The sequence below is a fragment of the Cohaesibacter marisflavi genome, assembly GCF_900115225.1.
GTDB classification, from domain to species: Bacteria; Pseudomonadota; Alphaproteobacteria; order Rhizobiales; family Cohaesibacteraceae; genus Cohaesibacter; species Cohaesibacter marisflavi.
Genome location: NZ_FOVR01000014.1, coordinates 1 through 57671, shown reverse-complemented (window position 1 = coordinate 57671; position 57671 = coordinate 1). Strand labels below are relative to the sequence as shown.

The window sequence follows — 57671 nt, the reverse complement described above, 5'->3', positions numbered from 1 at the left end:
ATGATGGAGCCCTCAAGGACCTCAAGGTCCGTCAGGCTCTCAACTATGCTGTCGACAGGGCCGCCATTGTCCAGCAGATGGGCGGACCGGCTGTGGCTGCTCCTCAGCATGGTATCTTCGGCCCGGGTGTGTTGGGCTATCATGACTTTGATCTCTATCCTTCTGAAGAGTCCAAGGGCGATCCGGAAAAGGCCAAAGCCCTGCTCGCTGAAGCCGGATATCCCGATGGCATCACCCTCAAGATGCCCTACCGCAACTCGGGCATTCTACCTGCTGTCGCCCAGACCGTTCAGGCTGCCATGGCGAAAGCCGGTATCACATTGGAACTGACGCCTGTCGCTCCGGCTGACTATTATTCCAAATTCATGACCAACCAGCGCAACACCGAGGAAGGCACCTGGGATATTGCTCCGGTTGGCTGGTCTCCGGACTGGGTTGGCGGGGCTGCCCGTTCTGTCTTCCAGCCACAATTCACCTATGACGGCAACCACCAGACCTACAATTACACCGACTATAACAATGCGGATGCAACGGCTCTGGCGAAAAAGGCCATCAATGCGACCACGCCGGAAGAGACGGCCAAATTGTGGGGTGAAGTGGACGAAATGGTCATGAAGGACGCTCCGGTCGTTCCCATGGTTAGCGAAAATATCGTCCTGTATCACGGCGAAGCGGTTCAGAATTTCCAGCCATATGCGCTGAGTGCGCAGGGTGACTACACCAACGTGTGGCTGGATCGCTAAGGCGTTTCCTTTCTTCATCAAGGATGATCCGGCTGCTGTCCTTGCTGCCGGATCATCCGCGCTGTTCAAGTCTGCCGTCTGTTGCTGGCGGTAGGCCTTGATGCCTTGCTTCAGGATCAATCCAACAGACGAACGGAAAGCTGCCGGTCATGCCGTTAATCGAAGCGCACAATGTTACGATCCGAATTCCCACCGAGGACGGGGTCATCTATGCTGCCAATTCCATTTCCTTCTCGGTGGAAGCCGGAGAGGTTTTTGGCATTGCGGGGGAATCCGGCTCTGGCAAGAGCGTGCTGATGCAGGCAATTACGGGTCTGTTGCCCGGAGCCGAAATTACGGGGGAGGTGCTGTTTCAGGGGCAGGATCTTTTGAAAATGTCGCAAAAGGAGCTGCAGGACCTGAGAGGCTCCCATATCGGCATGGTCTTTCAGGATCCCCTCTCCAGCTTGCACCCCTATTTCACCATCGGGTCGCAGATCACCGAGATGATCCATACCCACCGCAAGATCAGCGCCGAAGAAGCGCGCGCACTTACGGTGGACATGCTCGAAAAGGTTGGCATTGAGGATGCAGAGAGCCGGTTTGATGATTATCCGCACCAGTTTTCCGGTGGTATGCGCCAGCGCGTGATGATTGCCATGGCGCTTGTGTTGCATCCGCCGTTGATCATCGCAGATGAACCCACGACCGCCCTCGATGTGACGGTTCAGGTGCAGATCATGGATCTGCTTGATGAGATGCGCCGCACCTTTGGCACAACGGTCATCATGATTACCCATGATTTGGGGCTGCTCGCCAATATCGCCGATCATGCCATGGTGATGTATGCGGGTACGCGCCTTGAAATTGGCGCAACTGAAAGTCTGTTTTCCAATCCGGCCCACCCCTATACGCTGGGTCTGCTCAAATCATCGCCCTCATCGCAGGAGACCGGCGGCAAAAGTCTGGAGCCGATCCAGGGCAACCCGCCAAGCCTGCTTGATCGGCCCAGAGCCTGCATTTTCGCCGAGCGCTGCCCTCAGGTTCAGAACCAATGCCGCAGCGCGCGCCCGCCTCTGCAAAAATATGATGACGGGGCCGAAGCGCTTTGCCATTTCAGCGCTCACGATACGCAGGCCATGACCGTAGACACAGGCCTGCAAAAGTCAGCCAGCAAGCGGCCGATTGTTGTGGATGTGCAGGATGTGAGGCTCACCTTCCATGCCAAGAGCATGTTTGGCAAAAAGCGTAGCACCGAGGTGCTCAAGGGCATCAATCTGCAGATTCACAAGGGGGAAACCTTTGGCCTTGTTGGAGAATCCGGCTGTGGTAAATCCACCCTTGCCCGCGTGATTGCGGGCCTCATTCCGGCCAGTGCTGGCGAAGTGACACTGGACGGGGTGCCCATTCTATCTGTCACCGGACAACGTTGGCGGCAAATGCGGCGCCATGTGCAGCTGGTGTTTCAGGATCCGGTCGGCTCGCTCAATCCGCGGCGGCGCATTGGCGCGATCATTGGCGATCCGTTTCGCATTCACGATGTTGCCCATGGGGCCGAGCAGAAAAAGAAGGTTCAGGAGCTGATGGAAATGGTCGGGCTGAACCCCGAGCATTATAACCGCTTCCCTTCGGAATTTTCCGGCGGTCAGCGCCAGCGCATCGGCATTGCACGGGCTTTGGCCCTCAAGCCGTCTCTCATCATCTTTGATGAGCCTGTCTCGGCGCTTGATGTTTCCATTCAGGCCCAGATTCTCAATCTCATGCAAGAGCTGCAAAGAGACCTCAACCTGACCTATCTCTTTATCAGCCACGACTTGTCTGTCGTGCGCCATGTCTGTGACAAGATCGCAGTGATGGATGCGGGCCAGATTGTGGAGTTGAACCAGTCCGACAAGCTTTTTGCCGAGCCGACCCATCCCTTCACCCGAAAATTGCTGGACGCCATTCAGGATCCGCCACCCTTGCAGGAGAGTAGCGCCAGAAAACTGGTTGAGACCGAGCCGGCGGCGGCAGTGTTCGATGGTGCCGTGATGGAGGCCTCCCTATGACGCAGATCAATGAGACCAAGCCAGTTGAAACCAACGCTTCCAAAGCCTCTGAAAAGGTGGTGCAGCGGAGCTCCTTTGCTCTGACAATGCGCAGGATCCTCAAAGATCCAGCCCTGCTGACAGCCGTTGTCTTCATTGTCATTCTGTCCCTTATTGCCATTTTCTCCCCTCTGGTTGCTTATTGGACCGGCCATGACCCAAATGCCCAGTTCCGCGAAACGGGCATGTCGCCCTTCGGCTTGCCGGTTGGTCCCAACGGGGAATTCTTGCTGGGGGCGGATCAATTGGGGCGCGATGTTCTGGTTCGCCTGGCCTATGGTGCGCGTATTTCTCTCGCGGTCGGGGTTCTAGCCGCCTTTGCGTCGGCGGTGATCGGGATCACAATCGGGATGATTTCAGGCTTTTTCGGCGGCTGGGTCGATGTTGTGCTTGGCCGTGTGATGGATCTGGTGATGAGCGTACCGTTCCTGCTCTGCGCTCTTGCGCTGGTGTCGGTCTTCGGGCCCTCGCTGACCCTGTCTATCGGCGTGATCGTCTTTTTCAGTTGGACAACAATGGGGCGTGTGATCCGGGCCGAAACTGCTTCGCTCACCAAACGGGAGTTCATCGAGGCTAGTCGTAGTCTGGGCGCCAGCCCGCTGTCGATCCTCTTGCGCGATATCCTGCCCAATCTGTCGGTGCCGATTATTGTCTATACCACCATGATGATCCCCAGCTCGATCGTTTTTGAAGCAACGTTGAGCTTTTTGGGGCTTGGTATCACGCCGCCCACAGCGAGCTGGGGCGGCATGCTTGCCGACGCCGGGGCCAACTCGGTTTATCTGGTTGCCTGGTGGCTTGTTGTGTTCCCCGGTCTGGCGCTGCTCATGTCGACGCTGGCCTTCAATATTCTGGGTGATGGGCTGCGCGATGCGCTTGATCCAAAGGGGCGTCGCATCAAACCACGCAAGAAAAAGGGAAATACCCTGTTTGGCTGGTTGGCCAAGGGGAAGGCGTCTGAGGGAGGCACGCACCAATGATCCGATATTTTATGCAACGCTTGCTGTTTGCCTGTCTGGTGCTGGTTTCCTTGTCCGTGTTTGTCTTCTTCCTGTTTTTTGTCGCGCCGGGCGATCCGGCCCGAGTGGTGGCAGGCGACAAGGCAACAGAAGCCCAGCTTGAGCAGATCCGAGAAAATCTGGGTCTGGACCGACCGATCATCGTGCAATATGGCAGCTTCGTCAGCAAAGCCATTCAAGGGGATCTTGGCTATTCCTATCGCAATCAGCAGCCGGTTCTGGATCTCATCACCCGCCGTATTCCGGCGACCGTGTCCCTTGTGATCGGCGGGGTGATTGTCTGGCTGGCTATCGGCATTCCCATAGGGGTCATGTCGGCGCGCAATGCAGGCAGCAAAAAGGACAGGCTCGGGCAGACTTTCATTCTGATCGGGCTCAGTTTTCCCACCTTCGTGCTCGGCATGTTGTCGCTTTACTGTCTCTATTTTCTGCCGCGAAAAGCGGGCTTCATGCTCTTCCCTGCGGGCGGCTACAAGCCTTTTCTTGATAACCCTGCCGACTGGGCCTGGCACTTGGTGTTGCCCTGGACCACGCTGGCGCTGGTAACGGCTGCCATCTATGCGCGTCTGACGCGCGGCCAGCTTTTGCAGGTTTTGGGCGAGGACTATATTCGCACCGCCCGCGCCAAGGGGATCTCTGAAGGCAAGGTCATCTACAAACATGCCATGCGGGCCACTCTCACACCGCTGATTACCCAGTTGGGAGCAGATATCGCCTTTCTGCTTGGTGGTTCCATCGTCATTGAACAGGTTTACGGCTTGCAAGGCGTGGGGGCGTTGGCTGTGCAGGCGGTGGCTAATCAGGACCGGCCCATCATCATCGGTGTGGTGATGCTGGGTGGTTTGTTCATCGTGATGGCCAATATCATCGTTGACCTTCTCTACACCCTGCTGGACCCGCGCATGCGGTAGCCCTTCGGGGGGGGCTATGCGCCCAATACCAGACTTGTAACAGGAGGCTATCCATGAGCTCTGATAAAACCGTTTATCTGCCTGCCGATCGTCTTGGCGCGTTGCGTCTATGGATGGTTGACCAGAAGGTGGATGCCTATCTCGTGACCAGCGCAGATGCGCACCAGAGCGAGGATTGCCCGGAGCATGATCGTTGCCTTTTTTGGCTCAGCGGCTTTTCCGGATCACTCGGGCGGGCTTTGGTGTTGCAGCAAGAGGCCGTTCTGTTTGTTGACGGGCGTTATCAGGTGCAGGCGAGCAAGCAGATTGATCCGGCCTTATGGCATATTGCCCATCTGCATCAGACCCCGCCGGAAAAATGGATTGCGACACAGGGTGAGCATTCCGCCTTGCGGATCGGATATGATCCGATGCTCTGGTCTGTTGATCAGGCTGATGCACTGCGGGCCTCCTTGAAGACTTGTGGCCCGGAGCTGATCCCGCTCGATGATCCCTTCAGTGCCATTTGGGTTGATCGGCCTGCCTCTCCCGTGGGGAAGGTGCGGGCAATGCCGGAGAGGCTGAGTGGGCTTTCATTTGGCGAAAAGCTTGCCCAGATTCGCGAAGAGCTCCATGCCGATCAGATCGAGCTTTGGGTCGAAAGTCGCCCGGATGAAATCGCCTGGCTGCTTAACCGTCGCGGCAGCGATGTTCCCATGCATCCGGTTCCCTTGTCTTTTGCAATCATTCCGTCAAAAGGTGCGGTGAGCTGGTTCATTGAGCCGCAAAAAATAGCCGGTGATGGCATGGAGGGTCTTGACGTCAAACCGTTCGCCCCGGCGGAGTTTCTTTCTCGCCTCAGTAAGGAGGCTGAAGGCAAACGGGTCGGCTTTGATCCCATGTTTGCGCCCGATGCCGTGAAGGCCTCTGCGGAAAGTGCTGGCGCCACGCTCGTTCCGCGTAGCAACCCCATCATGATCCGCAAGGCCCGCAAAACCGAAGCCGAACTGAAAGGGTATCGCGATGCACATCATGCCGATGGCATCGCTTGGGTGGAATATTGCCATTGGCTCAGTGTTGAAGTGCCAAAGCGTGCTGCCGCAGGCAATCCTGTCACCGAATGTGAGGCGGGCGATAAAATCAACCAGTTCCGACAGGCTGTTTCAGGCTACCTAGAACCCAGCTTCAAGCCGATTTCTGCGGTCGGCCCGAATGCCGCCATGTGCCATTACAATCCCACGCCGGGCCGGGATGCGCCGCTTTTGCCGGGGTCCCTCTATTTGCTTGATTGCGGCGGACAATATGAAAGCGGCACCACGGATGCGACCCGCACCTTTGCCTTCGGGGGCTGTCCTGAAGCATTGAAACCGGCTGCAACGGCGGTGTTGCGTGGCTTCCTCTCTCTGTCCATGGCGACGTTTCCCGAGGGCACCTTTCCGCACCAGCTTGATGCGCTGGCCCGTATGCATCTCTGGCAGCTCGGGCTTGATTATGATCACGGCACGGGACACGGGGTTGGCCATAATTTGCTGGTGCATGAATATCCTCATCGCCTTGGTAAATTGCCGAACTGTTTCGGGCTTGAGCCAGGCAACATCATGACGATTGAGCCGGGTTATTATCTTGAGGATGGTTTTGGCTTGAGGGTCGAAAATCAGGTCGAAGTCATCGCCGAAGAGAGCGGCTTTTGCTCGTTCCGCCCTCTGACACTTGTGCCCATTGATCTGGCGCTTTTCTCTCTGGATAGGCTGACACAAGAAGAGGTGATCTGGCTGGATGCCTATCATGTCCGCGTGAGGGAGGCTCTGATGGACGGCCTTAGCCCTCAATGTCGCCGCTGGCTTGACCATGCGACAAAGGCAATTGCGGCCCGAGGCCGGGAGTAACCCGCAAGGGGGTGGCCAATTCAATGGGAGACCAACCGCATTCTCTAGCCAATTTGAGGCGAGAGGCCCCAAAAGCCATGCTGTAGACCGATTGCTGCGTGTCGAGCGAACCTTTTGCTCCGCTAAAGGAACCAACATGTAAATAAACCTTGTTGGCTTGATCTTTTGCCGCATGAATGCGGGAGGCGGAATTGCAGGATACGGACACAGAAACGCATTTGCTTTTGCAAAGCATGCAACCAGTTCACAAGCAGGTAAAGACTGAATGCTACCCGGCGACTTCGCGCCTTTTGCATTGGGGTGTCGCACTATTGGTGTTGGCTACGTGGCCACTCGGATTTGTCATTCACCTTATCAAGAATGAAGCTGCCATGACCTTCTACATGCTGCATGAAGGCTTCGGTTTTCTGGTGTTGTGGCTGATGCTTTTGCGCGTTGGCAACAAGTTGCTCACGCGCAGTCCTCAAACGGAAGGACATCGTCTCGAACAGATCGCCGCCCAGACGGTGCATGGCCTGCTTTATCTGCTTTTGATCGTGATGCCCGTCAGCGGCTTTTTGGCAACCAATGCGCATGGCTTTCCATTGCAATGGTTCGGTGTGATCGAGATCTGGAGCCCGATTGGCAAATCTCCCGATATCGCCGGATTTCTATCCGGAATCCACTTCTGGAGTGCATGGTTACTGCTTGGGTTGTTTGCTCTGCATATGGGGGCAGTGCTGATGCATCATGTCATCAAAAGGGACTTTACGCTGTACAAGATACTCTGACAAAGGGGGCTTTTGTTTTGGCTATTCAATCGATCGAGATGACAAGCAAAGCATGGGACGGCGTTTTGGCCTTGCGACAAGGTCGGATCGACGAAACCAAGCCCTGCGGCGCCGTTTTCGAGCTTTACGGAACCCTTGCTCAAAAGACAGGGCCATTTGTTCTTGCGCAAGTGGGACAATCTCTGGATGGACGGGTTGCAACGCCAACAGGGGATGCGCGGGACATATCCGGACCAGATGGCCTTGCTCATTTGCACCGGTGCCGGGCTCTGGTCGATGCCGTCATCGTGGGTGAGAACACCGTCACGACCGACAATCCGCGCCTCTCTGTGCGCATCGTCAAGGGGGGCGATCCGGTCCGCGTCGTCATTGACTGCCATGCAAGGCTTTCCGGAGAGGAAGGCATTTTTCATGATGGGGGAACACCTGTGATCTTGTTCCAGTCCGTGGCGGCCAGACCCAGACATTTGCCTAACACGGAAGTGATCAGCCTTGTGCCTGAAGCTGGCACAGGGCTTCGGCCAGAGGAGATATTAAAGGAGCTGGCTGCACGTGGCTATGCGCGTATTCTGGTGGAAGGCGGAGCCAAAACCATTGCCCGCTTTGTTGATGCCGGTCTGGTCGATCACCTTCACGTGGCTGTTTCTCCGATCATCATCGGGTCTGGCCCAACGGGCATAAGTCTTCCGCCGATCGAAAAGCTCTCAGCTGCTCATCGACCCGATACGAAGGTCTTCAATCTGGGAAGCGATATCCTGTTTGATTGCCGGTTTTCGCCTCAAAGCCTTTCAGATAGGCAGAGCGATGAGATCAGTGTGCCCCACGGTGCAAAGGCTTCCCGCCTTTTCAATGGCATCAAGACGGTATGACAGCCAGTCTTTGACTGAACCCGCCTCTAGTGTGCCCATCTGCCTGATGGGCTCCGGAAACCCCTGCAGAAATGCTCTCTGCAAGTCTTTATGCTGCGCAGAAATGTGCCATGGGCTCGGCTTTGTCTTTACAAGATAATTATTCTCGCGCAACAGTTCTGCGAGATAGACGCTTGCCTCAGGCCCCAAAGCGTCACCAAATCCCTTATCTGTGCGCTGATGGCGATTGAACAGCGCGATAATCTCGCTATCAAGCGGATGGGAATGCGACCAGTGCGTGGTCCCAACATAATTAAGCGCCGCATATAGACCACAGCGTTTGCGCTTCAACATGTCGGTCAATTTCTCGCAGAAGGCTGGTGACGCCAGGTCAAAGAAAGCGGATGCAGTGATAATCGTACTTTCTTTCATTGGTAGTTGGTCCAGATCACCGAGGTCGAACTGATGGAAAGAAACGGATTTTGATGAGCCAATCTGCTCTTTTGCAGTAGCCAACAATTCTGCATCATAATCCAGCAGCAACCAATCCATCTCGCTGGGCAAATGCGGCGCAAGCGCGCGCCAGGTGGATCCCGTTCCGCAGCCGATATCTATGATAGTGGAGAGATGCTTCTGGCTGATATGGTTCGATAAATCCGTTATCAAGGATCGATCGCGGGCGGCCCTGTCGGCCGGTTCGCGCAGGGCAAGCCATTCCTTGTCAAATCCGCTCATCGAAGGGTCTCCAGTCTTTTCGAGATGATTTGGGCGCTGTCTGCCCAACCGGGAAGCCCTCTACTTGCTTCTCTAGCGGCGGCTGCCATTTTCTTTCGTAAGGTAGGGCTTTCAAGCAAGGCGCGCAGAGCGGATGCAAAGGCTTCCGTGTCATCAATGGGCACGAGATGACCTGCTCCTGCTGGCACGACTTCGGGAATGGCGCCTGCCTTGCACGCAACAATGGGTAGGCCATATGAAAGGGCTTCCGCAAAGACCATTCCATAGCCCTCATACCGGCTGGCAAGGGCAAAGATATGCGCTTTTGAAAGGATTTTGCTGGTATCCTCTATTTCTCCTACAAGCCTGATCCTGTCACCGAGGTTGGAGGTGTGGATCAGGTCTTCGAGCGCCATTGCTGTTTGCGGCGCCAATCTTTTGCTGCCAACAATGGTTGCCTGCCATGGGAGATCTCCCACCTCTTTTAGAGAGGCAATGAGGATGTCGTGTCCCTTGCGTGGTATCAGCGATCCGATCGAGACGATGTGGGCAAGAGTGCCGTTGCCAGTAGCACATGGGGCCGGATCTGTGCCGGGCAGGGCGATGGTGATTTTATCTTCGGCTACAGTATAGTGCGCGATCAGTTCGCGCCTCGTGTTGGGGGATGTCACGATGACATGGCGGCAGAAAGCGAGGGCTCTTTTCTCCAGCCGTAATAACCTGTCATGCTCGTCTGCATTCAGCCCTGTCTCCAGCGCCAACGGGTGGTGGACCAGTGCAACGATTGTGAGGCGGTCGGCCTCTTTTGACGCCCAGTCGCCCATTATGCCGAAGGCCAGTCCATCGATGATAACGAGCGCATCATCGGGCAAGGCCGAAAGCTTGTCTTCCGCTTCTCTTCTGGTTTGAAGTAAGGGCGCGGGAAAGCCTTCCCCCAGCGCCAAACGGTTGATCGTCCAGCCGGATGCGTCAAGCTCTGCAAGGATCCGGCGATCATAGCCATAGCCGCCGGTCTTGAGGTCAAGATTGCCGGGGTAGGCAAAGGTTAGCGTGCCGATGATGGACTGGTTCAAAGATCCGCCTCATACCAGCCTTTGGCCACATGGGATTCGTGCAAGGTGACCCTGATCTTGCAAATTCTGCGGCTGCCGGGGCCAAATCTTTCTTCATGCACGGCAGTGGCGAGCTGGTCGAAGATATATTTGGCGATCACTTCAGTCGTCGAGATTTTATGTCTGAAAACTTCAATCTCATCCAGATTTTGGTAATTGAGAGGATTGAGCACATCGTTGAGAGCTGTGGTTGCTTCGCCGATGTCGACGGCAAGGCCGTCACTATCAACATCGCGCGTAAAGAAGGTCGCATCAACAACAAAGGTGGCTCCATGTATGCCTTGTGCGGGCCCGAATACTGGGCGGGGCAAACTGTGGGCGATCATGATGTGATCGCGAACTTCAACGGCAAACATAGGCGAGCTCCTTTAATAACGAATGCGGTGGCAAAGGGTTGAGTGATTGGCAAGAATAGCTGGATAATCTTCAGCGATGGAAGCAAAGGGTGTTTCGCCTGAAATAAGGGCGTCCAGTCGGGCGTCGACCAGCAGGTCCATTGCTTTGGAGAGGCGGCGCGAAAATGACCAGCGAGAACGCCTGTCAGTTGGCACTGCACCGACCTGTGAGCTGATAAGTGACAGCCTTTTTGAATGGAAGGCCCCGCCAAGGGGTACCGTCACGGGCGCCGTTCCATACCAGCTTGCTTCCACGATGACCGCTTCAAACGAGGCATGGTCCAGTGCGTTAGCGAGGGCTTCCTGTGAGGCGGAGGCATTGATCAGGATGTCATAGTCGTTGGTAATCGCATCGCTATGCAGAAAGGAAAGCCCGAGCGCTTCTGCAATGGATCTGCGCTCCCTGTTACTGTCTATGAGCTCCACTTCGGTGCCGATGATGCGCGATGCAAGATAGGCGACCAACGACCCTACCACCCCGGCACCAAACACGGCGACCCTGTCTCCGGGCTGAATATGCGCGTCCCAGACGATATTAAGGGCGGTCTCCATGTTGGCTGCGAGAATGGCTCGGTCTGGTGAAACTCTATCGGGCAGTATGGTCACCATGTCTTTGTTGATGATGCATGCCGTTTGGTGGGGGTGCAGGCAAAAGACAGCTTTGCCGAGCAAGTCCTGCGTGCCCTCTTCAACCACCCCAACAAGGCAGTAGCCATATTTGACCGGAAAGCAGAAGTCTCCAGCCATGTGCGGACCACGCATTCGTTCTGTTTCTGTGTGCGGAACCTTGCCTTGAAAAACGAGCGCTTCTGTGCCGCGGCTGATACCGCTGAAAAGCGTTCTGATAAGAACCTGATCCTGTTCAGGCCTGCTCAGAGGGTCCTTGCGTATTTCGCAGGTTTGTTTTGCAGAGAGCCAAAGCGCAAGAGCATGAGTAGCGTCTTTGTTGTCTGCATAAATCGGCTTGCTCAACAGGCATCCTCCCCAAGAGCGCGAGAGTCAGGTCATTAGTAAGTGCCTTCATGCAGCGAAAGGGTTTGGCATCGAGAAGATTTTTATTTGCACGACAGCTTTGCCTCTTTGAGAGGTTAAAGCATCAACTGTCGCGGGCCATGAACCTTCCGGGCTCTGACGGGAACTAACCAAATATCATTCAAGATGGTGCATCCAGACAGTCGGGAACCAATCCATGCTCAAGTCGGCTCATTTTACCTTTCAACATACAACAGCTCAGATGGACGTTGAACGCGCTGTCGCGGAATTGAGGTTCGGTCGTCCGGTTATTTTGAAAGATAACAAACGACAGCTTGCCGTGCTTGCCCTCGACTGCGTGACACCTGCAATCTACGATTTGTTTTCTCAGGCAGTCGATGACCAGCATCGGCTCTTTCTCTCCGCTCCCCGTGCTGCGCGTCTGGGTGTCTCGTCTGGAGCAGGCATTGCCGTGCCGCTCTCTGGGGTGGGATTTGAAGACGCATCGCGGCTCTCTTACGCTCTTGATGTCGAGCCTCCGCAAGAGTGGTGCCAACCGGATCAGATTATGGCGTCGGCAGCAGAGCTGGCCCGCAACGCGCTTCTGCTGCCAGCCATGATCTATGCCGAAATCGAGCCAGACGAGCCGCGTTTTGGTGCCTGCCTGAGGCTTGATGCCGATGCGCTCGGTCAAGCCAGTGAGGCGCGCCAGATCTTTGAGATCATAGCGCGTACGCAGGTTCCTTTGAAGGAAATCGGAGATGCGGAATTTGTCGTTTTCCGCGGAGGGCTCGCGCAGAGAGACCAGATTGCCATCGTGGTGGGTAAGCCCGACACAAATAGTCCGGTTCCTGTGCGCATTCATTCATCCTGTATCACCGGTGACCTGTTCGGGTCTCTCAAATGTGATTGTGGTGACCAGCTTTGCAATGGCCTGGCTCATCTGAAAGAGGCTGGCGGAGGCGTTCTTCTCTATCTCGATCAGGAAGGGCGCGGTACTGGAATTGGCTCGAAAATGCGCGCCTATGGCTATCAGCATCTGGGCATCGATACGATTGATGCGGATGCAGAACTCGGCTTTGAGGCCGATCATCGTCGCTATGAAGCGGCCGTTGCCATGCTCGGGTTGCTATCGATTTCCCGTACGGTGCTCTTTACCAACAATCCAACCAAGATCTCGGCGTTGCGAGCTGGTGGAATTCATGTCGAAGAGAGAAAGCCGGTATTTGGCGATATCACAGCTGAAAATATGAACTATCTGCGCACAAAAATGCTGCGTGCCGATCATATGCTGGATATCGAGACGCTGACGAGGCCGTGCTAGATGGGGAACGTCATGAAGCATTTTGTTATTGAGGCATCCGGGGCAGGTCGGCATGCGCTTGATCCGGTGCTCTTCAGACGTTTGAAAATCAATGCACTGGCGATATTGGCTGTGCTCTTCGGCTTGGCGCTTGGCGCCTATTATATTGCAGCCCCACATCTTGCTCTTACTGAGGAAGCAATCATTCCCGCGGCTTTCTTGTTGCTTGTCATCTTTTCTCTCGTACTCAGAGGGCTTCCCAATCATCCTCATCAACGGTTTGGTGTTGCCAATGTCGTCACGTCCTTTCGGGCGGTCATTGTATGTCTTGTTGCGGCAACGGTCTTTTGCGCAAGGGATTTGTCCGATGCTTCTTCGCCGCTATGGTTGCTTGTCGGCCTTGTCGGCTTTGCTCTGCTGCTGGATGGTGTAGATGGCTACTTGGCTCGCACGCTGAACCTGGTCTCTGAATTGGGGGCCCGTTTCGATATGGAGGTGGATGCGCTCCTTCTTCTCGTCCTTTCAATCGCGGTTTATATGCTCGATAAGGCGGGTGTTTGGGTCATTGCCATTGGCATGATGCGCTATTGCTTTGTGTTTGCTCAGATTTTCTTCCCGTCCCTCAAGCAAGATCTATCGGCATCGTTTCGCAGGAAGCTGGTCTGTGTCATTCAGGGGGGCGTCTTGTGTTTCTGTCTTATGCCTGTTGTTTCCCCTCATCTTTCCGGCTCTCTGGCTTTCATGGCTTTGGCCCTGCTGAGCTATTCCTTCGGGGTGGACACGCTCCATCTGCTGCGCAAGGACGAGATGGAGCGGGTCCGATGAACACCCACCTCAAAACCGCGTTCGGTATAGGGCGCTCTCTGCTTGTCTATTATGGGCAACCGTGGCGCCGAAGAGCCTTGAAGCGCTTTTACAGCGCACTCATCCAGCCGGGTGATCTTGTTTTCGATATCGGAGCTCATGTTGGCAACCGAAGCAAAAGCATGCTGTCTTTAGGGGCTCAGGTTGTTGCCGTTGAGCCGCAACCGGCCTTCGCCGATTTGCTGAACAGGATACTCGCATCAAGGCTGAGGGGGCTTGAACAGTGTGCTCTGGGGGCTGCCGAAGGGCAGGTGACGCTCAGGATTTCCAGCCAGCATCCAACCGTCAGCAGCATATCGAGCGCCTTCGTTGATGGAGTAAGTGGCAGTGACGGATTTCACCAGGTTGTCTGGGATCGCGAAATGTCCGTGCCGATGACCACGCTTGATGCGCTGATCGATCGATATGGCATACCCTCTTTTTGCAAAATTGATTGCGAGGGCGCTGAAGCCGAGATTCTGAGAGGGCTTTCACAACCGATCAGGCTCGTTGCCTTTGAATATACCCCAGCCATGCCATCGCTGGCTCAAGAGGCCATCGCGCGGCTTGGGGAACTTGGGCGTTATAGGTTCAATCGTGTGATTGGTGAGAGCCATCGCTTTGTTCAAACGGACTGGAAAGACGAGGCCGCAATGCTTGAGGATCTGGCCTTGCTATCTCCGTCAAGTCCGTTTGGCGATATATATGCCCGCCTTGAAAGCTGATGCCAGTGTTTGTAACGCCAACGGACCTTTTATGCTCTGACGAGACGTCCTTTGACAAGAGCGATAACAATGGCCAGCGCGCTCGGAATAGCCGCTCCTGCGAGGGAAAGCACCCCATAAAGCAGGCTTGCAGCCAGCCCCTGGGTGCTGGCGAAGCCCAAAAGCGGCCAGAGGGCAGCCGCTGCGGCTTCCCGTGTTCCCCATCCGCCAATACCCGCTGGGATCAACATCGTCAGAAGGCAAAGTGGAAGGATGGTGAAGGCCGCGATTGGAGGCAGGGGAGCGCCCACAGCATCCGAGGCGATGAGAAATGTTGCGATATAGCCGCTCACGATGATGAGGTTCAGCCCCGCCTGCACGATCCATGCTCCATCGTGCCAAAAGACTTTGGCAAGGGCTGGCTTGAGATTGCGAAACCGTGCAGGAAGGTGACTTTGCTTCACGCCCAGTGCCAAGCCGAGGAAAGCAAGCAGCAATGCAGCCGCCGCCCAAAGAGCAAGGCTGATGCCTTGGGGCAGTTGATCCTTCAACAGAAATGGCCAAGCCCAAAGCCCCATTGCGCAAAGGACGAAAAAGGCAATCTGCCCGGACAGCCTTTCAAGAAAAACTGCGGTCGCGGGCCTTTTCCAGCCGCCTTTCCCTTCGGTTCTGTTGCGATAGGCCCTGATCGCGTCGCCTGCCATGCCTCCTGGCAGAACAAGGTTGAGCGCGCTGCTCACATAATATTCGCGAATGGCGAGCCCTGCCTCTATCTCGTGTCCCAGCCGCCCAGCCGTAAACTGCCATCGATAGGCAGAGGCAAGGATCTGGATCTGAACCACCACAAAGGCCGCAACCATATGGCTCGCCGGTACGCGCTTGAGCATGTCTCCAAGCAGAATGGGCTCCGTCGCCGTGACAAGGAGCGCCAGCAAAGCAAGGCTGGCGAGGGCAGAGAATGTGGCAAATTTTCGCAAATCCATTTCTTTCTTTGGTGACGGGAGAAGGTGACCTTGTTTCGTGATTTTCAAAATACCCCGCAAGCCTCAGGAGCAAGCCTTGGTGCAAAAAGGGCCAAATCAGGAAGGCGTAGCCTCCTTATGCGGCTTTTGCCTTTCCTGTTAGTGCTCATAATCAGCTTTGTGGTTCTCTCGCTGCCAGATCATCGCGGTGCTTTTTATTGGAATAGTTTCTTGCGTCTGCCGCTTGAGATGCCGCTCATCATCCTTGTTCTTTGCCTTTTGCCGAGAAAACTGGCGGCTGCCAGCGCCTTCGCTATCGCTTTGACATTGTTTCTGCTGCTCTTTCTCAAAGCCGCTGACATCGGTGTTCAGTCTGCCTTTCAAAGGCAATTCAATCCGTATCTGGATCTGAAAATGCTGAAAGATGGGTGGAATCTTCTTTCCGGTACCATCGGCAAGGGCCAAGGCGGACTAATATTGGTGAGCTTGGGTATCATCTATCTGGCTCTTTTTGTGGTGTTCCTTAAGGCAGAAAACCGCCTGATCAACGCTGAATTGGTAGCGAAGAGAGCCTATGTGCGGCTAAGTTTGGGTCTTCTTGCGGTAGGAGCAGGGCTTCTTTTTGTTGGGCCCTTTCCCTTCGCGCGGTCTGACCTTCAGGCTCTGCCTTATCTGGGTAAAAGGCTGGTATTGGTCAGGCAGTCCATTCTCGACATGCAGACTTTTGAGCGCGAGATCACAAGTTTCGATGGGGTCGCCTCAAAAAACAACCTCTTTGCGGGGATCAAGGGGCGAGATGTCATTCTGGTGTTCGTTGAATCCTATGGACGTAGCGTCATTGAAGACCCTCTTTATAGCCCTCTGATCGGTCCAAGGCTCGAAAAAGTGGAACGTCGGTTGGATGAGGCCGGGTTTGCGTCTGCCAGCGGATGGCTCAAATCTCCAACTGTGGGTGGGGTGAGCTGGCTGGCACATGGCACTTTTCTCTCGGGTCTTTGGGTGGATAATCAGGCGAGGTATGACCGGCTTATGATCAGTCAGCGCAAGAGCCTCAACCGGCTTTTTCAAAAGGCAGGGTGGCAAACGGCGGCCATCATGCCCGCCATAACAATGGATTGGCCTGAAGCTGATTATTTTGGCTATGATCAGGTGTTCGCCGCCAAGGATCTTGGCTATAAGGGCAAACCGTTCAACTGGATCACGATGCCAGACCAGTATAGCTTGGCAGCCTTTGAGCGTCTGGTTCGGCAGCCCGCTCGAAAAGAGGGGAATCCTGTGATGGCAGAGATAGCGCTTGTATCCAGCCATGCCCCCTGGACGCCGGTTGCAAGGCTGATTGACTGGAAGTCTGTCGGCAATGGTACCGTCTTCAACGAGCAGGCCACAAGCGATCAGTCCCCAAAGGTTGTCTGGGCGGACCGGGATAACATCCGCGATCACTATATCCGCACGATAGACTATTCAATCCAGACGCTTGGAGACTATGTTTCCCGCTTTGGTGACGATGCCATATTCATCATTCTGGGTGACCATCAACCGGCTCCACTGATAACCGGCGAAAAGGCCTCTCGTGCCGTGCCGGTCCATATCATCAGTCGGGATCAGACGCTGGTGGGCAGGTTTGAGGGCGAAGGCTTCTCGCGAGGCATGACGCCGGCAAAGGCTGCGCCCGTGTTGCCTATGGACAGCATGCGAGAGCGTCTTGTTCGTCTCTTCAGTCAATCAGAATAGACTGCCAATTCTCATGCATTTGATCTTGTTAGGGTGAACCATAAGTCACCCAATGAGAACTCACTCGTAAATGCCTGCAGTCGCAGGACTGTCGGAAATAGAGAGAGGCTCTCATGAATAAGGCAATTGATACCAATCATTTAGACCATGCTGCAATGCTGCTCTGCAGGGCGGCCTTTGCTGGCGAGGGGCTGGCCTCATGATCCGTATCCTTTCCGCTTTGCTGATTGCTGTCGCCATCGCCATTACGCCTCTCACTTGGCATTATGGGCAAAAATATTTTCAATCGCCGCAGCCCGCACCGGTCACGCCTCGCGATGATACCGCACTAAGGGCAGAGATCGAGGCTCTGCGCAATCATGTCAGCGAATTGCAAACCCGGATTGATGGGCTTGATGCGCGTCTTTCGCTTGGTCTTCTGGGCAGCGCAAGAGACGCTGCTCCAGAAAGCGAGGGCATTGCGCCAGCATCGGATAGCCTCAAGGATTCTTTCGCTCAAGTCGTGCTGATTGCAGATCGGCGCAACGCCAACAATGGGCTGACTGTCGCTTCGCCATCCTTTCTGTCAAACCTGCTTGGGCTTCCGCGCGAAAACTTGACCGATGATTGCCAACAGATGACCAATCCCAAATTGGCGAAGCTGCTCAAAACAGAGGATGTCGGCCCGATCACGGTGCGCATGCTGGAACCAGCTCTCATTTCACTTCGTCAGGTTTTCGCCAATGTCCAGGTTTTTGAGCCAGAGCTCTATGCGCGCGTCAAGAGCGCCGGATCCCTATGTGTGCGGCGTATTAGAGGATCCACCACTTCGGCCTCCGCGCATGCTTATGGGTTGGCTCTGGATATAAATATTGATGGAGTGCTCGACAGTTTGGCGGATGGCAAAACCCAGCTCGGTCTCATTCTGCTGGCTGATTTCTTCAAGAAAGAAGGTTGGATTTGGGGGGCTGGCTTCGGCCGCGAGGATTCCATGCATTTTGAAGTCAGCCGTGAAAAGCTGCAACAGTGGCGGCGGTTGGGCGAAATCTAGCGAGCCCTTGGCGCAGGAGCGTTCTGTCCAATAAGCAAGATCATTGACGAGCTTATGCGAAGGGGCAGTGACTGCACATGTCGAAAGGGGCTATCTCCAGCACTTTCTGAAAAGATCCGCTGAGTGCCTGTGTCAGATTGAGAAACGGGGTTATTGCCAACTCCGGCGGAGAGAAACTGGAGTCAAGGGTCACCATGGCCATGGCGGCCTCCTGAGCTGCTTCCTGTCCCAATTCAATGGCTTCCAGTGGAGGTAAGCTATCGAGTTTTGCGTTGAGCGCCAAAGGCTCTAGCGGCGGCAGCGGCATGGAGAAGCCGTTCCAAACCGCCAGCATGGTCTCGATCCGATCCAACATCCATGGCCCGAATGCCTCCGGGCCAAAGGCTTCCTCGATGGTATCCAGAGACTGGATGACCAATGCGAGCTTTTGCAGCTCCGGGAACTGGATCGCCAGATTGGGCGGGGTCACCGCTGCAAGGTTTGACATATAGCCATACATCAACTCAAGGCTGCCCGGTTCACTCAGAGGCGGCAGGCTCAGTGTTTTATCCAGCGACATGATGTTGGGTATGCCCGCAACAATCCGCGCCATGGATACTTGCGGTGCGGTCAGAGCAAAGTCGAAATGCGGAAAGGACGCCTGCGGGTAAGACGGGAATGAGTCCACGGCGAATGGATCAATGCCCATGGATTGGAGATCGAGCGTCAGCTGCGCGATGTTCGCGAAATTGAGGAGCGGTTCCATTCTGAAAGAGGTCAGTCGACCCAACTGCGGCCAGACATTGCTTTCTATGCTCTGGGCAGCCTCGGCCATTTCCATTTCCAGCGTAGGCAGATCATCCAGCGTAAAAGTGTCTGATAGCATCGAGAGGGTCTGCGCCAGCAGGAGCATGGGCATGCTGCCAAGGTTGAGGGGCGGCAAGCCAGATCTATTCAATGCCATGCCAAAGATCGGCTTTTCGCCGAAATATAAGGGAGGCAGAACTGAAGGATCAAAGCCCGCTGCGATTTGCATATCGAGCCGGTTCTCTGGCGTAAGAGAGGGGAGAGCCGCCCCCAAAGCCATGGAAAGAGGAGGCGGAGGAAGGATCGGTAAGACCCCCATATCGAGGCTCTTTTGCATTTCTGTGACTGAGGATTCGCAGAAACAGGGCATAGTTAAACCTCGACAACGATGATGGAGACATTGTCAGCGGCACCCGCATCGAGCGCGAATTGCAGTAGATCATCGCTCACAGTGTCAATCGGCTTTTCATCAAGATAATGAAGCAGGGTATCCTCGCTTGCATATTTTGAAAGACCATCCGAACAGAGCAGAAAGCGATCGCCGGGCCGGATTTCACCGCGTCGCTTGTCGATTTCCAGAACATCACTCACGCCAACCGCACGCGTGATCTGGTTGGACTGCGGATGGTTTTCCGCTTCTTCCCACGTCAAATAGCCTTGCTCGACAAGCTCGCCCACGACCGAGTGATCCGAGCTGATAATCTCGATTGCACCATCACGATATCGATAAAGACGGCTGTCTCCCACCCAGAGGCACAGGAAGTTGGTCTCTGACAAGGCTAGAATAACAGCGGTTGCCCCAATCGTGCCAATGGAGCGGCGCGTGGCCTCGGCTTTGATCTCGCTATGGGCGCGATGAAGCGCTTGTCGCGCCTTGCACATCACCTCTGTCGGCTCGAGATTATCGGCAAGAGACTGGAGAGACTGAACCACAGTCTGACTGGCAAAGTCGCCCGCAACATGCCCTCCCATTCCATCGGAAATGGCCCACAGATCCAGCTCCGGGCGAGAAAGAATTGCGTCTTCATTGACCTTTCTTACCAAGCCGGTATGGGTTATGGCGCTGCTCTTTCTTGTTGTCTGTTCAGGCGGTGAGTATGTATCTGTCATCGTTTTCCTGTCAGGCTCGTTTGTTCCATATAGGAGCATTCAGGTCGAATATGGCGTGCGCCATTTCAGAGCCACTGGGCATCTGAGGCGTCAGAAGAATGCGGTTGTCTTCGTCAACCGACGAGATCCAGAGAGTTGCCTGGTCATGCTGCGCCATTGCCGCAAGGGCTTCTTCTTCACTGCCCGTAAAATGGCAAGGCAAGCGGCTCTTTTGCAGGCTCGGCTCAGGAATAGAAAAGGCACTCTCTTCTGATGGCAGTCGTTGAGGAATTTGCTGCAACAGATCCAACTTTGCCGTCTCTTCCAACATGGCCAATGCGACATCCTCCAGCATGGGCATGGCAGGCAAGAGGCGCTTGTAGAGGTCTCCGGCGGGGTCATCGGCTTCCTCGGCAAGGCAGAGCGGGAATTGTCGCCCAACCCGATCCACACTCGGCATGACAAGCCCTGCGACGGAATGGCTTCCACATATGCCGGCAGGCAGGGCAAACCGCCAGATGGGCGCGCTCATGTAGCAGGCCTGCCATTGGTTCTGCAGAGTTTCCCGTCCGGTGATCATCAGGCCTTGCAGCCAGTGGTCCCAGCTCTGGACGAAACCGGGTGACAGACCTGAGCGGACAAAATCACCAACGCAAGGGACTTTGCCATACCAGCCGACAGCAGCTTTGGTCGTCACAGAGAACTCGGGCATGAGAAGTCCTTGAGAGCTGAGATGGTGAACGGGTTCAGCGCCGAGCCCGCGCGGATCTGAAAAATGGCTATCCTGCCTCCAAGGTTGAAGATCACACTATTCCGGTCGGTGACATTGGTCCGTCTGATCTCTGCTGCATCAAGCAGGCGGAACCAGCCCCAAGGGCCATCACGCTGGATGTCATTCTTGAGACCGGCCTGCGATGGGGTGAAGGCAACACGGTTGCGGCGTGGTCCATTCTGTCCCGGCCAGGTGATCGGGGTGACCTCGGGTGGGCCGTGGGCATAGATGACCGGTTGGCCATCAATCTCGACAGTCACCTGCTCGACATTGGGATCAAGGGCCACAGGGGTCATATCGAAGGTGATGGCTGGCAGGCCGGAGGATAGGAAGAAGCTGTCGCGGATTTCATTTGCCTTCTGGAACTGGGCGATAACGGAATTCGAGATACCGATATCAACACCATTGACCCGCTTGAGACGCCATGGATTGGCAGCGGTATCGACAAACTGGGCGAGATTCTCATTGAAGAACTTGTCTATGAGACCGCTTGGACCAAATAACCGGCCAAAATCCTGCAAGGCAACATCCGCCTTGGCTTGTCGGTTGAACGGATAGCGCCCCTCGATCGCCCGGGTGCAGAAAGGGAGAACCTGTGCCTGCCATTTGGCGTTGATATCGGCGCGCGCCCCCCCAACAGCCGCCCCCGATGAGGCCGCAACAATCTGCGTTGCCCACCGTTGCAACGGGTTCGGCAGGCGCGTCGTCGCAGCCTGCAATTCTGCTGCTGCATTGCCATTCTTGCCGACAATGGCTGCGCCCGTATTTTGGCCTAGAGAAAGACGGTTCAACTCGTTGAAAATGTCACCAAATCGTGTGATTACCTCATCGAGTTGTGAGGGAACCCCTTCGGGGCTGTCGACCAGCGTGTGCAAATCGGCGAACCTTTGTTCGACAAATTGCCCTGGCAGTTGCTCAGAGGCAGCATCCGAGCTATTGGCTGCGGCCGACCCAAGAGCATTGAAAATGGCCTGACCGTCAGAATCAAGATTCTCTAGGATCGTTTCTTTTGCGATGCTCGAAGCCTCGGCACCGACCTTGTTTGCAGCAACCTGACCTTGGGTTGCTTTGGTGAGCTTGGTTTCTGCCGAGACCGCTTCAAGGATGTTGCGGATCGGAGAAGCCGGGCCTGAAAGAATATTGATGACCTGAGTTGCCTGCCCGATGCTTTCCATCGGTATGATGTCGATATCGCCAAGCAATTGGTCATATCGGGTGACATAGTCGCTTTCATACAGGGCAAGGACATCGCGCCCCAACGTTTTAAGGGCTTGCGGTGTCACCTCTTCGGCACGAGAGCCTAGAACCAGATTTTCGAATTTTGCTCTCTCTCCAACACTCGCCAACTGCGGTACAAAATAGGTCAGAAACCCTTTGCGCGTATAGACGCCACCAACGCCGGAGCTCAAGGGTTTGCCAGATGGGCGAAGCATTACGCGCGAAACGGCTGGGCCTCCCACGTCAGTTATCCGCAAAGGCGCGAGCTGTTTGGCAACTGGTGCGTTGATAATGCCCTTGTAGATGCGCTCGGCCAGAGGGGTCTCGGCAAGCAATGCCTGAATCTGATCGACCAGAGGGCCGTTGAGCGCAATCTGTTGCATGGGTTGATTGATCATTGCATCCAGATGCCCCAGCAAATCATTCTGGAGCTGCTCGTCGCCAGAAAAAGCCACGGCCCAGTCTGCCTTCATCCACTGCTCGACCGTTTGCGCATCCATGGGGCCCTGAAGACCGAGCATGAGATAAACCTTGAGAGCCTCAAACAGCAGATCCTGGTTGTTCAAGTTGGCTTGCATCTGGTCTTCCAGCCGGAAGAGCAGGCGGGGAAGAAGCATCGTGTTCAGGGCACCCCGATAGGTTTGGGCTGTCTCTGTCCCGATCGCGTCGCCCTGATAGAGACCGAATGTGAGGTCGATCGGTGGCTCGGCGTCATTGGCGGCAGGGTTGCCCGGCAGGTCACGCAATATGTTGAGCGCCGGTATTGTGGCGGCGATATCCGCGTCGGCAATCGGACTGCGCGGGATTTGGTCGGAAATCTTGCTGAAAGTCTCCACCTGAGCGCTTGCTGAGGAGATCAAAGCCTTGTTGCCAAAGAAGCTGTTGCCGAGGGCTGCACCGGTTGCTCCAAGGGCAATGATGCTGGCCGTTATGGCTGCACCCTTGATCCAGCGATAGCGCCGTTCAACCTTGTCATTGTTCGAGACGAGGCCGGATTCCTTGAAAATGACGCCGGTCAACAGCCGGGTGAGGAAATAGCTGCGGCCTTGTCCTTTGCCTGTCCCAATCGCCTGACGCCCGATGCCAAATTCGCGCGCCATACCCATCATGAGACGGTCTATGGGCGTGCCTTCCTGCGTCCCGGATGAGAAATAGACCCCGCGCAGGAACTGGTTGTGTTCGTAGCGGCTTTCCTGAAAGATATCGCCAAGGAAGGACTTGGCTACCGAGCGTAAGGAGGCAATCTGGTTTGGAAAACCGGAGATCAGGCTGCGCCGCTGATAGTCTGTTTCCGCCTGCATTCGCTCAAGGCTTCTGTTAGAAAGCTGTGCCAGCAAGCTGTCGAATTCCTGCTCGAAGCCGGCCAGAAGATCACTGGAAGGGGTGGCCTCTTCATAGGGCAGGGTAAAGCCCCAGACCTGCGCCCGTTCTTCTGAGCCAAGATTGTCGAAAAACTCCTGAAATCCGGCGATCAGGTCTGCCTTGGTGAACATGATATAGATCGGGAAACGGACCCCAAGCCGTTGACGCAGCTCGTGTAAACGCGTGCGAATGGCACGCGCATGAGCACGACGGGTTTCTTCATCCTGCATGGATAGATCAGAAAGGCTGATGGAGACGATAGCCCCATTGATCGGCTGCCTCTTGCGGTATTTCTTGAGCATGTCGAGGAAGCCGGTCCACGCCTTGGCATCGGCATCCTGATTGCTGTCCTGAGTGGTGTAGCGACCAGCGGTATCCAGCAAAACCGCTTCGTTGGTGAACCACCAGTCGCAGTTACGCGTGCCACCAACACCGCCAATTGCCTTCTTGCCCATGCTCTCGGCCAGCGGAAAGTTGAGGCCTGAGTTGACAATCGCGGTGGTTTTCCCTGCCCCGGGCGGTCCGATGATGACATACCAGGGAAGCTGGTAGAGGGGAACCGAGCCAAAGCGCCCACCCAGTTTTGACTTGCGCAGAAACACGAGGGCTTCATTCATGCGGTCTCGGAGTTCGGCGAGCTCTGCTTTTACGGTCTCATCTTCTTTTGACGCATCATTGACGCTGCTGCGCGTCATCTCATGCGCCATTTCTTGATCTTTACTGCGGCGGCGCAAAAGAATGGCCAATATGGCAATGATGAGCCCGGCCAGAATGCAGCCTATGGCGATAAGGCGCGAACTGATCAGATCAAACGGGCGAAAAGACCCAATTGCCAGCAGCGGGCCCAGATACCAGACAGCAAGGGCCAGAATGACGCTGAACACGGCCAAAATAGTGAAAATGTTGAACAGATAGGGGCGTATGGTCTTGAACATGGCTCAGCTCGCCTTCACTAGAATAACTTCGATGCGACGGTTCTTGGCGCGCCCTTCTGCGGTTTCGTTTGACGCGATGGGTTCCTTGTCGGCACGCCCTTCCGCAGAGATACGGTCTTTGTCGGATAGCTTTTCCGAAATGCGGTTCATGACCGATTTAGCTCTGGCCAAAGACAAGGCCAGATTGGAGGGAAAGCGCGCCGTGCTGATGGGAATATTGTCTGAATGACCGGCGACAATGATTTTCCCGTCTTCGTCATCAAGGGCTTCGGCGACACGATCAACAACGGTTTCAAAGCGTGTCTCAAGGCTATCGGAGGCAGACGGGAACATGCCTTTGCCTGCCAGCCGGACAACCAGTGTGTTGCCAATCTTTTCGACGGAAACGAGCCCTTCCTTGATTTCCGGTTCAAGGAAGGCCGAGACGGTTTCGATCGCTTCGACTTCCTTTGGGGCTGGCGGCGGAGGTGGTGGTGGCGGTGCAGGACGCTCCAGAACAACCGGCCCGCTGACATTGAGCGCCGTGATCTTGCCGCGCAGAAGATCTGTGTCCTGGCTCAATGCAAAAGAAAAACCGAAGAACAAAAGGCACATGCCCGCGAGCACAACAGCTCCGGTGCTCCATACCGGTACCCAGTTGGACAGGATCCTGTGAGCCACGTTGGCCCCTCGCCAATGTGGCGAGAGATCGCGATCCGTGTCACCTCTGTGCGTTCGGATGAGGCGAGCCAGTCCGTCTCGAATGGAGAGGTGCTTTTCCGAGCCGCGCGGCTCCACGCGCAAGCGTCCTTCAAAGCCCAGGCTAAGGCACATATAGAGGAATTCGAGCAAGTCGAGATTCTGAGAGGGCGCTTTTTCTAGACTGGAGAGCAATTCGTAGAAGCGGTCGCCGCCATGGGTCTCCTTGTGGAAGGTGCCAACCATGCTTTGTTGCGCCCAAATGCTCTGGCCGCCCCAAGGGGTGTTGAGCACGACATCGTCAATCGTTGCGCATATGGCATAACGTGCAGCGCGAATTGACTGGACAGGGACACCATTCTGCTGGGCGGTATTTCCGAATGTCCGGATTTCATTGACAACGCTTTGGCGCAGCGCAGCCGGGTCGGAATGCTGGGCCCGGTTCCTGATGCGCGCCACAAGGGAAAACAGTGTCGAGGCCGCTGCGTTGAGCGGGTTCATCCCGGTTGTCGCCGCGCTGGTGGGCACAACAGGTATGGTGCCCCCGGCGCCAACTGGTGGAGCGGCGGATGGGGTGGGCGCAGAGTGTGCCGGTTGCGGCTTCGGGGTTGGCTGCTTGGCCGTCGTTTGCCGGCGCCCTCCGGGATTGGGCCGGATCACGGTCTTGTCAGTATCGAACGGCTCTGCAAAAGGATCATCGGACGTCATCATGCGCTCCTTGGGGGCTATCGAATGGCCCAGAGTTCCATTTCAAGGTCGGGGAATTCACCAGATACATGCACAGCAAGTCCGCCAGACGTCGTGATCTGCTTCCAGTAGGTGCTCGTGTTATCGAGCTCGAAATACACAACACCCGAATGATAGGGCACCTGACGAGGCGCAACAGGAAGCGGTCTGAGGTCAATACCGGGCAGAGCCGAGTTGACCAGCTGGCGAATGTCTTCCACCGGGCCCAGTTTCGCCTGTGTCGGGAAGTGCCGCCTGATGCTTTCAAGCGGTACGCTGGCTTTGGCGGCGAGTATGAAGGTGGCGGAGGTAACAAGGCGCTTGTCCGAAATCATCGCAACAGAGACGCCGTATTTTCTTGCTTCGATCGGAATGGAAACCGCATTTTGCTCAAGGACAGCGCTCAAATGCCTGCGCAATGTCTGGAATAGAGGTTGGAAAATGTTGGTCAGATCATCATGGCGATAGGGGGCAAACTGAGGCGCAAGCTTTTGTGCCGCCATAAAGGTTGATAGCTCACCGGCAAGGCTCGCCAGCGTCTGATAAACAATATGCGGATGGATATTCTCAATCGACAAAAGGTGCCGGATGGATGGCAAGGCCCTATTGATGGAAATGAGCAGGAGGAAATCGGAGATTTCAGAGACGCCTTTGGCACTGCCGTCCTGATTCAACCGTCCGGCCAACGCCTCTGCGCGATGGCTCAGAAGGCCCTCCAGTTCATGCAGAAAGCCATGCAACGGACGTGCCGCCCGTATGTCTGTGCAAGTGGGGATGAAGGCGTTGTCCAGAATGATTTCCTTGTCCTGCCGTACCTCTATGATGCGTGCTACGGGAATAACGATCTGGTCTGTCAGTTCATCAAGGTCCAGAGCAAATTGCAGACGCAACTTGCAAATCGCCATTTGCACGGCTCGACCATCGCGGCCCATGCTATCGGTAATCTCTATTTCTTCTGGACGGTAGCGAGATGCCGATTGGGGCGCGTCGCTCATGTCGACCTCGACGGCACCATGGCGCCGAATAGGCACAGCCAGATAGACAATGGAATTCTTGACTGTGGTCGGCACGTCCAGAGCAGGCGGATGGTCTTCTGTTTGGGGAATCTTGAAGGTAACCCCGTCCGGGGTCAGGCCGGTGCAGCTCTTCACCGCGATCTTGCCCAGTTTGAGGAGATCTTCATCCAGCGTCAGTTCGCGCAAGCCCCAGACATAGGGGGAGACGGCTGATGTTACCCCGTCGACCAGCGCCTCGACATAGCGATCATGCTGCTGGAAGTGATGCGGTTGGAGGAAAAGTCCTTCCTGCCATACAACCTTGTTTTCCCAGGACACGCGTACTCTTCTCCTCTGGCAATTCAGTTTCAGCCCTTCTGCCTGCAAAGACATAAGCTGACTGTAAGTGCCGGAGAGCATCGACAGGGTTCATTGGATCTGATCTGAAATTGCCCTTTTTTGGTAAAAATAAACCCGCTCGGCTTTTCTGCTTGAGCGGGCTTTAAGCTTTTTGGGTGACGACTTGTCTATCGGATCGAAACGCTGTTTCCGGAGACGATGACCTTGAGGTTGTTCTCCTGACCGGGGGAGATCCGGCGCACTGCCAAGAATTTTGCGCCGCCAATATCGCGAAAGGCGGCCACGATCCCCACTGCTGTCGGTTCGGTTGCAAGGCTGCGGCTTTTGTTGGCAGTTCTTCCCGGCACCATCTGGATGTCGTCCGTGCCAAGGAGATTATCTCCAAGCGTTTCGCTGCCCTTGTTGAACAGGGCAAAAAAGTCTGCCGATGCAAAATTGCCAGCTGACTTGAGGTAAAAGACCTTGAGTTTTACAGGTGCGCCGCCGTTCATGTTGGCACTCCCTGCTGCCGAGATATTGACCGTGGTGGCCGAGGGGCCGTTGCAGCCAGCCAAGGCAAACAAAAGGGCGGCTGCGAGTAACATAAGTCTGGTACGCATGGTTTATCCTTTCAGAGTTTTTTCAGCTGTTCTTCATAGGCCCGTGCAAATTCCCTCCCGAATGCAGACTGGAAGTCATCTTCGGTTTCGCGGGCTATCTGGGCGTACATTTTTTCGTAGGCTTCCCAATATTTGGCTTTTCTGCCGCCAAGGAGACCGCCAAGGGTCGAGCCGGATTCGATCCTCTGGGAGAGCTGATCGGGGCCAAGGCGAAACAGCAAATCTTTGAGAGCGGCGTCCATGCCGGACATCATCGCCACTTCGTGGGCCTTGATATCATTCAGCGCTTCTGTGGTTGCCGTTTCCGCATCCTGATAGCCGTGCACGGTTGGCCGGATCATGGCTTCTACGGCTTGCTCGGCACTGATTGAGAATTTAAGAGGATTGTTGCCTCCCTGGTTGACCATAGTGCGCTCCATGCGCAATTCGCTCTTGATCGAGGCCCGTGTCATCAGGATTTCGCGCATGCCACTCACCATTGCTGCAAAGACACGTCCCATGCGCGCCATGGTTTGTTCCATTTCGTGCGGAGGGATATCGAGATGCTTCATGCCAGCTCCTCCGAGAAAAGCGCGAGCCGCATCGCCGGTGTCACCTTGTGGGCGCTTCGGTTGTCTTGGTGCCTCAGCTGTTGGCTGTGAGACCTGTACCGGCGGGGCGTCTGGCATCGGCGCGGCAGGGGTATCGTGCTCTGCCATGGAAGGGGATGGCTCCGTCTTCGGAGCAAACATCTCATCCCAATCGTCCGGGATAATCGGGGCTTGCACGGCCGGGCGCGTGAAGTGATCCTGTGAAGAGGGGGAGTGATCCTTGAGGCTTTCTCCTGCATCTATCGGTAGCAAGGGGGGGGCGTCGAATGAAAAGTCTTCCGGTGCAGGGGCTTGGGCAAATGGATCATCAGAGACCGAGATGTCTTCAAAAGGGTCGAGTGGCTCTGAAATCGGATCGCCGGAGAAGGGATCATCTGGAATGGCTTGCCGCTTCCAAACCGGCGCATTTTCTGGCTGGGATTGTTCGGTGGCGATAGGGGCGCTGATGATGTCGTCCCACGGAGCGTCAATATCATCAAGGGAATCCTGAATATCCGAAGGAGCCCGCCCGCTTCTTGCTGCTTGCGGAATGATCTCGCTGGCATCGGCTGGAGGCATCGGCATGGCGTCATTGGCATCGGGCTGGTTCTTACCGATCGTGACGACCAGTTCATAGGCCCCCAACTGGATGACATCGCCATTGTTGAGTGGTGTCGGGATATCGCCTATTCGCTCTGAGCCATAGTTGAGATATGTGCCGTTGGTGCTGATGTCGACGATGAGATAGTCACCATTCCTTTCTTCGACCACACAATGGCGTTTGGACAGGGCGCGTTCCGGATCAGGCAGGGAAAGATCATTGTCTTCACCGCGTCCGATCGTTACGGTGCCATCCACCATATCAACCATGGCTTTGTCGCCCGGCATCGCGCCTGAATTCATCAATTTGAGGGTCAAACCCATGCCGCTATCCTCCTACCAAAACGGTTGGGCAGCCCATGACGATGACGCCTCCATGGGCGCATGTGTCCCCCAATCGCGCCTGCGGCTTCTTGCCTGTCAGCACTTTGGTGGAGCCTTTGGCCACCATGTCAGGCGGACCGACACAGACCGCCATGGAGGTTGCTGTTGCGGCAGGCATTTTGCCTATGAGCACCGTCGGGCAGGGAACGACGATGGGGCCTCCGATATGAGGAATGATGCCAGTCACCATAGGGCAAACGTGATTGTCTCCGATGCGGGCGGCAGGGAGTGTCATGATCTGGTCTCCTTCTCGGATGGAATTGGCGCAGGCTCAGCAACATTGCCGTTGCCGCCGCGCGCAATATTGAGTGCGCGTTCCAAGAGCAATGGACCATTGGTTTCCACCTGATCCTCGTCATGAAAGAGTGCGTCCAGCACCATTCCGAATACGGCAAAACCGACGGCCCCCGGTGGTGCGTCATAGTCATTCAAATGGCCAGGGCCCAGAGTGCCTGCTGCAAAACTCGCCGCCATTGCGCAAAAGGCTGTATTGTCTTCGTTGCCCGCCCGATCGAGGGCTGCACGGGCTTGGGTTCTGGTTGCTACGCCGGGTTGACGCACCCATGCCTCGGCCGCCTGAACCGAGGCAGGAACAAGGGCGTCCGAAGCGAGGGTTTCCCGCGCCGCAAGGCACGACCACCATGTTGCCTCTCTGGCGGGCAATGCGTGGGCCAACAGTTGCAGCATATCGACAAGGGCGCCCTTTGCTTCCAATTCGGTGAGAACTTCGGGTATGGAGGCACTCGCGTGGGCCTCAAGCGATGTTTGCAAAACGACGTTTCCAGTTGCCAGCGCCTTTGCAGCAGGAATTTCTGGCAGTTTTTTCAAATCTGAAAATCGTGTGCTGATCGTCATGTTGCCTCCTGCTAATTGATCATCGTCAAAGCGCCTTTGACGAGCAGCATTCCGGAAGATTTCACCTGCGTCATGCCTCCGCCTTCGAGCTTCAACATACCGCCGCCCTTGAGGGAGGCTTGGCCTTTGCCTTCCATCTTCAACTGGGCTCCGGCGGTGAATTTGGCAGTGGCCTTTGCCTTGAATTCGATCTGGGTGGTAGAAATGGTGACCTTCGTCGGGGTCATCTCGATGGTTGAGCCACCGCATTTGAGCGTGATCCGGGATTTGGCCGTGATCGTCAGCGCATCGCCCACGTCGATATCGTAGTTGTCGGCAATATCGTCGGATTTGGCGCCAAGAATGTGGACGGATTGATCCTTGTCGACACGCAAATGATCTTCCCCGCCGATGCCGGTCTTACGCGTCTGGGCAACCGAGATATCTTCCTTGCCCTTGGTCACAGTGAAGCTGTGATCTCCCTCGCGGATGGTCTCGGTTTTTGTGCCATGGATCGTCTGGGTGAAGGTGCCGCCCTTCTTGTGTTCGAGCCCTATGGTCACCTCGGCATTGTTCTTGATGATCTGCTTATAGTCGCGCTCGGACTGGAAACGGACAAACTCCGCGTTTTTCTTGTCTTCAAACACCAGCTCATTGAAGCCGCCACCGCCCTTGGAGGAGTTTGTCTTCAATCCGCTTTGTGTCTGATTGGCTGGTAGTTTGTAGGGCAGCTTGGTGTCGCCATTATAGACCATGCCTGTTACGATCGGGCGATCCGGATCGCCATCCTCGAACTGAACAACCACTTCCTGTCCCATACGCGGCACGCCCACCATGCCCCAGCCCTTGCCGCTCCATGGAACCGTGGTTCGAATCCAGCAGGAGGATTTGTCGTCTCTCTTGCCCTCGCGATCCCAATGGAACTGAACCTTGATCCGGCCATATTCATCGGTCCAGATTTCTTCGCCCTTCTTGCCGACTACGACCGCAGTCTGGATGCCCGGATGAGGCGGGCGAGGCGTGATCTGGGGCGCGCGAAAAGCGACGCTGATAGGCTGAACTTCAAAGGAACATCTGTAGATATCGATGGTGTTCGTATGATCGAAGGTGAGGGTCGGGCCCAGTATCGCATCAATGATTTCCCTGTCATCGATATCGGCGTCGATCTGTAGTTGGTGGCAGGCGGAAAGAACGAGATATTCCGCATTTTCGGCCTTGCGAGGATGCTTTTTGAGCTTGAATTTCCCTCCAGCCATCATCTGTTGCACATTGCACACGCCCATGGCCCGTTGCGCCTGAGCCGCGATGCCTTCAATCTTGACACGGGCATGATGCTCGCCAAGACGAAGTTCTCTGTGGCGTCCCGGATATTGATAGACTTCGTAAGATTTATATGAGTGCTTGCCGCGCGGCAGAGCTTTTACCGTTCTAAGGTCTGATTTCGGTTTCTCGAAATCATAGTCTTGTAGCGTAACCTTGCCGGACTGGATGCTCTCTCCACCGCGCCACTCAAAGATATGGTCATCGGCGCGACGATAGTGTGGTTCACGAAAATAGAACTCTATCTCTGCATTGTCCTCAACTGCTTTATGCGTGCTTGCATCGTCGGCCAGAACGAGGGTCTCTTTCGACTTTTCGTGCGTGATGTAATAATAGATGCCTTCCTCTTCCATAAGGCGCGAGACGAAGGCAAAGTCCGTTTCCTGATATTGAACGCAATAGTCGCGCGGTTTGTAACTCTGCTTGGTTGAATCCTTGAAATCAGAGAAACCGTGCTGATTGAAGATCTCCTTGATGACATCAATCACGGACTTGTCCTGAAAGACACGGCAGTCTGTCGTGCGTGTCAGGAACCATAGCCACGGGCGCACCTCGGCTCGAAAATACCCTCGGCCAGCGTGGGAGCCAAGATATTCCGCGGCGACACAGTGGCCCTGAAAATAGCGGATCTTGTTTTTCGGGGCATCGACTTCAAGGCGCATCCGCTCTCCAACAACCTTTTGCAGGTCCAGATCGATATCTGGAGACATGAACTCGATTGTCGTCTCGGTTATCCGGCTCAGTCCTTCATCGATCTGGGCGCGCATCAAAAAACCCTTCAGGTTATTGGGCAATTCAAGGCGGACCTGACGGCCTTCCAGAATAGATTGACTTGCCATTATTTTACCTTTCACCGTTTGAAAGAAGGGTCATGCGCTTTGCGAATAGTCGACAAGGACGAGTTGGTTCTCGCGCTTCAGGCGATCGATAATGCCGGTGTGAATGGCCCACAGATCGGCAGTGTCTATGCCGCCTGAGGGCAGGGAGGCCATCTCGAACTTGCTTGCAAACCGGACACAATAAACAGGCGTTGGGTAAGGCTCTTCCGCTGATAGCAATGCAGCGAGATGCTGGTCACCCTCGATAAGCCAATAGCCCTCATCAAGCTGCGCTATGAGGATGGAGGCGGCGGTTCCATTTTCGCTGACGGTCTCGTCCGGGGTGGTGTTATCTCCATCAAGCATCATAGCCCCTCCAGAAGTGCTGCCAGCTCGGCATCGAGATCGTCTTCGTCTTCGTCGTCGTCCGAAGACGGCGTGTCATCTGTTTCATCATCGAACTCAGCCAACAGGCTATCCAGATCCACATCACCGTTGCTGTCAGCGTCATCGTCGGTAAGCGCGTCACTATCGCTATCGTCAGCGGTCAGATCGAGGTCTAGTCCGAGATCATCGTCGCCAGTGCCTGAGATTTCTGACGCCAAATCTTCATTTTCAATTTCGGTGTCTTCATCGGATTTCGATAGCGCGGCCGAAAAACTGAGGGTCGTATCACCTGTTGCATTGGCAGGCGTCGTGATGGAAGCCCAAGGGCCTGCGAGCATCGAGCCGCTCAATGCCTGAAAGGAGCCTTGCCGCACTTCGTTGCGCCCCTTGACGGACAGCAGCGGGATGAAGCCGCGTGTCACGACATCGGCCATTGTACGCGTGTTCAGAAGGCGCTCGGTGCAGGGCAAGGCGATCTGGTCGCCAAACTGATCATTCATGGTGTGGACTGGCATGTCATCCAGAGACATGATCTTGCCCAACTCCATCGATTTGCCCATGCTGCTCACGGTTTTTGCCATCAGGATTGCTGATAGAATGACGGGATTGGCCCAGAGCATGCCTTTCAAACCACTGCGAAGGGTGAATTCTTCAAAATCGAAAGGGTCTACCGGTTCGGTTTTGCGTCCATATGGCAACCGCAATAAAAAGCGCGGCGAGGCAAGGCCGACATAGGCCGCTTCCGGTAGCGCGCGCATGGCGTCCCATGATTTGGCTGTTGCCGGATGACGATCCTCTTTAGATATTTCAAGAAACTTCGGAGAGATGGCCGAAACAAACGGCGCTTTCATCCATGCAGAAATCTTTGCCATACGGGCGAGAAGCTCCGCGTGGGGTGGGGTTTCCTCCAAGCTGTACAGCCCGAAAATAGCAGACAGGGGGCCTTGAGCCTCATCAAGGCGCGGCTCTTCGGCCAGCATCCGGAAGAGACCACTTTCAGACAACTCATCCTGAGCGGACAGATCCGCAGCCCATTCTTCGGCTGAGACATCATAGAGAACAATCTCGAGCGAAGCGTCGGTCTCGACCCGTCTGGCAAGCAAGTCAAGCGAACGCCAGGTTGACTCGACGGCCTGAAAATCCGGATGATGCAAAATGGCTCTCATGACACCTGACAAGGCGTTGTCGATGGCCGCAAGATAGCTTTGTTGATCGGGGTCCGCGGCTGCCTTCACATAAGGGGCAACCACTCGATTGATAAGGTCTTCTGCTGGTGTTGCTGTGACTGTGATGCCTTCTTCATCACCGATCAAACGCTGGAAATCGCCGAGTTTTCGGTTGGCCGGCACGGAACTGCCCTTGGCTCTGGTTCGTGGCAAATGTTCGATATCGATTGGTTCGACAGTGAGGTCTCTCAGTTTGGAAAGAGACGAGGCGGTGCCAGCGGCGACGCTTTGGCGGAGGGAAGACAGCTCTTCGAAAATTGACACATTTTCATAGAGTTCATCGGGATGAAGGTCATCAAGACTGTTTAACTTGACTTCGATGCCAGCACCATCCTTGCCCAAAGGCAGAAGCAAGGTAGTCGCAAATCTGGCTATGATGGTGTCTAGATTGTCGACATCGAGTTTGATCGGCTTGCGATTGGCGAGATCATCGCCCGTTGCCAGATCCCCACGGTTGGCACGCCCTGTAAAATCGCCCAAAAGCGCTATGCGGAATTTGGGCCGCGATGCGTCAATATCTTGGGGTTGGTCAAGGGAAAGAATGCCAAAAGGCTCCGTGATCGTTGGTTCGTCTTCGCTCTCTTCCTCTTCATCATCATCACGATCTAGTAGGAGCGCTTCCAGCTCGTCAGGCTGATCATCGTCCTCTGCGTCTTGCTCTTCAAACAGCCCATCGAGAGGCAACTCACTGTCCTGAGAGCCGGCCTCATCCAAGTCGAATGAGGGGCTTTCTATCGTTGTATCACCATCTGCTTCCAGATCAGAAAAGCTTGCCTTTGTATCGTCGGCGTCAGGCGCGTCTTCGTCAGCAAGCAATAAATCAAGATCCTGTTCTCCATCGGAAATCAGGCCAAGATCTTGCTGTTCTCCGCTCTCGCCTTCGTCGCGCCCTGCCAGAAGACTGTTGAAGGCGATGTCCCTTTCGTCGTCATCTACTTCTGGCTCGGTCTGATGTGACCGCAACGCATCGAACACAGCCTCGGTCGGGTCTTCTTCTTCCATGGATGGGGCGGCCGATGAGGATAGCAGGCTTTCAAACGCCGCGTGTCTCTCGTCTGGCTTTTCCTGAAGGTCGCGGCTAGGGATATCGCGCAGGCTATTAAGGGCGGCCCCAGTTGTATCTTCTTCTGCCGCCATTTCTGTATTGGATGCCGCTTGCCTCAAACTTTCAATGGCTTCTGCATGGTTTTGAGGCGTGGCGGAAGAATCTCCCGCTGACGCGAGAATAGCGGTGAGCGCCTGAGGATCGGCTATCAGCTTGGCAATAAGATCTTCAGCTCCCGTCTTGCCGTCCATATAAGTGGCGAGATGAGAAAGCCGGGTTCTTGCTTCAAGCAGCTTGTTCAGGGGAGATACCTTTTTTGCGATTGCGGCCGGAGAAAAATCCTCCATGCTTTCGAACGAAAGATCGATGTTCAGATTGCCGTCACCAGTCAGGGTGTTTGGCACCGAGAAGGCCGCTCTCGGGCGAAGCGCTTTCATGCGCTCATCGAAATTATCGATATCAATTTCCAGAAATTTTCGATCAGCAACGCTTGGGAGGGAAGCATCGGATTTTCCGGAAAGATCTGACATGACTCCCATGACAAACGGAAGCTGGACTTTCTTCTCGGCTCCATAGAGCTCCACGTCATATTCGATCTGTACCCGAGGCGCCCTGTTGCGCGCGACGAACTTCTGTCCGCTTTTTGACATTGAACCGTCCCTAACTTGGCTGATGGCGTACCGGCTTGTCTGCCGAGCACGCCCTGTTGCCTTGTTAGTGCAGGGGAGGCCCCTTAAGGTTTGCGCCATAATGAAAAAAATTACGGGGAGATGCCCCAAGCGGGGCAGCAAAAACCATCAAGTGGCAAATTCCTCAACCGCTGACGTGATCGACTTCAGAATGCCTTTGACATTCTTGGCCTCGGTCTGAATGGTCTTCCGGTCGAGAGCCTTAATCCGCTCCAATAGTGTTTTGTCGTCAACCTTGGCGCCCAAATCCTTCAGCGCGTCCTCGATATAGTCCAGAAAGGTTTCCTGCTTGTCGAGACGCGTTGCCAGAACGCGCACCTGCCCCTTGAGCTTCATGCATTCCGCTCCAATCTTGACCCCTTCTTTGATCGTTGCGGCAGCCTTCATCTTGGCCTGGATTTTACCTGCGGCTTTGGACAGATTGTCTGTTGAATGCCGGGTTTTCGTTACATTGTTGCGGTAGTCCTTCCTAGCTTTCTCGGCCTTGCTGGCAAAGCTGGCCAGCTTTTTGTCAGCCTCTTGTTTCTTTTTGGTCAATTCGCCCTTGTGTTTGGCAAAATCGGTCAGGGCGGAGTCGAGGACCTTCCTCAGTTTCTCCTCGTCGCGCATTTGCTCTTTGAAATCGGCATACAGGACCTTCAGTGCTTTGGCGATCGCGATATAAGCCGAGACATCGGCTCCGGAAGTTGCGACCAGTCTGCCAACACTGGTGGAAATCTTTAGGAGGGATTTTCCCCATTTTACTACGGTCTTGACCCTTGCTTCAGTAAGGTTGGAATCGTTGCGGGCTTCTTTCTTCAGGCGGTCTTGCGCTACCTTCTTGGCTTCCGCTTCGGCCGAAGCCATCAGCGCGCGGATCGCCTTGTTGGTGATTGCCGTTATTATCTGGACCTTCCGGGCGGTATCCTGCGTGACAGGGCGCACCTTCATCAGGCCATCGATTTCTTCAGCTGCGTCGAAGGCAAGCTTCTTGATCTTTGCTTCCTTGCCTTCCAGCACCTCGCGGGCGTCTTCCTCCAGACGCTTTAGCAGGGATTCAGGAGCAGGGGTCTTGCCTTTCGTCGTCACCTCGAACTCGATATCAACGCGGAAGGCAGGTACTTCGATGAACTCGCTCTTGGGCTTATTGCGCACGAGATCGACAATATAAAACTTGTGTTTGGTAGTGGTGGCCATCGGTAAAATCCTTTTATTTCAAGATTCTGAAAACTCAGTCGAATGCGTAGGAGAAGTCGCCATCAGCCAAATCAATGGCAATGCGCTCGATTTGCTCGCCCTCAAGTTGGCGTGTCAGAAACTCTGTCGAGATAGCAGGGAGCATCGTGTTGGTGATGATGGCATCAATCATGCGGCCTCCGCTTTCCAGCTCCTGACAGCGCGAAACAATCGTCTCGATCACAGCGTCGGAATAAGTGAACGGTACCCCATAGGTGTCCTGCACCCGCTTGCGAATGCGTTCCAGTTGAAGGTCGGTGATCTTGCCAATCATCTCGGGGCTAAGCGGGTAGTAGGGAATGGTGACCATGCGTCCCAGAAGGGCTGGTGGGAATACCTTGAGAAGAGGATCGCGCAAGGCCTTGCTCATGCCATCAGGGTCTGGCATCAACTCAGGATCGGCGCAAAGATCCATGATCACTTCGGAACCGACATTGGACGTGAGCAAGATGAGCGTGTTTCTGAAATCGATCATCCGGCCTTCACCATCTTCCATGAAGCCTTTGTCGAAGACTTGAAAGAAGATTTCGTGGACGTCCGGATGGGCCTTTTCGACCTCGTCCAGCAAAATGACAGAGTAAGGCTTGCGACGCACGGCTTCTGTTAGTACGCCACCTTCGCCATAGCCGACATAGCCCGGAGGCGCACCTTTTAGGCTTGAGACAGTGTGGGCTTCCTGAAATTCTGACATGTTGATGGTGATGACATTCTGCTCTCCGCCATAAAGCACGTCGGCCAGTGCCAGCGCTGTTTCGGTTTTACCAACGCCGGAGGTTCCCGCCAGCATGAAGACACCGATCGGTTTTGAGGGATTGTCAAGACCGGCTCTGGAGGCTTTGACACGGGATGTAATCATCTCCATGGCATGGTCCTGACCGATCACCCGTTTGGATAGATGTGTTGCAAGATCAAGAACCGTGCGGATTTCATCCTTCACCATCCGCCCGACCGGTATTCCGGTCCAGTCGGCAACCACGGACCCCACGGCCTGTGCATCAACGATAGGCAGGATGAGGGGAGCCTCTCCCTGCAATTCTGAGAGCGCAATTTGTTTTTCCAGCAGCAATGCGCGTGTTTCCTCACGCGTTGCAGCATCGTCTACAGAGGGCTCCGTCTCGTCTTGTGCGTCGTCGATGGTGTCGACAGGCAGGCCGGATGTCCTTAATTTTGCCCGCAACGCGAGGATTTCTTCAACGAGCGCTTTTTCAGCGTCCCAACGCTCCGTCAGGGTTTGAAGGCGTTCCGTTTCTTCCTCCAAGATTTTGGTTGTACGCTGTCGCCTTTCGTCAACGGGCAAACCGGCAGCCTCGTCGCGGCCAATGATGTCCAACTCGGTCTGGAGGGCTTCGATGTACCGTTGGCAATTATCAACGGGTGCGGGCACGGCATGAAGACTGATGGCTACACGGGCACAAGCCGTATCGAGCACACTGACGGATTTGTCAGGCAACTGCCTTGCCGGGATATAGCGAGCGGACAATTTAACGGCTGCTTCCAGGGCTTCGTCCAGAATTTGCACCTGATGATGTTTCTCCAACATCGCTGCCGTACAACGCATCATGAGAACGGCGCGCGCCTCATTCGGCTCATCAACCTGCACCACCTGAAAGCGGCGGGTTAAAGCTGGGTCTTTCTCGATATGCTTCTTATATTCCGCCCATGTGGTGGCGCCTATCGTTCGCAAGGTGCCGCGCGCCAGAGCAGGCTTGAGCAAATTGGCTGCATCGCCCGTTCCTGCCGCGCCTCCCGCGCCAACAAGCGTATGTGTTTCATCAACGAACATGATGATCGGTTTGGGGCTGGCCTGAACCTCTTCAATCACGCTTTTGAGGCGATTTTCAAACTCCCCCTTCATGGATGCGCCTGCCTGAAGAAGCCCGACATCAAGCGAGAGCACGCGTGCATCACGAAGAGAGGCGGGCACATCACCGCGCGCAATGCGCAGGGCAAATCCCTCGACAACCGCCGTTTTGCCGACGCCCGCTTCGCCGGTCAGAATTGGGTTGTTCTGCCTCCGACGCATCAGCACGTCGATAACCTGCCGGATTTCTTCATCCCGCCCGACGATCGGATCGATTTCGCCTTGGCGCGCTTTCTCGGTCAAATCGCTACAGAATTGGGAGAGGGCATTGCCGCCACCAAGTTGGGCTGGGACGGCATTGGATGCCTCGCCGGGATCACCTGATAGTGCAACGCTTTTGTCATTTGCGGATAGCTTCTCTTCGGGAGATCCTGCCAGAAGGTCTTGATAATTTTTGCTGAAGTGATCCGCATCGATTTTGGCGAATTGTGGGGAGATCGTCTCGATGAGACGTTTGAGACTGGATGTCTTCAGAATCCCGAATAGCAGATAGCCGGTGCGCACCTGAGATTCTCCAAACAGTAGGGAAGCATAGACCCACGCGCGCTCGACGGCTTCTTCCAGATGAGGTGAGAGGTCGGAAATCGCCGTCGCACCTCTCGGCAGACTATCCAGATTCCGCACGACATCGGAAGCAAGACGCGATGCATCAAGGTCATAGTGTTTGATCAGGTGATGGAAATCGCTATCTTGCAATTGCAGGATCTGGTGGATCCAGTGAACGAGCTCGACATAGGGGTTGCCGCGCATCTTACAAAAAACCGTGGCGCTTTCGATGGTTTGAAACCCCAATTGGTTTAACTTGCCAAATAGGGCCACTCGGCTGATTTCTGACATGGATTCTTCCCTGTAAAGTCGTGCTCACAGCGCGTGATGCGTCGGAGCCGTAATATGTAGATCGTCGGCATCCTCATCATCCCGAGTGCCAATCCAGCTTGTCTGTCCCAGAGCACTGTTCGCGCCAAGAATGGTTGGTGGCACCTCTTCCTTTTTGAGGATGAGATTGACGTCCCACTCCAGAGTGTCTCCTGCATAAGTGCGGACGATGGCGCCAAGGCGCTTGATGCTTCGGCCCCCCGGGAGCAGACGCTCATAGTCTGCAAGAGATAGCGGACCGATCCGAATGCGGAATTTGGCTTCTCGGGACCAGACTTTCTCGCCAAGGTTGGCGCCTTGTCCAAGGGCCACAGCGCCCAGACGTCCGCGATCATGGGGTTCCAGATGAAGCCAGCTACCAACGAAGCTTTCAATGGTTATGGGCGCATTGAAAAACCGCTTCAGGATGGCAACCAGGCCGGATTCGTTGCGAGGACTTGCCGACAGAAGGCCCGAAAAATGCCGACGAGCCAGATCCGGCATGGCGTCACGGCAATTGAAGGCCTCGCCAGCGACGCCCGCGATGGCGTCAAGCTTTTCTCCGAAGGGATCATCGTCAACGCGATCAAAGGACGGAGCCGGTTCGCCTGTTGTCCACGCGCGATAAAACAGGGAGATCATGCGATGGTGGAACATGTCAGCAAAGGCCACAAAGGTCGGGTCATGCTGGTTGCGCAGGCGATCTCTGGCATATTCCGTCAAATGCAGAGGCAAGGCTCCGTTGGGGCCAAACAGACCGAACGCATGTTGCGTTAAACGGGGGGAGCCCGTCTCCGGATTGCTTTTAAAAGCTGCAATGGTCGAACTTGGAAAAGCAAGCTCTGGTTCCTGACCGAAGCGCACCGCATCCTCAGAGGGCCTGCGGGAGCGACCAAGGCGTGGATTGTTGGCATAAACGGTCTCGATCAGACGTAAGGCCTGAAACAGATGATGTGTTTGTGGGGAGTCCTTGAGGCCTTCCAGACGGCTCAGATCAGGACCCGCCTCCCGCTCCTGGCTGGCCATCGTCGGATGTCCCCTCTTTGTTGTGAATGGATGACGGTCTCGGTGAAGCTGTTGAGCGTGACATATTTGGCGAAAAAGGAGTCAAGAACTGCGCCGAGCAGATAGCAGCCCGTGCCTTCAAAGAAGCTGTCGTCAAATCCCAATCGAATCTCCAATCCGCGGACTGCTGTGGAAAGCGGTCCGTCAGCCATGCGGCGGACAATTGGACGGGAGGAAACACTGATCAGTCCCTCCATTTGCTTGGCTATGGTGGCATCGCCCGAGGGCGTGTAAATGCCGAGAAGTTCGCGAAGAGCTGCCGCTCCGGTTCCCCGATCCGCGTCGGATAGAGAAAGATAGTTGAGGCTTAAATGGCTGATCAACTGCCAGGCACGATTTCCCTCGGCCAACCCCTGATGTGGACGGGTTGGTGGCACAATGGCGCGGATTTCCGCGACCGGCCCGCCATCCGGTAATGTGAAGTCGGTGTCGCCTGAGCCAACAGGGGTTAGGAGTGGCAAATCCCTGTTTGTGCAAAGAGCTGTCACTGCCAGTTGCTTGATCTGTCCGGGATATGGCGCCTGAGTGCGATCACACAACGAGACGTAAAGCTCGGACCCGAGATAAGAGGTGCGAATGCCCTTCAAGCGTTGCTTCTCAGACCGCTGGCGCATTCGTCTGCGGACATTGAAGTAGGCCGTATGCGTTTCCCCAAACGGAGTGAAGTCTTCTGCGCTGTAAAAGGGGCGGAATGGAACGTCGTCAGCGCCTTCGCTCGCTATGCCTGTGACACTTTCCAACTGGAAGATTTCAAAGTCCAATGGTGCGGTACGATCCACCTGAATATGATGATCAATTTCAGTGCCGGCTATACGGGTGCGATCGCAGCGTTTGGAAAACAGATTGATCGCTGGAACCGCATGCAAGTCGAAGCTCTCCTTGCTCACTGACTTGAGCTCGGGATTTTCATCTTCCAGCAGAATGTACAAGTCGAGTTCATTGTCGCCGCACCGGTGGACTGCCTTTTGTATGCCTCCCAGGTCAATGAAGAAAAACCGCTCGGGCATGGCGAAATATTCCTGAAGCAGGCGATATCCCTCAAACGACTGACCCGGCGTTGGCAGAAGACTCTCTTCCGCTTCAAAACCGCGGGGGGAGATGTCCTTGCCAAGAAGCTCTGTCCAGTCGGCCCGTCTGTCCGTCGAGCGACCGGCTATTGCAACAGCCCGGCTGAGGATCGCCTCATATAGTCGCCATGGCTCGGCACCGGAGCCGGAAAGAAACAGGGTCAGTTTTTCAAGCGGAAGCGTGTTGATCGGAAGCCCTCCGGCATGTCTGAGGCGTATACGCACCGCAGATTTTGCCTGATTGCCTTTTCCCAGCCCTGCCGCGACGAGTTCGCCTCGCCCCATCACAAACTCAGCCTCGGAAATCTCCAAAGGCCATAAGGTCGTGTTCTGAGCGGTACTGAACTGGCAAGCGGTCTGCTCTCCGTCAACAATTCTTCCGCGCAGGATTGTGCCGCGCTTGACCGTATATCCTTCTTCAAGGCCGCCTTGTGAAATATCCGGTTTGAGGTGTGCAATCATCATCGAAGGCGTCGGCGCGAGGACATGCGGATATACGATTTCCAACAGATTTTGCGTGAAAACAGGATACTGCAAATCCAGTTCCAACTGAACGCGGGCAGAAAGAAAGGCAAAACCCTCAAGCAGGCGTTCCACATAAGGATCAAGCACTTCTGTTTGCTTCATGCCCAGCCGTGCAGCAATCTTCGGGTAGGCTTCAGCAAACTCTCCACCCATTTCGCGGATATAATCGAGTTCGCTTTCGTAATGTTTGAGCAGTCGGGTGTCCATGTTGCTAAACCTGCTTGATTGTCAAATCGCCGTTGGTGACATCCAGAGCGGTGCGTAAATAAAGATCAACCGGAACCGGTTTGGCCCACAGTTCCCCTCGGATGTCGAAGGCAATGACGGCATCGCTATCGGTTTTTTTTCGAAAAGGGGTAACCTCGATGGTTTCCCGCAGAATTCTGGGCTCGAAAACTTCAATTGCCTTGCGGATCGTTTGCTGGATCGAGGCAATTCGTCCCTGTGTGTTCCCCGTCCCGGAGAGATTTGAAATGCCGAAATTCACAACCGATGCGGCAGTATTGGGGAATAGATCGAGATCATGCATCGCCTCGATATTCGAACAGTTGAGAAGCCAGGTGAGATCTCTGTGAATGATTTTTCTCAACCTGTTTATGTCGATAAATTGTTCCGCTTCGCTGTCGATGTCTCGCCCGGGCGCTTCATCGGTCAAACGGTCGAGCAGGGAAGGCTGCAATCGTTCTGCTAGCAGAAGATCAGCCATGGTCACCTCCTGATCGTTCAGGTGGACTTGTTCGGTCCGCTGTTTCGTCAAGCACAAGCTCACGAACATCCATCAAGGCAAAGTCTGATTGATCGGTGGCAAAGAGGCGTTGCCCGAGCCCGGATGCTGTCAGGTTGCCATTGCCTTCCTGCCATGAAGTCGATGCCGAGAGCAGAAGCTGATTGTCTTTGGACCCTGTCGTTCCGACATAACGGGTCGGGATCAGACCAACAGCATCTCCTCCGTTTGACCATGTAATGGTCGCAGGCATCCAGACACGATCTCGCAGATCGCTTGGTGCCTCTATATGCACCTGTCTCATCACTGAAAAGGGCGCCCAGAAATAACGGCCGTTGACAATGACTTCCAGTATCGGCCCCAATCGAGGATCCGCATCGGCAATCCACCCGAAGGGTTGGCCGTCCAACTGCCCTCCAATGGCGGGCGCCACTTCGAAGGCATGTGCACGCAAGTCCTCGGCGGCAGCCATGTCACCGGATGCTTGATATTTGAGAGCCTCAATCATCGACGCGATCCAGTCCTCTGGTTCGCCAAAGATCAGTGGTTGTTTTGCCCCTTGGAAAACCTCGTTCCGATAAAGCTCACTAATGATTGCGGTCCGGTACATCTGCGCCATGGCATTGGCTTGAGGATCGAGAGTGGCACAGGTTTTCAACTGTTGAACAGCACGTTGCCATGCTCCCATGACGCAAAGCAGCTGGAACAGGAATATGCGTAAACTGGCATCTTGAGGCGCCTTGCGGATGTCATCCTGCAAGGCGCTCAAAGCACCTTCCAGATCGCCTTCCTTGAGCCTTTGCTCTGCTATCATGACGTTGCCACCTTTGGTTCGGGGTAGCCCGGCGCCATAGCGCCGGGGCATTCGTTTCTGACTGACGAATTAGATACCGGCTGCGTATTTGTTCGTGTTGAGAACGCGGCTCCAGACGGCTTCGGCACCGCCGGAGACAGTCGGCTTTTTCACCTTGCCGTCTTTGCCTTGCTGGAAATATTCGATCTTGATGGCGCCATATTCGAAGGTGAGATCCTCTTCGAGAATGTCGTCGCCATCCGAGCCGTTCCACCCCATGTCTGTGACATAGACCATCATGAAACTGATTTTGAGGACCGTGGCTCCAGACGATTTTTCCGAACCGCCCGAGCGGCGCAATTCCAGGATGGCTTCGTCATAGTGGGTGCCCCGGCACATCTGCTGGAACAGGGCGCAGGATGCTGTATCGGTCCGTTTCTTGATTGTGAAGGGCTTGAAGGTTGCCTTGCCAGAGCCACCGCCGCCGGTCGCGGACCCGATATTGGCTGTGTTTTCAGCGCCGAAACCAAATTCGGACAGCTCGAACGCGTCGTGTTTGCCCATAAACGAGTCGAGCGTTTCACCGTGTGGTTTGTCTTTGTCTTTGAAGTAAAGGAAGGCGTCATAGGCCATGATAGGTTCCTCTTGAAAAAGTGCGAATTGTCATGAAGTTGAGGGGTGGAGCCGTCGGTTCCGGCTCCATCGATGCTTACTGTCCCCGCTGAGACGGCAGTTTTGAAACCAGCCGAAGCGAGACAGACAGGCCTTCCAGCTGATAGTGCGGTCTCAGGAAGAATTTGGAGCTGTAATAGCCCGGGTTGCCTTCCACCTCATCGACCACGACTTCGGCTGCTGCCAGAGGATGTCGCGCTTTTTCGTCTTCGTGAGACGTCTCTGCATTGAAGTCGACATATTTGTTGATCCAATCCTGCAACCATTCCTGCATGTCGTTGCGTTCCCGGAAGGACCCCACCTTGTCGCGCACGATGCATTTCAGATAATGGGCAAAGCGACAGGTCGCGAAGAGATAGGGCAGGCGCGCCGCAAGATTGGCGTTTGCCGTGGCATCGGGATCGTCATATTCTGCCGGCTTTTGAAGGCTCTGTGCCCCGATAAAGGCTGCCAGATCGGTGTTCTTGCGATGGATGAGAGGCATCATGCCATTCTTGGCAAGTTCCGCTTCCCGACGATCCGAGATGGCGATCTCGGTTGGACATTTCATGTCCACGCCACCGTCGTCTGTCGGGAAGGTATGCGTTGGCAGCTCATCAACCGTTCCGCCGGACTCAACGCCGCGAATGCGTGTACACCAGCCATATTCCTTGAAGGAGCGGGTTACGTTGCGTGCCATGCCATAGGCGGCATTGACCCAACAATATTTGTCGGAACTGGCCCCTTCTGTGTCTTCCTCAAATGAAAATTCATCAACCGGGTCTGTCTTCTCGCCATAAGGATGGCGCCCGAGGAAGCGGGGCATAGCAAGGCCCAGATAGCGGCTGTCTTCGCTTTCTCTCAGAGACCGCCATGCGGCATATTCAGGGGTCTGGAAAATCTTGGTCAGATCGCGCGGGTTCGCCAATTCGGACCAGGAATCCATCTGGAACAGGGAGGGCTCGGCCGCTGTCAAGAAGGGAGCGTGCGCAGCCGCTGCAACCTTTGATATCTCGCCAAGAAGCTCGACATCGGGAGGGCTGTGATCGAAATAATAGTCGCCGACAAGACAGCCGTAAGGCTCACCGCCAAATTGACCATATTCCTCTTCGTAGAGCTTTTTGAAGATGGGAGACTGATCCCAAGCCGTGCCTTTGAATTTGCGCAAGGTCTTGGAGAGGTCCTTTTTAGAGATGTTGAGGACGCGGATCTTCAGCATCTCGTCGGTTTCAGTGTTGTTGACCAGGAAATGCAGGCCGCGCCAGGCACTCTCCAGCTTCTGGAAATCCTGATGATGCAAAATGAGATTGACCTGCTCGGTGAGCTTTTTGTCGATCTCGGCGATGATACCTTCGATAGAGCGCAAGGCGTCGTCAGAGACCAGTGCTTCATTCTGCAATACCTGCTCGGCAAGAGTGCGCACCGCTTCTTCCACGGCCGTCTTGGCCTGATCAGATTTGGGACGGAATTCTTTCTGCAAAAGAGAAGCGAATTCTGAAGAGCCGAAGGCGCTTTGCGTATCAACTGAGGCCCCGGCGGTCTGGTTCATTGTTTCACTCATCACTCATTCCTCGCTCTGTGCGCTGTCGCTGCTAGAAGCCGGGGTCGAAGCCAATGCCCGCAAAAGGCTGGGGTCCTGAATAATCTGTGCCATCAGATTTTCAGCGCCTGTCTTGCCATCCATGTAGGTGGTCAGGTTGGAAAGCTGGGTTCGTGCATCGAGCAGTTTCTTCAAGGGCTCAACTTTCTGTGCTATTGCAGCAGGTGAAAAATCGTCCAAGCTCTCGAAGGTGATATCGACTGCCAGATTGCCTTCACCGGTCAGTGTGTTGGGAACAGTGAAGGCGGCTCTGGGCTTCATCGACTTCATGCGCTCGTCGAAATTGTCGACGTCAATCTCAAGGAATTTGCGATCAGCGACTGCTGGCAGTGGCTCTTCGGATTTGCCCGAAAGATCGGACATGACACCCATCACGAAAGGCAATTGAACGGACTTTTCTGCTCCATAGAGCTCCACGTCATATTCAATCTGTACGCGTGGGGCGCGATTGCGCGCTATAAATTTCTGGCTGCTGTCGGCCATATCAAGGCTCCCCTGTCTAACTGGCTATGTGTGGTCCCTGACGCACGAAAAGGTTCATGCGAAACGTGATTTATTCGTCATTTTCTTCAATGCCGCCGATCAGCGAGACATTCTCCACGCCTTGAGGAGCCATGTCTTGCATGATGGTAAAGAAGTCCGCAGAGATGAGACGGCGGGCACGCGAAAGTAGAAGCGGCACGGGACTGGACGGTTCATGGCGGGCGTAATAGTCAATGATCCGGTCTATCGCCCGTCTGACATCTTCAGGGGAGTGGATTGCTCCTGAAGCCGAAGTTGAAGCCGCAGATGCGGCAGACGCCGGGGCGTCTGAGGAGATTTCGTGTCCATTCAGATCGCCTTCATCGCCCATTTCTGCATTGTTTGGGGAAAGGACTGTACCGGTATAGGCCTCGATCTGCTTTTTCATCAAGCTGAGGATCTCTTTTAGAGGATCGAGGTCTGGGCCCAGCGTGCCGATCTGTTCATCAAATTCCGAAGAGATCGCCGTCACATGCTCAAGGCATGCGGTAACTGCGGCAACGAGTGCTTCGATATGGGAGGCATCGGTATCCTGAAAGGCTGCGGAAATGGTCTGCGGTGTCGGTACACTATCCATATCCGACGGAGCGGATATTTCACCTTGCGCTATTTGAAGATCCCTTAGGCTGAAAAGGCCGAAGGTGCGGCTTTCCGCGAGTGGCACCATGCGTAGGGAGGCCAAGAGGCCTTCTCGATCTGTCAGCCCCATCACAGCATTGACGCGCATGGTTGGGTCGTTGTCATCCTCCTCATCGAGTTGCGGATGGACACTGTCCCAATAGTCGCTAAGACTTCTGCGGATATACTCCAGAACCGGTTCGAAGGAGAGAAGGCCGCCGGTGCGCAATGACGCATTGGCCAGCATCACGGCAACACGTAAATCCCTTGTTCTTGCAAGGAGTTCTTTCGCAGCCTTCTCGACCTCGGAAAAATCAGGGTCTTCTGCAGGAATGAACGCGTCCCCCACGACCCGCTCCTCGCCCGGTTCGTTGGCCAGTGTCAGAGCTATATAGTCTGGGTTATATTCAAGGTCCATCCCGCTCGGAGCATCGTCTCCGAAACTGCGCAGCAATTCATCCAGATCGAGCATGTGGGCTCCTTACGATTGATGGCTCTGCTATCCGGGAGCCAGGTTGCGAGGAATTAGCGCAGCAGCTTTTCTGCGGCATTGACGAAATTCTGTCGTTCGGCATCATCATCGATATGCTCGGAAAGCTGTCTGATCAGTTCTTGCGAAGAGCCAGCCGTTTGAGCTGATTTTTTAACGACTACGCGCGCGATCGGTCCAAGCTCGGTTGTCATGAGACTTGTCAGTGTCTGCAAATATTCGCTCGAGAATGCGTCTGTTGCCGCTGTTTGGTTCTGTGTGTCTGCCAATGCCTTGCGCATGATGCGGCGCAGATCGTCACGTTCCTTTTCATCGTCGAACTCCCGTAACACTGTCTCGATCATCTCTTCGGTGCTGGTGGCATTCGCCGCTGCCCGGCGGGCAATCACTTTGCCGATTGGTCCGATGTTGGAGGTGAGGTGATGCTCGACCTTGCGCATGCTTTGTTCGCTCATCCGGTCGAGCAGGGTATCAGGTGAAGCGCCGGCCTTGCGCTTGGTCGGGTGAGGCGGCGGTGCTATGTCGATAAGGCCTGTGCGGTCTGCTGTGGGCATGATGCGGGACAGCGCTTCGCGCATTTGCACCGCGCCTTCAAAGCGTTCCTCGGGATCAACGCTCATGGCCTTGAGCACGACGGCGTCAAGCTCCGGGCTGATCGAGGGAATATGGGTGCTCGGTGGTGTGATCTGTCCGTTGCGCATTGCTGCGAACAAGGCTTCTGCGCCACCTCCCTTGTAGGGCTTGCGACCTGTCAGCAACTCATACAGCAGAATGCCGCAGGCGTAGATATCAGCCCGTGCATCGACTTCGCTTCCGGTGAGCTGTTCAGGCGCCATGTATGCTGGTGTGCCGACCATGCCTGCTCCGGTGGCCTCCATGGCAGTGAGCCGGGCAATTCCGAAATCGGTCAGTTTGACGACGCCATCATCAGCCAGCATCACATTGGCTGGCTTAAGGTCGCGATGCACGATACCGGCCGCATGGATGCAGGCAAGGCCGGAGAGAATTTGCGATATGATCGCGTGGATCTCTTCGAGCGGCAGCGCTTCGGGCGCATCACGTCTATCCTCCAGCGTGATAGAACGAACGCGCTCCATCACGAGATAGGGCACACCATCTTCTTGCAGATAGTCGAAAATTGTCACCAGATTGGGGTGCAAAACGCGGCCGCCAGCCCGTGCTTCGCGGGCAAAGCGCTCCAGCCAATCCTGACCACCAGATTCGTTGATCAGGTGTTTATGGATCGTTTTGATGGCAACCGGCCGACCAATGTCAGGATCCTGACCGGCATAGACCATGCCCATCGCGCCCTCTCCAAGAATACCCTCTATGCGATATTTGCCGATGAACCGACGTGCGCCGGCCCCTGGTGCGATGATAGTGGAATCAGTCATCGATCATGCTCATGGCTCGTTCGAGACTGCGTCTCACACGATTGAATGAAAGGGAAAGGGAACTGATTTCGTCATTGCCCGGCTTTTTATATTCCGGCACTGAGAAGTCGCCCATGCTCACTTTTTCCGCCGCTGATGACATCAGACGGACAGGACGCAGCACAATGCGGCCGAGCATGAAGTTGGTGATGGCGAAGACCAGAATGAACACGACAGTAAAGCCCGCGATCAGAATGATGCCGGTTTCTCTTGCGCGTTTGTCTGCAATGGCCATGGGGGCCGTGATGATCTGCGCGCCGACGGTCTCTCCAAGTTTCCAGCCAAATCCGTGATCCGGTCCATATAGATCGATCATTGCAGGGGGGGCCGCATCCGGGGTCGAATGGCAGGCAAGACACCCCTTTTGCTTGATGGTCAGAGGGAAGGCTATGGTCAGGAACTTGTTGCCTTCCTTCTCGACGATTGTCGAAATCTGTTCAAGATCAGGATCGTCTCTCAACTGATTGATGAGCGACTTTTCCAATTCATTTGGCAGATCAGCCAAATTGGTCGGATCAAGCGCGGCTTCCTTGTAGTCAAACTCGGGAAACTGCTTTTGCAGGGTTGCAAACACGGTTTGTGCCGAGAAGGCGGCAACCGTTTCTGGCAGAAAGAGAACGTCGTTATTGTCAGACAGGAGCGGATCGATATTGTTGACCGTATAAGACCGGACCGCCAGCGCGTTGGCTCGCACCAGATTAGCCGACCTTTTGACTTCTTCAACGGCTGATTTCTGCACAATCGAATAGGAAATCGCGGCAGCTGCCAGCAGGCCGATAAGGCAAGCCAGGAACAGGGCGATGTTATATTTGAGGCGCAAGCCCATGGGTCGTTATCCTCTATTTCTCTTCCGAGTAGCTAGTGATGAGTTGCGATAAATGGTGCTGTTGCACCTATGAACTCAGGTCCAGCAACTGCCTTCGTGTGAGTATTCCGGTCTGTTTCTCGGAGCGGCTTTTTTGAAAAGCCTCGATTGCCTCTCTGGTTTGAGGGCCGAAGATGCCGTCGACCAATCCCTTGTAGAGTTGCTGGTTTCGCAGCGCGCGCTGAACCGTCCGTTTGGCAGCGCGCGAAAGGGTTTGCTCTAGAAGCTCAAGCTCTTCCAATGTCTCGTCAGAGGCTGCAGGTGCGGTCGTTTCTGCTGTGAGTGAGAGGCCTGATGCTTGGGGTTGTTCGCTTTGGTTGGCAGTATCTGCGGATAAGCCATCCTGCTTTGGATTGTCGCTGTCCGGGGAAACCGAGCTGGTATTCAAGCTGCCTGAGGTGCCTGAACTTTCTGTGGCGTTTGTTGTCTGAGACACCGGAGCTGGCAAAGCCACCGGTTCCGGTTCGGCTTTCGGGGGGAGGCGAAGAAAGATCCGGTTGCGTGGCAAGTCCGAGATGGAGATGCCGTCCTTTACAAGCATGTCGCTCAGCAGGGTTCCGATCTCGACCTCGCTTTTTTCAGAGCTTTTTTCCATGGCCGCCAGAACGGGGGCAAAGGTCTCTGGCGTTGAAATCAGGACCGGACTTGCCCCCAGCACCGCTTCGGGGGCATTGGTCACGTTGCTCAGGCCGTCAAGCAAGCGGTCTTGTGGCACAATCGTAATGACAACTGCTCCGCCCTGTTCGGCTTGCACGGCAGAACGGGAAAAGGCTTGTATGGGGATGGCTTGGGTGAAGAGGTCTGTCGGCCGTTTAAGCGTGGCTCCTTTGGGAAGAATGAAAGGCCGTCCCTCGAAATTGACCGCTGGCACATCAAGATAGATGAAGGTGGCTCGTGCGTTGGAAGCTTCCCGCGCAAAACGCATCAAAATCGATCGCAGTTGGGCGTTGTTCGGGTCGTGGGCCCTTAGTGTTTCCGCCCCCATCAACTGCAACTGGGTTTGCATATCATCTGCGCGTTGCGCCCCGCCGCCGACCGAAACAACCAACGCGACGACACGGTCAGTTTGGGCTGCTGCCGGCATAGCCCAGAGGGCCATTGCCAAAATCATCGGAACGATGCGCGCTTTCATGGAAACTCCCCTTGAGCCATTGTGCTGTCAGTCTATGAGTGCTGAAAGAAACTGATCTGGTTCACGGCAAGGGTAAAAAAACAGCGTGAGGCGGACGAGAATGACTTTCCCATCTCGATCAAAGCAAGCATCGCGCTTTGGAACGCACAAAGGTTAGGCAGAGTGGGGACTACTTGCAGGATAACGGGCTTTTCGCCTCGCGGAGCAAGACCGCACATGCATCGATCATCGGTGCACCATCCTGCTGTCGGATCGAGGCATGCAGGGCATTGGCAAGAGAGTCTGTAGTCAGCTCCGGGTGCATGGCCAGCAAAAGTGCCAATATTCCGGATATATGAGCCGCAGCAACCGATGAACCGGAAACATAGCGATAATCGTTGTGCGGCGCGGTGCTGATGACATCAACAGATGGGGCTGGGATGCTGGTTTTTGTTGGGCCACCAGCTGCGATGACGCCGGGGACCGACGCAGGAAAAGATGCTTCTTCCTTTTCACCCCAGGCCGCGACCACCACGATGTTCTTTTGAATGGCGGCCTTTATGATCTCTTCAAGAAGCGGGTCCGATGGCCCGCCCAAACTCAAATTTATAACATCATAGCCATTCAGAAGAGCGAAGTTGAGCGCTCTGGCGAGAGAAAAGCTGTTGCATTCTCCCTGCTCGTTCGGGGCCTGCCAGCAGGCCCGTAAGCTCGTCAATTGCGCCTTCGGTGCTATGCCGACAATACCCGTCGCGTTGGCGACATCAGCTGCAATAATGCCTGCTATTGCCGTGCCATGGTCTTCAGCAACGCTCGTTTGGCCAACGCCGACAAAATCTTTGGCTGGTGTCAGACGACCCAGAAGATCCGGGTGGCTTGCATCAATGGCAGAATCCACCACAGCAATGTGAACGCCTGATCCTGTCGAATAGCGTTGCGCTGCGACGGCGTTGATTTGTTTCAGCGCCGTCTGGATGGGGAAGAGAGGGTCTGAATAGCGGCTTTCAAGTGTTTTGAATTCCTGCATCTTCTGCGCGGTGCGGATCTGCTTGTCTGCCAGCATCCGGGCAATCAGGGCATTCATGTCGGTTTTTGGATCTGCCTCCACCACGAAGCAATGGACATCGATGGATTTGAGCGGCCACTCGGCGGTCAACGTCACGCCAAACCGTGACATGATCTCGCGTGCAATTTTATCGAGCGCCTTCTTGTCAGTCAGAGGCACTGTCAGGATCAGATGGGTCTTGGTTGCGATTGTGTTGGCCGGTTTCAGCAAGAAAGGCTGAGACTGGGCAACGGCGGGATATGCCAGGCCAATTGCGAGCAGCATAATCGCGGTGAGGGTTGAGCACCGCATGGTCAGTCAGCCGGAGAAGCGAAGATGATTTCAGGCGCGCTCATCAAGGCCTTTGAGAGCGCGGCGAGATCTTCGCCCTGTTTGGGCTTGGTTGTGTAGACGCCGGTCTCGGTTGGACCGCTCTGAAGCTCAAGCCCATATCTGGACAGGATAGATGGCAAAGAGTCTGTATCGACGTCTGGGCCAATCTGAAACTTAATCGTTGCTTGCGAATTGGTATCGGTGCTTGTCAGTGTTTGGAAAGTGTTATTGCTTGTCGTTGGAACGAAGACCGCGATTGCCAGAAGGCATGCAACCGCCCCAGCGCCACCAATAAGGAATCCCGTCTTGAATTTACCAAGCCAGCTCCAAAGATTGAATGCCGGTTTGCTGCGAGGCTTTTCAGCTTCGATTTGAGCGCGCAACATTTCCCAACTGCGCGAGACGGGTGCTTCAAAAGGGTCGGCGGTGGCGACATGCTTGGCGAGCTGCTGTTGGCGGGCAACTTCGAGCGCAAAGTCATGGTTGTTGACCATGCGGCTTTTGACAGCATTATGCTGCTCGGAGGACAAGGTTCCGTTCACATACCATGGAATAAGTTCCCACAGATCATCATGATTGTCGTCCGACGAAGAATTCCTGGTCTTAAGCAACTTCGTTCTCCGAATAATTTGGCGCATCTTCAGACAAAAAACCTCTAAGACGTTTTCTTGCCGTCATCATGCGCGTTTTCACTGTTCCCACCGGACAGTCCAGAATTTCCGCAATCTCCGTATAAAGATAGCCGTTGTAATAGGTCAATTCAACAACAGCACGGAGTTCAGGTGTCAACTGCTGCAGAGCGCTGGTCAGGTCCTTCCTGTTCATGACCGTCTCAGCGACATTCTGGCCGTCATCTATGAGCGTTTCCTCTAGCAGAACATGGCCTTTATGCCGACTGAGCTTCTGCCTTTGCTTGAGTGATAGTCGATAGGCAATGCCGAATATCCAGGAGGACGCCTTAGATCGTCCTTCGAACCGGCTTCCTGTGCGCCATACGACCATCAAGGTTTCATTGGCCACTTCTTCTGCGGCCTCAGTACTGTCCGTGATGCGCCGTGCGAAATGCATCAGTTTCGGAAAGTATTTTCCATGCAATTGTTCAAAGGCTTTTATGTCGCCAGTTGCAACGGCAGCCAAGAGTGCTTCATCAGTTTGTGGTGCCGCTCCCCTGGGGAGGGACTTTGTTGATTTGGGTCTATGCATACTGAACGTTCACTTTGCTGTCTTCAGTGATAAGTGTCTTCAAGTCTTCGAAAGGTTCATCTCTTTGCGAAAAATGGATGCAAAACACGGAATGTGAATTTGAAGAGCTCGTCGGGGCTTAGGACCGGCGATGCATTTGGGCAAAGTGAAGGTTCTTGGTGTTTGCTCGCTTCACTGTTTCAGTCGCATTTTTATTATTGATTTTATGTTTGTTCATTGTCGTTCCCCTGATTGTCTCAACGTGACTATTTTTGAGAACGCTATGCTTGAGAGCTAGACGAAGAGTCCCGTTTGTTGCCCAAATATTTATCGCTACGCCAAATATCCCTGCTCATGCAAAGAGAGCTGATGTGATCAGCCCTTAAAGCCGCAAACTTATCAAACATACCGTTGCTACTTGTTTTTTGAGTTGCCATTTTCTGGCGAGAAATCTCAAAATATTAGTATTGATACTGCTTGGAATGGTATTGAAGAATAACAGTTGCGAGGTTCTTTGGGAGCCACCAGGAATTTACAGCGCGTGCAAATATCATTGCCGTTTGTGCAAAGCAGGGCTGTTTTTGGTGTTCTTGGAAAGTGAACGGTGGCGCTTGCTTTGTTCTTAAACCGGAGTGATTTGGCGGGGAATTACTAAAAGAAGAGAATGAGATAGCTCTTTTAGCCGGTGTGATGGGTGGAAATAGAGGGCCGGTAGCAATCCAGCCAGTGTCTCCTGTTCACATGCTTTTTACCAAAGCCTTATGCGAAGCGTCTTGAGAATGGATTTCACTTGATTGTATGTGAAGGTGCCTACAAAATTGACGTGTAAGTTTCAATGTCTCACGCAATTAGTGAATTTAAGATATTTTGGATTTGTTGAGCGGCTGTCAGCATTATTGATATTCAGGAGTAACTGCAATGGAAACAAGCGAAGCCCAGTTACACGAACAATTGCAGGGCAAGAAACCTGTTCCCAGTTTGAAATTCTCCACTGAGCCTTTTCAGAAAAAGGAGCAATTTGATGCCTGGTGTGATTTCACGACAACAATGAGTGATCTGAAATCTGTCGCTCCTGTGACGGAAGGATTTAGAGGGCGCGTCACCTCTTATCATCTTGATCGGTTGTTATTGACCAACTTTGAACTTTCTCCGATGAGTTTCACCTTCACAAAAGAGATTGTACGCAAATCCAACTTTGATCACTGGTGTTTGAGCATCGCGACGAAGGGGTCAGCTCTTTCTCAAAGCGATACAGGCAGTTTCAGAGCAACTCCCGGAAAGTTGGTTCTTCACTCTTACGCAAAGCCGTTTGTTGGTGCGATGGATGACATCAGCTATGCCGGACTGTTTTTCAGTCGAGATGATTTTTGGGATATTGCGGATGCCCTTGATCAAAACGAGCATCAAGAGGTTAGCGGGCCTATGTCTAGTATCGTCGGTGACTTTATTCTTTCCTTGAATAACCGGATAGACAGTTTGACCCGCACTGAATCTATTGCTGTCAGTGAGGCTTTTGGTCATCTCGTAAGAGCGATGGTGCGTCAAACACCAGATGCATTAGAAGAAGCAAAAGCACCAATCGCGGCTGCGCAATTTGATCGCGCCCGCCGCTTTATCGCCAATAATCTGAAATCACCAAACCTCTCGCCAGAAATGATCTGTGCCGGTTTGGGAATCTCCCGACGTCAGCTTTACTATCTTTTTGGAAGACATGGTGGAGTGGTCAATTTCATAAGAAACCGACGTCTGGCCGCCTGTTACAATGCGCTCACAAGAGGCGACGAAAAGAAACTTGTCAGCTCTGTTGCTTATGAATTTGGTTTCACAAACAGCTCAACTTTTTGTCGGCAGTTTCAATCGCGTTACGGATTTAGCCCAACGGAGGCGCGCTCCGCATGGTTGAGCCGCCAGAAACTTCCTGGCGAAGAAAACGGTACTCTGAGTGACTGGCTTGGATGGCTGAGTGACGCGTAACTGCTGAATCCTCCTTTGTCAAATCAACCCAATCTGTCCCATAGGCGCTGAGACGGAACACACGGTCGTGTATCCACCGTCATAGCCCATTTCGGAGATTTCTCTCATGAGACGCCGCCCTGACAAATCTGGATACTGGGTAACGCGCTCACGCAAGTAGTTGTGATAGCCATCAAGCTTGCTGCCACGAGGCAACCGGGGGCCATAAACTGTCAATAATCATTCAAAACTGACCCGCCTTCAGCATTTAAAATTGCCCCACCCTTTAGCTGTTTAACGCGGCCTTTTCAGACCGCGTTGTTGTTGCGAAGGCTTGTCCATAGCCCCGCGTAGTGCAGTGGCCCCACTAGCCAAACGAAGCGAAGCGGGGTTGTGGTCAAGCCGGGGGCTTAGCTCTGGGATTTTTACTTCTGCTTTGAGCAAACCGATAAGACTTGTTGCCGGTCTCAACGATTGCGCAGTGATGGGTGACGCGATCCAACAGCGCGGTTGTCATTTTTGCGTCGCCAAAGACCGAGACCCATTCCCCGAACTCCAGATTTGTCGTGATGATGACGCTTGTCCTCTCGTAGAGCTTGCTGATCAGGTGGAACAGAAGCGCCCCGCCGGATTTGGGGAATGGAATATACCCCAGTTCATCGATGATGACGCAGTCCAGAGCTGTCAGTTGCCGGATGAGCTTGCCGGTATTGCCATCGGCCTGTTCCTTGATGAGGGCGTTGATCAGATCGACGGCGTTATAGAAGCGCGCCTTCTTGCCATTGTTGATCAAGGTCGTTCCCAACGCGATGGCAATATGTGTCTTGCCCGTCCCGGTTCCGCCGACCAAAATCAGATTATGAGCTTCTTCGGTAAACTGTCCCGTGCAGAAGGTCTCTATCTGGGTCTGGACAACGGCGGCAGCGCTGTAATCGAAGGTGGCGAAGTCCTTGTGGTGGGGGAACTTCGCGATCCTCATTTGATACTGGATCGATCGCACGCGCCGTTCTACAGTCTCGGCGTCGATCAGTTGCTTTATCGCTGTGGTCAGACCTCCCTCTCATGCATGTAAACATGCACTGCCGGGCAATGGGTGGCTTGCGCGCGGACAGCAAATCATGGGCGCAAGCTGCCATACCATGCAGCCTCAGTGCGGTCAGTTGGTCGATCAGAGCATTCATGCGGCAACCCCCTTATCCGAGCACAATGTCTCATAGCGTTTACAGTCCGCTTCGGGCGGCAAGGCCAATTGCGGATAGGCGTAGGCCTCACTCAGAGGCGTGATGACCGGTTCTGCCAGATGGTTGATCAGGTTGATGATGGCAGGAAGGCGCAGGGTGTTTTGTTCCACCGCCAGCTCGCAAGCCATCTCGACAGCTTCAATGCCGTGATCCTGAGCCAGCAAAAGCAGGTCGACAAATTCCCGATCCCCGCCTTTCCCGGCCATATAATGCTCTCTGATCCAATGCATAGCCTGGGGGAGTTGCCAGCCTACAAAGGGAGCCCCATTGCGCAGGGCACCGGGCTTGCGATCCAGAAGAGGAACATAGTGCCAAGGTTCAAAATAGCTGATATTCCGGGTGAAGTGTCGCTTGTGTTCGGCAATGATATCCTGGCCAGATACGACCACGATCCGGTTGGCATAGGCACGCAGCGAGACATGCTGCCCTGCGAACTGCGACGGCACGCTATAGCGATTGCTGTCATATTGAACCAGACAGGTGGAGCGGACGCGGACGGTCTTTTCCACGTATCCGTCAAATGCCCGCCCCAGTGGGCGTAGCTTGGCGAGATCATCTTCGAACATCTGGGCAATCATGCAGTCCTGACGCTCTGGATGGGGGCGACCTGCCAAATCTTCACACCGTAAGCGCAACTACTCGTTCAGCGCATCAAGGTCATCAAAGACAGGTTTGGGAGTGAACAGCCGACCCCGCAAGAACTGGACCTGATTCTCAACCTGTCCCTTCTCCCAGCCCGAAGCTGGAGTGCAGGCAACTGGCTCCATCACATAATGGTTCATCAGTGCCAGAAACCGGGGGTGGAATATCCGATCTTTTGAACGTGACACGTAGACCTCCATGGTCTTGGGATTGTCGATGATCACGCGGCGTGGAACACCGCCGAAGAAAGACAATGCCTGCACAAAGGCATCCAGAACCATCTCCTGGGCTTCACCGTGATAGGCAATCACAAAGGGCTTGCGGCTGTAGCACATACGGAAATGGGCGAGCTTGATCTTCTGCTCAACGCCGCCAAGGACACCCCGCTCTTCGCTCCAATCAAATTGCAGAGCATCGCCAGCTGGAAAATGAAGCGGGATAAAAGCCTCACCAGAACCGGTACCGGCCCGCTTCAGATCGCGGATAAAGCGCTGAACAGG

50 protein-coding genes and 1 pseudogene (1 of these 51 running past the window's edge) are annotated in these 57671 nt (G+C 54.6%); 13 read left to right on the top strand and 38 right to left on the bottom strand.

The window, feature by feature from the left end:
• The 7 genes from BM258_RS20205 to BM258_RS20175 form a co-directional block, all read left to right on the top strand.
• A protein-coding gene (locus BM258_RS20205) for an ABC transporter substrate-binding protein (RefSeq protein WP_244544792.1) crosses the window boundary here: on the top strand, window positions 1–743 show its final stretch. 1027 nt of this gene lie to the left of the window's left edge; the window shows 743 of its 1770 coding nt (coding positions 1028–1770); the start codon falls outside the window, past its left edge; the stop codon is at window positions 741–743.
• Between the two features lie 149 nt (window positions 744–892).
• Window positions 893–2770, top strand: coding sequence for an ABC transporter ATP-binding protein (locus BM258_RS20200; RefSeq protein ID WP_090075044.1), 1878 nt, complete (start codon window positions 893–895; stop codon window positions 2768–2770).
• Complete coding sequence (locus BM258_RS20195; RefSeq protein WP_090075043.1) at window positions 2767–3789, top strand: ABC transporter permease; 1023 nt, start codon at window positions 2767–2769, stop codon at window positions 3787–3789. The genes BM258_RS20200 and BM258_RS20195 overlap by 4 nt, the downstream gene beginning before the upstream one ends.
• The gene (locus tag BM258_RS20190) at window positions 3786–4739 is read left to right on the top strand and encodes an ABC transporter permease (protein ID WP_090075042.1); all 954 of its coding nucleotides are present in this window, start codon (window positions 3786–3788) and stop codon (window positions 4737–4739) included. Before BM258_RS20195 ends, BM258_RS20190 begins: the two co-directional genes overlap by 4 nt.
• Window positions 4740–4792: 53 nt before the next feature.
• The gene (locus BM258_RS20185) at window positions 4793–6604 is read left to right on the top strand and encodes an aminopeptidase P family protein (RefSeq protein WP_090075041.1); all 1812 of its coding nucleotides are present in this window, start codon (window positions 4793–4795) and stop codon (window positions 6602–6604) included.
• A 191-nt stretch (window positions 6605–6795) separates the two neighbouring features.
• Window positions 6796–7374: a cytochrome b gene (locus BM258_RS20180; protein WP_342029363.1), complete on the top strand. Its 579-nt coding sequence runs from the start codon at window positions 6796–6798 to the stop codon at window positions 7372–7374.
• A 17-nt stretch (window positions 7375–7391) separates the two neighbouring features.
• Window positions 7392–8243, top strand: coding sequence for a RibD family protein (locus tag BM258_RS20175; RefSeq protein WP_244544791.1), 852 nt, complete (start codon window positions 7392–7394; stop codon window positions 8241–8243).
• Here the strand turns inward: BM258_RS20175 and BM258_RS20170 are convergent.
• The 4 genes from BM258_RS20170 to BM258_RS20155 are packed head-to-tail and all read right to left on the bottom strand — an operon-like array spanning window position 8163 to window position 11415.
• The gene (locus BM258_RS20170) at window positions 8163–8957 is read right to left on the bottom strand and encodes a class I SAM-dependent methyltransferase (RefSeq protein ID WP_090075039.1); all 795 of its coding nucleotides are present in this window, start codon (window positions 8955–8957) and stop codon (window positions 8163–8165) included. The two genes, BM258_RS20175 and BM258_RS20170, sit on opposite strands and share 81 nt — an antisense overlap.
• Window positions 8954–10009, bottom strand: coding sequence for a glycosyltransferase family 4 protein (locus BM258_RS20165; protein WP_244544790.1), 1056 nt, complete (start codon window positions 10007–10009; stop codon window positions 8954–8956). The genes BM258_RS20170 and BM258_RS20165 overlap by 4 nt, the downstream gene beginning before the upstream one ends.
• The gene (locus BM258_RS20160; RefSeq protein WP_090075038.1) at window positions 10006–10404 is read right to left on the bottom strand and encodes a 6-pyruvoyl trahydropterin synthase family protein; all 399 of its coding nucleotides are present in this window, start codon (window positions 10402–10404) and stop codon (window positions 10006–10008) included. The genes BM258_RS20165 and BM258_RS20160 overlap by 4 nt, the downstream gene beginning before the upstream one ends.
• A gap of 12 nt (window positions 10405–10416) precedes the next feature.
• Window positions 10417–11415 carry a zinc-dependent alcohol dehydrogenase gene (locus BM258_RS20155; protein ID WP_090075037.1) on the bottom strand — a complete coding sequence of 333 codons (999 nt, stop codon included), beginning with the start codon at window positions 11413–11415 and terminating at the stop codon, window positions 10417–10419.
• 217 nt (window positions 11416–11632) lie between these two features.
• On the opposite strand from BM258_RS20155, the gene ribA reads away from it, so the two are divergent.
• From ribA to BM258_RS20140, 3 genes are read left to right on the top strand one after another with little or no spacing between them, the layout of a single operon-like run.
• Window positions 11633–12739 (top strand): GTP cyclohydrolase II RibA, encoded by a 1107-nt coding sequence (ribA, locus tag BM258_RS20150; RefSeq protein ID WP_090075036.1) that lies wholly within the window; start codon window positions 11633–11635, stop codon window positions 12737–12739.
• Between the two features lie 12 nt (window positions 12740–12751).
• Window positions 12752–13543 carry a CDP-alcohol phosphatidyltransferase family protein gene (locus BM258_RS20145; protein WP_090075097.1) on the top strand — a complete coding sequence of 264 codons (792 nt, stop codon included), beginning with the start codon at window positions 12752–12754 and terminating at the stop codon, window positions 13541–13543.
• Window positions 13540–14286 (top strand): FkbM family methyltransferase, encoded by a 747-nt coding sequence (locus tag BM258_RS20140; protein WP_090075035.1) that lies wholly within the window; start codon window positions 13540–13542, stop codon window positions 14284–14286. The genes BM258_RS20145 and BM258_RS20140 overlap by 4 nt, the downstream gene beginning before the upstream one ends.
• 29 nt (window positions 14287–14315) lie before the next feature.
• On the opposite strand, the gene BM258_RS20135 is transcribed toward BM258_RS20140, so the two are convergent.
• Window positions 14316–15248 (bottom strand): lysylphosphatidylglycerol synthase transmembrane domain-containing protein, encoded by a 933-nt coding sequence (locus BM258_RS20135; RefSeq protein ID WP_090075034.1) that lies wholly within the window; start codon window positions 15246–15248, stop codon window positions 14316–14318.
• A 210-nt stretch (window positions 15249–15458) separates the two neighbouring features.
• Here BM258_RS20135 and BM258_RS20130 point away from each other — a divergent pair, with 210 nt between their 5' ends.
• Together BM258_RS20130 and BM258_RS20125 are read left to right on the top strand one after the other, a co-directional pair.
• Window positions 15459–16958, top strand: a complete 1500-nt coding sequence (locus BM258_RS20130) for a sulfatase-like hydrolase/transferase (RefSeq protein WP_244544789.1) — start codon at window positions 15459–15461, stop codon at window positions 16956–16958.
• 199 nt (window positions 16959–17157) lie between these two features.
• A complete protein-coding gene (locus BM258_RS20125) occupies window positions 17158–17988 on the top strand; it encodes a M15 family metallopeptidase (protein ID WP_210186825.1) in 831 nt (276 codons plus the stop codon).
• A gap of 52 nt (window positions 17989–18040) precedes the next feature.
• Here the strand turns inward: BM258_RS20125 and BM258_RS20120 are convergent, their stop codons facing one another.
• The 29 genes from BM258_RS20120 to BM258_RS19980 all read right to left on the bottom strand — a co-directional run bounded on the left by BM258_RS20120 (window position 18041) and on the right by BM258_RS19980 (window position 53356).
• Window positions 18041–19093, bottom strand: a complete 1053-nt coding sequence (locus BM258_RS20120; RefSeq protein WP_139229339.1) for a hypothetical protein — start codon at window positions 19091–19093, stop codon at window positions 18041–18043.
• Between the two features lie 53 nt (window positions 19094–19146).
• Window positions 19147–19884 carry a PP2C family protein-serine/threonine phosphatase gene (locus BM258_RS20115; protein ID WP_090075031.1) on the bottom strand — a complete coding sequence of 246 codons (738 nt, stop codon included), beginning with the start codon at window positions 19882–19884 and terminating at the stop codon, window positions 19147–19149.
• Between the two features lie 10 nt (window positions 19885–19894).
• The gene (gene tagF / locus BM258_RS20110) at window positions 19895–20575 is read right to left on the bottom strand and encodes a type VI secretion system-associated protein TagF (protein WP_090075030.1); all 681 of its coding nucleotides are present in this window, start codon (window positions 20573–20575) and stop codon (window positions 19895–19897) included.
• Complete coding sequence (tssM, locus tag BM258_RS20105; protein WP_090075029.1) at window positions 20557–24150, bottom strand: type VI secretion system membrane subunit TssM; 3594 nt, start codon at window positions 24148–24150, stop codon at window positions 20557–20559. The genes tagF and tssM overlap by 19 nt, the downstream gene beginning before the upstream one ends.
• A 3-nt stretch (window positions 24151–24153) precedes the next feature.
• Window positions 24154–25536, bottom strand: coding sequence for a type IVB secretion system protein IcmH/DotU (icmH, locus tag BM258_RS20100; RefSeq protein ID WP_090075095.1), 1383 nt, complete (start codon window positions 25534–25536; stop codon window positions 24154–24156).
• A gap of 17 nt (window positions 25537–25553) precedes the next feature.
• Entirely contained in the window at window positions 25554–26888 is a 1335-nt protein-coding gene (gene tssK / locus BM258_RS20095) for a type VI secretion system baseplate subunit TssK (protein ID WP_090075028.1), read from the bottom strand.
• 188 nt (window positions 26889–27076) lie between these two features.
• Complete coding sequence (gene tssJ / locus BM258_RS20090) at window positions 27077–27508, bottom strand: type VI secretion system lipoprotein TssJ (protein WP_090075027.1); 432 nt, start codon at window positions 27506–27508, stop codon at window positions 27077–27079.
• An 11-nt stretch (window positions 27509–27519) separates the two neighbouring features.
• Window positions 27520–29001 carry a type VI secretion system-associated FHA domain protein TagH gene (gene tagH, locus BM258_RS20085; RefSeq protein ID WP_090075026.1) on the bottom strand — a complete coding sequence of 494 codons (1482 nt, stop codon included), beginning with the start codon at window positions 28999–29001 and terminating at the stop codon, window positions 27520–27522.
• Window positions 29002–29005: 4 nt separating this feature from the next.
• Complete coding sequence (locus BM258_RS20080) at window positions 29006–29296, bottom strand: PAAR domain-containing protein (protein WP_090075025.1); 291 nt, start codon at window positions 29294–29296, stop codon at window positions 29006–29008.
• On the bottom strand, window positions 29293–29916 hold the full coding sequence (locus BM258_RS20075) for a DUF6931 family protein (RefSeq protein WP_210186824.1): 624 nt from the start codon (window positions 29914–29916) through the stop codon (window positions 29293–29295). The genes BM258_RS20080 and BM258_RS20075 overlap by 4 nt, the downstream gene beginning before the upstream one ends.
• 11 nt (window positions 29917–29927) lie before the next feature.
• Window positions 29928–32054: a type VI secretion system Vgr family protein gene (locus BM258_RS20070; protein WP_090075024.1), complete on the bottom strand. Its 2127-nt coding sequence runs from the start codon at window positions 32052–32054 to the stop codon at window positions 29928–29930.
• Window positions 32055–32084: 30 nt separating this feature from the next.
• Window positions 32085–32402 carry a hypothetical protein gene (locus tag BM258_RS20065; RefSeq protein WP_090075023.1) on the bottom strand — a complete coding sequence of 106 codons (318 nt, stop codon included), beginning with the start codon at window positions 32400–32402 and terminating at the stop codon, window positions 32085–32087.
• Complete coding sequence (gene tssB / locus BM258_RS20060) at window positions 32399–35341, bottom strand: type VI secretion system contractile sheath small subunit (RefSeq protein WP_090075022.1); 2943 nt, start codon at window positions 35339–35341, stop codon at window positions 32399–32401. The genes BM258_RS20065 and tssB (BM258_RS20060) overlap by 4 nt, the downstream gene beginning before the upstream one ends.
• A gap of 147 nt (window positions 35342–35488) precedes the next feature.
• Window positions 35489–36556, bottom strand: coding sequence for a hypothetical protein (locus BM258_RS20055; protein ID WP_090075021.1), 1068 nt, complete (start codon window positions 36554–36556; stop codon window positions 35489–35491).
• Window positions 36557–36590: 34 nt separating this feature from the next.
• A complete protein-coding gene (gene tssH / locus BM258_RS20050) occupies window positions 36591–39293 on the bottom strand; it encodes a type VI secretion system ATPase TssH (RefSeq protein WP_090075020.1) in 2703 nt (900 codons plus the stop codon).
• Between the two features lie 24 nt (window positions 39294–39317).
• Window positions 39318–40337 (bottom strand): type VI secretion system baseplate subunit TssG, encoded by a 1020-nt coding sequence (gene tssG, locus BM258_RS20045; protein ID WP_090075093.1) that lies wholly within the window; start codon window positions 40335–40337, stop codon window positions 39318–39320.
• Window positions 40301–42175 (bottom strand): type VI secretion system baseplate subunit TssF, encoded by a 1875-nt coding sequence (gene tssF / locus BM258_RS20040; RefSeq protein ID WP_090075019.1) that lies wholly within the window; start codon window positions 42173–42175, stop codon window positions 40301–40303. The genes tssG and tssF overlap by 37 nt, the downstream gene beginning before the upstream one ends.
• 4 nt (window positions 42176–42179) lie before the next feature.
• Complete coding sequence (gene tssE, locus BM258_RS20035) at window positions 42180–42674, bottom strand: type VI secretion system baseplate subunit TssE (protein WP_090075018.1); 495 nt, start codon at window positions 42672–42674, stop codon at window positions 42180–42182.
• Window positions 42667–43506, bottom strand: a complete 840-nt coding sequence (locus tag BM258_RS20030) for a type VI secretion system accessory protein TagJ (protein ID WP_090075092.1) — start codon at window positions 43504–43506, stop codon at window positions 42667–42669. Before BM258_RS20030 ends, tssE begins: the two co-directional genes overlap by 8 nt.
• 69 nt (window positions 43507–43575) lie before the next feature.
• A complete protein-coding gene (locus tag BM258_RS20025; protein ID WP_090075017.1) occupies window positions 43576–44118 on the bottom strand; it encodes a type VI secretion system tube protein Hcp in 543 nt (180 codons plus the stop codon).
• A 76-nt stretch (window positions 44119–44194) separates the two neighbouring features.
• Window positions 44195–45685 carry a type VI secretion system contractile sheath large subunit gene (tssC, locus tag BM258_RS20020; protein ID WP_090075091.1) on the bottom strand — a complete coding sequence of 497 codons (1491 nt, stop codon included), beginning with the start codon at window positions 45683–45685 and terminating at the stop codon, window positions 44195–44197.
• Window positions 45686–45700: 15 nt separating this feature from the next.
• Window positions 45701–46219, bottom strand: coding sequence for a type VI secretion system contractile sheath small subunit (gene tssB / locus BM258_RS20015; protein ID WP_090075016.1), 519 nt, complete (start codon window positions 46217–46219; stop codon window positions 45701–45703).
• A 70-nt stretch (window positions 46220–46289) separates the two neighbouring features.
• Complete coding sequence (tssA, locus tag BM258_RS20010; protein WP_090075015.1) at window positions 46290–47348, bottom strand: type VI secretion system protein TssA; 1059 nt, start codon at window positions 47346–47348, stop codon at window positions 46290–46292.
• 53 nt (window positions 47349–47401) lie between these two features.
• Window positions 47402–48760, bottom strand: coding sequence for a serine/threonine-protein kinase (locus BM258_RS20005; RefSeq protein ID WP_090075014.1), 1359 nt, complete (start codon window positions 48758–48760; stop codon window positions 47402–47404).
• Window positions 48753–49625, bottom strand: coding sequence for a Tll0287-like domain-containing protein (locus tag BM258_RS20000; RefSeq protein WP_090075013.1), 873 nt, complete (start codon window positions 49623–49625; stop codon window positions 48753–48755). Before BM258_RS20000 ends, BM258_RS20005 begins: the two co-directional genes overlap by 8 nt.
• A gap of 67 nt (window positions 49626–49692) precedes the next feature.
• Window positions 49693–50796, bottom strand: a complete 1104-nt coding sequence (locus tag BM258_RS19995) for a peptidoglycan-binding domain-containing protein (RefSeq protein WP_090075012.1) — start codon at window positions 50794–50796, stop codon at window positions 49693–49695.
• Between the two features lie 169 nt (window positions 50797–50965).
• Window positions 50966–52132: a S8 family peptidase gene (locus BM258_RS19990; RefSeq protein WP_090075011.1), complete on the bottom strand. Its 1167-nt coding sequence runs from the start codon at window positions 52130–52132 to the stop codon at window positions 50966–50968.
• 2 nt (window positions 52133–52134) lie between these two features.
• Window positions 52135–52764: a hypothetical protein gene (locus BM258_RS19985; protein ID WP_090075010.1), complete on the bottom strand. Its 630-nt coding sequence runs from the start codon at window positions 52762–52764 to the stop codon at window positions 52135–52137.
• Window positions 52757–53356: an RNA polymerase sigma factor gene (locus BM258_RS19980; protein ID WP_090075009.1), complete on the bottom strand. Its 600-nt coding sequence runs from the start codon at window positions 53354–53356 to the stop codon at window positions 52757–52759. The genes BM258_RS19985 and BM258_RS19980 overlap by 8 nt, the downstream gene beginning before the upstream one ends.
• 897 nt (window positions 53357–54253) lie before the next feature.
• On the opposite strand from BM258_RS19980, the gene BM258_RS19975 reads away from it, so the two are divergent.
• On the top strand, window positions 54254–55309 hold the full coding sequence (locus BM258_RS19975) for a helix-turn-helix domain-containing protein (RefSeq protein WP_090075008.1): 1056 nt from the start codon (window positions 54254–54256) through the stop codon (window positions 55307–55309).
• Window positions 55310–55369: 60 nt separating this feature from the next.
• Here BM258_RS19975 and BM258_RS25125 read toward each other — a convergent pair.
• The 4 genes and pseudogenes from BM258_RS25125 to istA form a co-directional block, all read right to left on the bottom strand.
• Window positions 55370–55516: pseudogene (locus tag BM258_RS25125) on the bottom strand (IS21 family transposase); the annotation flags it as partial.
• 169 nt (window positions 55517–55685) lie between these two features.
• Window positions 55686–56288 (bottom strand): IS21-like element helper ATPase IstB, encoded by a 603-nt coding sequence (gene istB, locus BM258_RS19970; RefSeq protein WP_244544788.1) that lies wholly within the window; start codon window positions 56286–56288, stop codon window positions 55686–55688.
• A gap of 177 nt (window positions 56289–56465) precedes the next feature.
• Window positions 56466–57143, bottom strand: a complete 678-nt coding sequence (locus tag BM258_RS19965; protein WP_139229338.1) for a Mu transposase domain-containing protein — start codon at window positions 57141–57143, stop codon at window positions 56466–56468.
• 21 nt (window positions 57144–57164) lie between these two features.
• Window positions 57165–57671 (bottom strand): IS21 family transposase (istA, locus tag BM258_RS19960; RefSeq protein WP_139229337.1); only part of this gene is annotated, 507 nt, incomplete at its 5' end.

What these genes read in the sequence shown, in the direction of transcription:
- BM258_RS20200 (WP_090075044.1), top strand. Translation starts at nt 893, where the DNA reads ATGCCGTTAATCGAAGCGCACAATGTTACGATCCGAATTCCCACCGAG.
- BM258_RS20195 (WP_090075043.1), top strand. Translation starts at nt 2,767, where the DNA reads ATGACGCAGATCAATGAGACCAAGCCAGTTGAAACCAACGCTTCCAAA.
- BM258_RS20190 (WP_090075042.1), top strand. Translation starts at nt 3,786, where the DNA reads ATGATCCGATATTTTATGCAACGCTTGCTGTTTGCCTGTCTGGTGCTG.
- BM258_RS20185 (WP_090075041.1), top strand. Translation starts at nt 4,793, where the DNA reads ATGAGCTCTGATAAAACCGTTTATCTGCCTGCCGATCGTCTTGGCGCG.
- BM258_RS20170 (WP_090075039.1), bottom strand. Translation starts at nt 8,957, where the DNA reads ATGAGCGGATTTGACAAGGAATGGCTTGCCCTGCGCGAACCGGCCGAC.
- BM258_RS20160 (WP_090075038.1), bottom strand. Translation starts at nt 10,404, where the DNA reads ATGTTTGCCGTTGAAGTTCGCGATCACATCATGATCGCCCACAGTTTG.
- ribA (WP_090075036.1), top strand. Translation starts at nt 11,633, where the DNA reads ATGCTCAAGTCGGCTCATTTTACCTTTCAACATACAACAGCTCAGATG.
- BM258_RS20145 (WP_090075097.1), top strand. Translation starts at nt 12,752, where the DNA reads ATGAAGCATTTTGTTATTGAGGCATCCGGGGCAGGTCGGCATGCGCTT.
- BM258_RS20140 (WP_090075035.1), top strand. Translation starts at nt 13,540, where the DNA reads ATGAACACCCACCTCAAAACCGCGTTCGGTATAGGGCGCTCTCTGCTT.
- BM258_RS20135 (WP_090075034.1), bottom strand. Translation starts at nt 15,248, where the DNA reads ATGGATTTGCGAAAATTTGCCACATTCTCTGCCCTCGCCAGCCTTGCT.
- BM258_RS20125 (WP_210186825.1), top strand. Translation starts at nt 17,158, where the DNA reads ATGATCCGTATCCTTTCCGCTTTGCTGATTGCTGTCGCCATCGCCATT.
- BM258_RS20120 (WP_139229339.1), bottom strand. Translation starts at nt 19,093, where the DNA reads ATGGGGGTCTTACCGATCCTTCCTCCGCCTCCTCTTTCCATGGCTTTG.
- BM258_RS20115 (WP_090075031.1), bottom strand. Translation starts at nt 19,884, where the DNA reads ATGACAGATACATACTCACCGCCTGAACAGACAACAAGAAAGAGCAGC.
- tagF (WP_090075030.1), bottom strand. Translation starts at nt 20,575, where the DNA reads ATGCCCGAGTTCTCTGTGACGACCAAAGCTGCTGTCGGCTGGTATGGC.
- tssM (WP_090075029.1), bottom strand. Translation starts at nt 24,150, where the DNA reads ATGTTCAAGACCATACGCCCCTATCTGTTCAACATTTTCACTATTTTG.
- icmH (WP_090075095.1), bottom strand. Translation starts at nt 25,536, where the DNA reads ATGACGTCCGATGATCCTTTTGCAGAGCCGTTCGATACTGACAAGACC.
- tssJ (WP_090075027.1), bottom strand. Translation starts at nt 27,508, where the DNA reads ATGCGTACCAGACTTATGTTACTCGCAGCCGCCCTTTTGTTTGCCTTG.
- tagH (WP_090075026.1), bottom strand. Translation starts at nt 29,001, where the DNA reads ATGGGTTTGACCCTCAAATTGATGAATTCAGGCGCGATGCCGGGCGAC.
- BM258_RS20080 (WP_090075025.1), bottom strand. Translation starts at nt 29,296, where the DNA reads ATGACACTCCCTGCCGCCCGCATCGGAGACAATCACGTTTGCCCTATG.
- BM258_RS20075 (WP_210186824.1), bottom strand. Translation starts at nt 29,916, where the DNA reads ATGACGATCAGCACACGATTTTCAGATTTGAAAAAACTGCCAGAAATT.
- BM258_RS20070 (WP_090075024.1), bottom strand. Translation starts at nt 32,054, where the DNA reads ATGGCAAGTCAATCTATTCTGGAAGGCCGTCAGGTCCGCCTTGAATTG.
- BM258_RS20065 (WP_090075023.1), bottom strand. Translation starts at nt 32,402, where the DNA reads ATGATGCTTGATGGAGATAACACCACCCCGGACGAGACCGTCAGCGAA.
- tssB (WP_090075022.1), bottom strand. Translation starts at nt 35,341, where the DNA reads ATGTCAAAAAGCGGACAGAAGTTCGTCGCGCGCAACAGGGCGCCTCGG.
- BM258_RS20055 (WP_090075021.1), bottom strand. Translation starts at nt 36,556, where the DNA reads ATGGCCACCACTACCAAACACAAGTTTTATATTGTCGATCTCGTGCGC.
- tssH (WP_090075020.1), bottom strand. Translation starts at nt 39,293, where the DNA reads ATGTCAGAAATCAGCCGAGTGGCCCTATTTGGCAAGTTAAACCAATTG.
- tssG (WP_090075093.1), bottom strand. Translation starts at nt 40,337, where the DNA reads ATGGCCAGCCAGGAGCGGGAGGCGGGTCCTGATCTGAGCCGTCTGGAA.
- tssF (WP_090075019.1), bottom strand. Translation starts at nt 42,175, where the DNA reads ATGGACACCCGACTGCTCAAACATTACGAAAGCGAACTCGATTATATC.
- tssE (WP_090075018.1), bottom strand. Translation starts at nt 42,674, where the DNA reads ATGGCTGATCTTCTGCTAGCAGAACGATTGCAGCCTTCCCTGCTCGAC.
- BM258_RS20030 (WP_090075092.1), bottom strand. Translation starts at nt 43,506, where the DNA reads ATGATAGCAGAGCAAAGGCTCAAGGAAGGCGATCTGGAAGGTGCTTTG.
- BM258_RS20025 (WP_090075017.1), bottom strand. Translation starts at nt 44,118, where the DNA reads ATGGCCTATGACGCCTTCCTTTACTTCAAAGACAAAGACAAACCACAC.
- tssC (WP_090075091.1), bottom strand. Translation starts at nt 45,685, where the DNA reads ATGAACCAGACCGCCGGGGCCTCAGTTGATACGCAAAGCGCCTTCGGC.
- tssB (WP_090075016.1), bottom strand. Translation starts at nt 46,219, where the DNA reads ATGGCCGACAGCAGCCAGAAATTTATAGCGCGCAATCGCGCCCCACGC.
- tssA (WP_090075015.1), bottom strand. Translation starts at nt 47,348, where the DNA reads ATGCTCGATCTGGATGAATTGCTGCGCAGTTTCGGAGACGATGCTCCG.
- BM258_RS20005 (WP_090075014.1), bottom strand. Translation starts at nt 48,760, where the DNA reads ATGACTGATTCCACTATCATCGCACCAGGGGCCGGCGCACGTCGGTTC.
- BM258_RS20000 (WP_090075013.1), bottom strand. Translation starts at nt 49,625, where the DNA reads ATGGGCTTGCGCCTCAAATATAACATCGCCCTGTTCCTGGCTTGCCTT.
- BM258_RS19995 (WP_090075012.1), bottom strand. Translation starts at nt 50,796, where the DNA reads ATGAAAGCGCGCATCGTTCCGATGATTTTGGCAATGGCCCTCTGGGCT.
- BM258_RS19990 (WP_090075011.1), bottom strand. Translation starts at nt 52,132, where the DNA reads ATGCGGTGCTCAACCCTCACCGCGATTATGCTGCTCGCAATTGGCCTG.
- BM258_RS19980 (WP_090075009.1), bottom strand. Translation starts at nt 53,356, where the DNA reads ATGCATAGACCCAAATCAACAAAGTCCCTCCCCAGGGGAGCGGCACCA.
- BM258_RS19975 (WP_090075008.1), top strand. Translation starts at nt 54,254, where the DNA reads ATGGAAACAAGCGAAGCCCAGTTACACGAACAATTGCAGGGCAAGAAA.